The sequence below is a fragment of the Vreelandella aquamarina genome (assembly GCF_900110265.1).
GTDB lineage: Bacteria > Pseudomonadota > Gammaproteobacteria > Pseudomonadales > Halomonadaceae > Vreelandella > Vreelandella aquamarina.
On sequence record NZ_FODB01000012.1, the window covers coordinates 1 to 56,467 of the forward strand.

General features: G+C 58.4%; 54 protein-coding genes, 3 tRNA genes and 4 pseudogenes (1 of these 61 cut by a window edge). 27 read left to right on the plus strand and 34 right to left on the minus strand.

The window, feature by feature from the left end; genetic code table 11:
• Positions 1–347: 347 nt before the first annotated feature.
• The 3 genes and pseudogenes from radA to BMY49_RS17160 all read left to right on the plus strand — a co-directional run.
• Complete coding sequence (gene radA / locus BMY49_RS04740; RefSeq protein ID WP_044630452.1) at positions 348–1,718, plus strand: DNA repair protein RadA; 1,371 nt, start codon at positions 348–350, stop codon at positions 1,716–1,718.
• A gap of 32 nt (positions 1,719–1,750) precedes the next feature.
• Positions 1,751–1,957, plus strand: a pseudogene (locus BMY49_RS04745) (selenide, water dikinase SelD); the annotation flags it as partial.
• Positions 1,958–1,959: 2 nt separating this feature from the next.
• Positions 1,960–2,076: pseudogene (locus BMY49_RS17160) on the plus strand (tRNA 2-selenouridine(34) synthase MnmH); the annotation flags it as partial.
• 57 nt (positions 2,077–2,133) lie between these two features.
• On the opposite strand, the gene BMY49_RS04750 reads toward BMY49_RS17160, so the two are convergent.
• Entirely contained in the window at positions 2,134–2,826 is a 693-nt protein-coding gene (locus BMY49_RS04750; protein WP_089675022.1) for a type 1 glutamine amidotransferase, read from the minus strand.
• A gap of 154 nt (positions 2,827–2,980) precedes the next feature.
• Between BMY49_RS04750 and BMY49_RS04755 the strand changes: the two genes are divergently transcribed.
• Positions 2,981–3,589, plus strand: a complete 609-nt coding sequence (locus BMY49_RS04755; RefSeq protein WP_062361785.1) for a YjaG family protein — start codon at positions 2,981–2,983, stop codon at positions 3,587–3,589.
• A gap of 27 nt (positions 3,590–3,616) precedes the next feature.
• On the opposite strand, the gene hisF is transcribed toward BMY49_RS04755, so the two are convergent.
• From hisF to hisB, 4 genes are all read right to left on the minus strand, one after another.
• On the minus strand, positions 3,617–4,390 hold the full coding sequence (gene hisF / locus BMY49_RS04760) for an imidazole glycerol phosphate synthase subunit HisF (RefSeq protein ID WP_044630457.1): 774 nt from the start codon (positions 4,388–4,390) through the stop codon (positions 3,617–3,619).
• Positions 4,387–5,133 carry a 1-(5-phosphoribosyl)-5-[(5-phosphoribosylamino)methylideneamino]imidazole-4-carboxamide isomerase gene (gene hisA, locus BMY49_RS04765; RefSeq protein ID WP_044630458.1) on the minus strand — a complete coding sequence of 249 codons (747 nt, stop codon included), beginning with the start codon at positions 5,131–5,133 and terminating at the stop codon, positions 4,387–4,389. The genes hisF and hisA overlap by 4 nt, the downstream gene beginning before the upstream one ends.
• Before the next feature lie 11 nt (positions 5,134–5,144).
• The gene (gene hisH, locus BMY49_RS04770) at positions 5,145–5,786 is read right to left on the minus strand and encodes an imidazole glycerol phosphate synthase subunit HisH (RefSeq protein ID WP_044630459.1); all 642 of its coding nucleotides are present in this window, start codon (positions 5,784–5,786) and stop codon (positions 5,145–5,147) included.
• Between the two features lie 79 nt (positions 5,787–5,865).
• Entirely contained in the window at positions 5,866–6,459 is a 594-nt protein-coding gene (gene hisB, locus BMY49_RS04775; RefSeq protein WP_044630460.1) for an imidazoleglycerol-phosphate dehydratase HisB, read from the minus strand.
• A 173-nt stretch (positions 6,460–6,632) separates the two neighbouring features.
• Here hisB and BMY49_RS04780 point away from each other — a divergent pair, with 173 nt between their 5' ends.
• The 7 genes from BMY49_RS04780 to BMY49_RS04810 all read left to right on the plus strand — a co-directional run bounded on the left by BMY49_RS04780 (position 6,633) and on the right by BMY49_RS04810 (position 11,432).
• Positions 6,633–7,115, plus strand: coding sequence for a GNAT family N-acetyltransferase (locus tag BMY49_RS04780; RefSeq protein WP_044630461.1), 483 nt, complete (start codon positions 6,633–6,635; stop codon positions 7,113–7,115).
• Entirely contained in the window at positions 7,115–9,448 is a 2,334-nt protein-coding gene (locus tag BMY49_RS04785) for an AsmA family protein (RefSeq protein WP_089675024.1), read from the plus strand. Before BMY49_RS04780 ends, BMY49_RS04785 begins: the two co-directional genes overlap by 1 nt.
• A 102-nt stretch (positions 9,449–9,550) precedes the next feature.
• Positions 9,551–10,648: an A/G-specific adenine glycosylase gene (gene mutY / locus BMY49_RS04790; RefSeq protein ID WP_089675026.1), complete on the plus strand. Its 1,098-nt coding sequence runs from the start codon at positions 9,551–9,553 to the stop codon at positions 10,646–10,648.
• A gap of 51 nt (positions 10,649–10,699) precedes the next feature.
• Positions 10,700–10,975, plus strand: a complete 276-nt coding sequence (locus BMY49_RS04795; protein ID WP_062361802.1) for an oxidative damage protection protein — start codon at positions 10,700–10,702, stop codon at positions 10,973–10,975.
• 152 nt (positions 10,976–11,127) lie between these two features.
• Positions 11,128–11,203 (plus strand) — tRNA-Phe (locus BMY49_RS04800).
• 6 nt (positions 11,204–11,209) lie between these two features.
• Positions 11,210–11,284 (plus strand) — tRNA-Gln (locus tag BMY49_RS04805).
• 72 nt (positions 11,285–11,356) lie between these two features.
• A tRNA-Thr gene (locus tag BMY49_RS04810) sits at positions 11,357–11,432 on the plus strand.
• Positions 11,433–11,505: 73 nt separating this feature from the next.
• Here BMY49_RS04810 and BMY49_RS04815 read toward each other — a convergent pair.
• From BMY49_RS04815 to BMY49_RS04865, 11 genes are all read right to left on the minus strand, one after another.
• Positions 11,506–12,507, minus strand: a complete 1,002-nt coding sequence (locus BMY49_RS04815) for a phage integrase (RefSeq protein WP_089675028.1) — start codon at positions 12,505–12,507, stop codon at positions 11,506–11,508.
• Positions 12,508–12,509: 2 nt separating this feature from the next.
• A complete protein-coding gene (locus tag BMY49_RS04820; RefSeq protein WP_089675030.1) occupies positions 12,510–13,802 on the minus strand; it encodes a hypothetical protein in 1,293 nt (430 codons plus the stop codon).
• Positions 13,803–13,869: 67 nt separating this feature from the next.
• Positions 13,870–15,291: a secretin N-terminal domain-containing protein gene (locus BMY49_RS04825; protein ID WP_089675032.1), complete on the minus strand. Its 1,422-nt coding sequence runs from the start codon at positions 15,289–15,291 to the stop codon at positions 13,870–13,872.
• Positions 15,272–16,333 (minus strand): zonular occludens toxin domain-containing protein, encoded by a 1,062-nt coding sequence (locus BMY49_RS04830; RefSeq protein ID WP_089675034.1) that lies wholly within the window; start codon positions 16,331–16,333, stop codon positions 15,272–15,274. The genes BMY49_RS04825 and BMY49_RS04830 overlap by 20 nt, the downstream gene beginning before the upstream one ends.
• Complete coding sequence (locus tag BMY49_RS04835) at positions 16,333–16,683, minus strand: DUF5455 family protein (RefSeq protein WP_089675036.1); 351 nt, start codon at positions 16,681–16,683, stop codon at positions 16,333–16,335. The genes BMY49_RS04830 and BMY49_RS04835 overlap by 1 nt, the downstream gene beginning before the upstream one ends.
• Complete coding sequence (locus BMY49_RS17540; RefSeq protein WP_208596168.1) at positions 16,684–18,369, minus strand: hypothetical protein; 1,686 nt, start codon at positions 18,367–18,369, stop codon at positions 16,684–16,686.
• Positions 18,370–18,430: 61 nt separating this feature from the next.
• Complete coding sequence (locus BMY49_RS04845) at positions 18,431–18,688, minus strand: major coat protein (RefSeq protein WP_089675041.1); 258 nt, start codon at positions 18,686–18,688, stop codon at positions 18,431–18,433.
• A gap of 109 nt (positions 18,689–18,797) precedes the next feature.
• Positions 18,798–18,896, minus strand: coding sequence for a tail virion protein G7P-2 (locus BMY49_RS18155; RefSeq protein ID WP_353848323.1), 99 nt, complete (start codon positions 18,894–18,896; stop codon positions 18,798–18,800).
• An 11-nt stretch (positions 18,897–18,907) separates the two neighbouring features.
• Positions 18,908–19,231 carry a hypothetical protein gene (locus tag BMY49_RS04850; protein ID WP_054641387.1) on the minus strand — a complete coding sequence of 108 codons (324 nt, stop codon included), beginning with the start codon at positions 19,229–19,231 and terminating at the stop codon, positions 18,908–18,910.
• Positions 19,232–19,620: 389 nt separating this feature from the next.
• Positions 19,621–20,337 (minus strand): hypothetical protein, encoded by a 717-nt coding sequence (locus tag BMY49_RS04860; protein ID WP_089675043.1) that lies wholly within the window; start codon positions 20,335–20,337, stop codon positions 19,621–19,623.
• Positions 20,334–20,543, minus strand: coding sequence for a MerR family transcriptional regulator (locus BMY49_RS04865; RefSeq protein WP_054641389.1), 210 nt, complete (start codon positions 20,541–20,543; stop codon positions 20,334–20,336). The genes BMY49_RS04860 and BMY49_RS04865 overlap by 4 nt, the downstream gene beginning before the upstream one ends.
• A gap of 139 nt (positions 20,544–20,682) precedes the next feature.
• Between BMY49_RS04865 and BMY49_RS04870 the strand changes: the two genes are divergently transcribed.
• Positions 20,683–20,967, plus strand: a complete 285-nt coding sequence (locus tag BMY49_RS04870) for a helix-turn-helix domain-containing protein (protein ID WP_054641390.1) — start codon at positions 20,683–20,685, stop codon at positions 20,965–20,967.
• A 150-nt stretch (positions 20,968–21,117) separates the two neighbouring features.
• On the plus strand, positions 21,118–21,876 hold the full coding sequence (locus tag BMY49_RS04875) for a hypothetical protein (RefSeq protein ID WP_143058112.1): 759 nt from the start codon (positions 21,118–21,120) through the stop codon (positions 21,874–21,876).
• Between the two features lie 21 nt (positions 21,877–21,897).
• On the opposite strand, the gene BMY49_RS04880 is transcribed toward BMY49_RS04875, so the two are convergent.
• The 10 genes and pseudogenes from BMY49_RS04880 to BMY49_RS04920 form a co-directional block, all read right to left on the minus strand.
• Complete coding sequence (locus BMY49_RS04880) at positions 21,898–22,392, minus strand: DUF4124 domain-containing protein (RefSeq protein ID WP_089675048.1); 495 nt, start codon at positions 22,390–22,392, stop codon at positions 21,898–21,900.
• 713 nt (positions 22,393–23,105) lie between these two features.
• A complete protein-coding gene (locus BMY49_RS04885; protein WP_089675051.1) occupies positions 23,106–23,576 on the minus strand; it encodes a phosphate-starvation-inducible PsiE family protein in 471 nt (156 codons plus the stop codon).
• Positions 23,577–23,604: 28 nt separating this feature from the next.
• Positions 23,605–24,099 (minus strand): PAS domain-containing protein, encoded by a 495-nt coding sequence (locus tag BMY49_RS18160; protein ID WP_197746130.1) that lies wholly within the window; start codon positions 24,097–24,099, stop codon positions 23,605–23,607.
• A complete protein-coding gene (locus BMY49_RS04895; protein ID WP_167359352.1) occupies positions 24,096–24,305 on the minus strand; it encodes a hypothetical protein in 210 nt (69 codons plus the stop codon). The genes BMY49_RS18160 and BMY49_RS04895 overlap by 4 nt, the downstream gene beginning before the upstream one ends.
• A gap of 16 nt (positions 24,306–24,321) precedes the next feature.
• Positions 24,322–26,349, minus strand: a complete 2,028-nt coding sequence (locus BMY49_RS04900; protein WP_457853251.1) for an ATP-dependent Clp protease ATP-binding subunit — start codon at positions 26,347–26,349, stop codon at positions 24,322–24,324.
• A gap of 90 nt (positions 26,350–26,439) precedes the next feature.
• Positions 26,440–26,793, minus strand: a pseudogene (locus BMY49_RS18230) (Clp protease N-terminal domain-containing protein); the annotation flags it as partial.
• A 15-nt stretch (positions 26,794–26,808) separates the two neighbouring features.
• A complete protein-coding gene (locus BMY49_RS18235; protein WP_442908436.1) occupies positions 26,809–27,171 on the minus strand; it encodes a hypothetical protein in 363 nt (120 codons plus the stop codon).
• 95 nt (positions 27,172–27,266) lie between these two features.
• Positions 27,267–27,836, minus strand: a complete 570-nt coding sequence (locus BMY49_RS04905) for an Hsp20/alpha crystallin family protein (RefSeq protein WP_011786806.1) — start codon at positions 27,834–27,836, stop codon at positions 27,267–27,269.
• 468 nt (positions 27,837–28,304) lie between these two features.
• Positions 28,305–28,517, minus strand: a pseudogene (locus BMY49_RS04915) (transposase); the annotation flags it as partial.
• A gap of 147 nt (positions 28,518–28,664) precedes the next feature.
• The gene (locus BMY49_RS04920) at positions 28,665–29,585 is read right to left on the minus strand and encodes a LysR substrate-binding domain-containing protein (protein ID WP_054645336.1); all 921 of its coding nucleotides are present in this window, start codon (positions 29,583–29,585) and stop codon (positions 28,665–28,667) included.
• Between the two features lie 115 nt (positions 29,586–29,700).
• Between BMY49_RS04920 and BMY49_RS04925 the strand changes: the two genes are divergently transcribed.
• The 4 genes from BMY49_RS04925 to BMY49_RS04940 all read left to right on the plus strand — a co-directional run bounded on the left by BMY49_RS04925 (position 29,701) and on the right by BMY49_RS04940 (position 33,781).
• Positions 29,701–30,930 (plus strand): M20 aminoacylase family protein, encoded by a 1,230-nt coding sequence (locus BMY49_RS04925; protein WP_089675055.1) that lies wholly within the window; start codon positions 29,701–29,703, stop codon positions 30,928–30,930.
• Positions 30,931–30,983: 53 nt separating this feature from the next.
• Complete coding sequence (locus BMY49_RS04930; protein WP_244154914.1) at positions 30,984–32,396, plus strand: YfcC family protein; 1,413 nt, start codon at positions 30,984–30,986, stop codon at positions 32,394–32,396.
• A gap of 4 nt (positions 32,397–32,400) precedes the next feature.
• Positions 32,401–33,060 carry a glutaminase gene (locus tag BMY49_RS04935; RefSeq protein WP_089675057.1) on the plus strand — a complete coding sequence of 220 codons (660 nt, stop codon included), beginning with the start codon at positions 32,401–32,403 and terminating at the stop codon, positions 33,058–33,060.
• Between the two features lie 64 nt (positions 33,061–33,124).
• On the plus strand, positions 33,125–33,781 hold the full coding sequence (locus tag BMY49_RS04940; RefSeq protein WP_143058113.1) for a hypothetical protein: 657 nt from the start codon (positions 33,125–33,127) through the stop codon (positions 33,779–33,781).
• Here the strand turns inward: BMY49_RS04940 and BMY49_RS17380 are convergent.
• Complete coding sequence (locus tag BMY49_RS17380; protein WP_167359353.1) at positions 33,778–33,954, minus strand: hypothetical protein; 177 nt, start codon at positions 33,952–33,954, stop codon at positions 33,778–33,780. The genes BMY49_RS04940 and BMY49_RS17380 overlap by 4 nt on opposite strands.
• On the opposite strand from BMY49_RS17380, the gene BMY49_RS04945 reads away from it, so the two are divergent.
• From BMY49_RS04945 to BMY49_RS04975, 7 genes are all read left to right on the plus strand, one after another.
• Entirely contained in the window at positions 33,953–34,084 is a 132-nt protein-coding gene (locus tag BMY49_RS04945) for an AAA family ATPase (RefSeq protein WP_244154915.1), read from the plus strand. The genes BMY49_RS17380 and BMY49_RS04945 overlap by 2 nt on opposite strands.
• Before the next feature lie 57 nt (positions 34,085–34,141).
• Positions 34,142–37,675, plus strand: coding sequence for a DEAD/DEAH box helicase (locus tag BMY49_RS04950; protein ID WP_089675061.1), 3,534 nt, complete (start codon positions 34,142–34,144; stop codon positions 37,673–37,675).
• A gap of 31 nt (positions 37,676–37,706) precedes the next feature.
• Positions 37,707–38,036, plus strand: a complete 330-nt coding sequence (locus tag BMY49_RS17385; protein ID WP_167359354.1) for a hypothetical protein — start codon at positions 37,707–37,709, stop codon at positions 38,034–38,036.
• A gap of 73 nt (positions 38,037–38,109) precedes the next feature.
• Entirely contained in the window at positions 38,110–38,403 is a 294-nt protein-coding gene (locus BMY49_RS04960; protein ID WP_089675063.1) for a hypothetical protein, read from the plus strand.
• Positions 38,404–38,697: 294 nt separating this feature from the next.
• Complete coding sequence (locus BMY49_RS04965) at positions 38,698–39,354, plus strand: IS701 family transposase (protein ID WP_062374686.1); 657 nt, start codon at positions 38,698–38,700, stop codon at positions 39,352–39,354.
• 200 nt (positions 39,355–39,554) lie between these two features.
• On the plus strand, positions 39,555–40,481 hold the full coding sequence (gene thpD / locus BMY49_RS04970; RefSeq protein WP_089675065.1) for an ectoine hydroxylase: 927 nt from the start codon (positions 39,555–39,557) through the stop codon (positions 40,479–40,481).
• Between the two features lie 127 nt (positions 40,482–40,608).
• A complete protein-coding gene (locus BMY49_RS04975) occupies positions 40,609–41,274 on the plus strand; it encodes a fumarylacetoacetate hydrolase family protein (RefSeq protein ID WP_062374689.1) in 666 nt (221 codons plus the stop codon).
• An 88-nt stretch (positions 41,275–41,362) separates the two neighbouring features.
• Here BMY49_RS04975 and speA read toward each other — a convergent pair whose 3' ends face one another.
• Both speA and BMY49_RS04985 read right to left on the minus strand, forming a co-directional pair.
• A complete protein-coding gene (gene speA, locus BMY49_RS04980) occupies positions 41,363–43,285 on the minus strand; it encodes a biosynthetic arginine decarboxylase (protein ID WP_089675066.1) in 1,923 nt (640 codons plus the stop codon).
• Positions 43,282–44,241 carry a homoserine kinase gene (locus BMY49_RS04985; RefSeq protein ID WP_062361845.1) on the minus strand — a complete coding sequence of 320 codons (960 nt, stop codon included), beginning with the start codon at positions 44,239–44,241 and terminating at the stop codon, positions 43,282–43,284. Before BMY49_RS04985 ends, speA begins: the two co-directional genes overlap by 4 nt.
• Before the next feature lie 173 nt (positions 44,242–44,414).
• Here BMY49_RS04985 and polA point away from each other — a divergent pair, with 173 nt between their 5' ends.
• Entirely contained in the window at positions 44,415–47,180 is a 2,766-nt protein-coding gene (gene polA / locus BMY49_RS04990; RefSeq protein WP_089675067.1) for a DNA polymerase I, read from the plus strand.
• Positions 47,181–47,292: 112 nt separating this feature from the next.
• Here polA and BMY49_RS04995 read toward each other — a convergent pair whose 3' ends face one another.
• Entirely contained in the window at positions 47,293–48,318 is a 1,026-nt protein-coding gene (locus tag BMY49_RS04995) for a Fe(3+) ABC transporter substrate-binding protein (protein ID WP_089675068.1), read from the minus strand.
• Between the two features lie 224 nt (positions 48,319–48,542).
• Between BMY49_RS04995 and BMY49_RS05000 the strand changes: the two genes are divergently transcribed.
• The gene (locus BMY49_RS05000) at positions 48,543–49,640 is read left to right on the plus strand and encodes an ABC transporter ATP-binding protein (protein ID WP_062361828.1); all 1,098 of its coding nucleotides are present in this window, start codon (positions 48,543–48,545) and stop codon (positions 49,638–49,640) included.
• Between the two features lie 27 nt (positions 49,641–49,667).
• On the opposite strand, the gene BMY49_RS05005 is transcribed toward BMY49_RS05000, so the two are convergent.
• From BMY49_RS05005 to dctP, 4 genes are all read right to left on the minus strand, one after another.
• Positions 49,668–51,368: an ABC transporter permease gene (locus BMY49_RS05005; protein ID WP_089675069.1), complete on the minus strand. Its 1,701-nt coding sequence runs from the start codon at positions 51,366–51,368 to the stop codon at positions 49,668–49,670.
• A 163-nt stretch (positions 51,369–51,531) separates the two neighbouring features.
• The gene (locus BMY49_RS05010; RefSeq protein ID WP_197931357.1) at positions 51,532–52,860 is read right to left on the minus strand and encodes a TRAP transporter large permease; all 1,329 of its coding nucleotides are present in this window, start codon (positions 52,858–52,860) and stop codon (positions 51,532–51,534) included.
• A complete protein-coding gene (locus BMY49_RS05015) occupies positions 52,857–53,360 on the minus strand; it encodes a TRAP transporter small permease subunit (RefSeq protein WP_089675070.1) in 504 nt (167 codons plus the stop codon). Before BMY49_RS05015 ends, BMY49_RS05010 begins: the two co-directional genes overlap by 4 nt.
• Positions 53,361–53,437: 77 nt before the next feature.
• Entirely contained in the window at positions 53,438–54,541 is a 1,104-nt protein-coding gene (gene dctP, locus BMY49_RS05020; RefSeq protein WP_044630143.1) for a TRAP transporter substrate-binding protein DctP, read from the minus strand.
• 332 nt (positions 54,542–54,873) lie between these two features.
• On the opposite strand from dctP, the gene BMY49_RS05025 reads away from it, so the two are divergent.
• On the plus strand, positions 54,874–56,467 hold the 5' portion of the coding sequence (locus BMY49_RS05025; RefSeq protein ID WP_089675071.1) for a tRNA(Met) cytidine acetyltransferase TmcA. The gene runs 611 nt beyond the window's last position; 1,594 of the gene's 2,205 nt are visible here — the first part of the coding sequence; its start codon is at positions 54,874–54,876; its stop codon lies off the right edge, out of view.

The following is a 56,467-nucleotide window of genomic DNA, read 5'->3' on the forward strand; positions in this document are numbered from 1 at the left end:
CGTTGCGTGATCTGGCGGCAATGGAAGCGCCCACAAACCCGGCGCCGGAAACTCCTGGCACTGGGTCTGGACGAGCAACGTGCCTGGAAGTCAGCGGGAAATGGTCGAGGCCCTTGGTGGAACGCCGGAGCGTCGCACATGAATCAGGCCCTGCCACGGAAGTGGTTCGACCGTCTGGGTCTGATCTCGGTACTCGATACGGTAAGATGGCTTAGTCGTTCTTCATGAACCGCCGTGGTACGGAACCGTATGCCCGGTGGTGTGGGAGGGCGCCGGGGGTGACCCCGGCCCCTACCCGATTCTGCCCACTATATCAACGTGGCGCGATAGACAGGAGCAACAAGGCGGTGGCAAAAGCAAAAAGTGCCTTTGTCTGTACTGAATGTGGTGCAGAGTATCGTAAATGGCAGGGCCAGTGTACGAGCTGCCAAGAGTGGAACACGCTAACGGAGGTCAAGCTGGCAAGCGCTCGGCCCGGTAGCGGCACCACTACCGGGCGCGCCGGGTACGCAGGCGATCTATCACGAGATGTAGTCGACCTCAGTAATGTCGATTTAAGCGAGGTGCCAAGGCTGAGCTCCACCTTTGCAGAGTTTGACCGCGTGCTAGGCGGCGGCTTGGTGCCGGGCTCCGCCGTTTTGTTGGGTGGCAACCCAGGGGCTGGTAAATCGACGCTGCTGCTACAAACTGCCTGTAAGCTTGCCCAGCAGCGGCGTATTCTCTACGTCACGGGGGAGGAGTCGCTTTCCCAGGTGGCTATGCGCGCCCACCGCCTGCAGCTACCCACTAACGGGCTGAAGATGCTAGCGGAAACCAGCGTAGAGACGATCCTCGCGGTGGCCGAGCGGGAGAAACCGGAAATACTGGTGATTGATTCCATCCAAACCATGCACTTGGAAGATATCAGCTCTGCCCCTGGCGGCGTTGCCCAGGTACGCGAATCCGCTGCTGCGCTTACCCGCTTTGCCAAGCAGACTAATACCGTGCTGCTGCTGGTGGGTCACGTCACCAAGGATGGCACCCTTGCGGGCCCCAAAGTGCTAGAGCATATGATTGACGCCTCGCTGCTGCTGGAAGGCGGTGCCGACTCCCGCTTTCGGACGCTGCGTGGGCAGAAGAATCGCTTTGGCGCGGTCAATGAGTTGGGCGTATTCGCCATGCTGGAGCAGGGGCTGAAAGAGGTGAAAAACCCCAGCGCGATATTTCTTTCGCGTCAAGAGGAGCAAGCGCCGGGCAGTCTCGTCATGGTGGTGTGGGAAGGTACGCGACCCATATTGGTAGAGGTCCAAGCGCTGGTGGACGAGTCGGCACTAGGTAACCCGCGCCGCGTTGCCGTGGGGGTAGATCAAAACCGCCTCGCCATGCTATTAGCCGTTCTTAACCGTCACGGCGGACTGTTTACCGGCGATCAGGATGTATTTCTTAACGTGGTGGGCGGTGTCAAAGTGCTGGAAACCAGCGCCGACCTTGCCGTGCTGCTGGCGGTGGTTTCCAGTCTGCAGAACCGGGCTCTGCCCAAAGAGCTGGTCGTGTTTGGTGAAGTGGGCCTGTCTGGCGAGATACGCCCGGTACCCAGCGGCCAAGAGCGTATTGCAGAAGCCGCCAAACACGGCTTTTTACGCGCCATCGTGCCCCGTGCCAATGCGCCCAAGCAGGCGCCGAAAGGAATGGAAGTAATCCCCGTGGATAAATTGAGCGATGCTCTGGAAGCGCTGTAACCTCAGCTATGCTTATCATAAGGGCAGCTAAAGCCAAGGGTAGCGCGCTGCCCGTCATGGATGAAGCCCACTGGCAGTGGCTCTGCGACCCGCAAACTTCTGGCGGGCTGCTGATTAACGTAGACCCCGCATGGGAAGATGACGTTGAGCGTATTGGTCGTGAGTACGACCTAACGTTGGAGCCGTTCGGTACCCTAAAAGCACCCCAGGGAGACGCTAAAATCGAGGTTATTGGATGACCCTGCCGGGGGCGGTCAACCTACCGCTGATGGTGGATGAAGAGCGCCACCAGGTAGGCATTGCCTACAAGCAGCAGGGCCAGCAAGCCGCCATCGCGCTGGGTGAGCAGCTGGAAAGCGCAGCGCCAGCAGCTCTGCCAACGGATTGACGAAGCCGCGGCGGCAGGTGGTGGGGGTTAAGCGTGTTTCAGCCACTGGGTCATGACGCGATCTAACAGCGGTGCCAAGCGCTGAAAGCGCGTGGGGTCTTCCAGTATCTGCTCATCGGTTTGCACAAAGAGCCCGCTGGAAGGGCTTTTCGCCGTGGGCCGCTCGTTGGCGTTCAGCAGCGGTGCTACGCTGGCCTGGGTCGTTTCAAAGTGGCATAGCAGGCCCGCCACGCGGCCTGCGTCCCAGCTAAACCCTTGCAGCGGGGAGGCGGCACTGCCGCCTAATGGTAGCGCGCCATCGGGTAGGCTAAACACCAGGCGGTGCCACATAAAGGCCTCAAACTGCTCGGGTAGGTCGAAGGTGCTTTCCGGGGCTAGGGTGACAGTATGCCAGCCGGTTTCGGGGTAGGTGCCTGGGGCGACGACCGCCTCAAGCGCTTCCGCGATCCATAGCGCCCCTAGGCCAATGCCCAGAATAGGTTTTTGGCCGTCCAAGTAGCGATTGATCAGTTTGCGCTCCGCTTTATGCCAAGCGGGCGGTTCGCTCAACAGGGCTTCGGGGCCATCTAGCACGATGAGCGCATCGCACTCCCCAGGGCGAGGCGTGAGTTCGCCCGCGTAGAGGTGAAAAACGGTGTAACTATGGCCCATACTCTCAAGCCAGTCGGTCAGACGGGCGGGACCATGGTCAGGGCCGTGCTGTAGCAGATGAATATGCATGGTAATCTCCTCGCCGGCCGAGCACATCAAACGCCGCGGGGTCGCCCGCTGCGTGGGTGCGACGATAACGCATCGCGTTCATTTCACCAACTCAGTTTCACAGACTCAGTTTCATAGACTCAGTTTCACAAACATAGTGACCCAGGAAATCAGCATGGTGGCTAAACCCCAAGGATTTTATCAGCGGCTTCAACTGCTGCCGCTGCCCGCCCAGCAAGCATTTATGGCAGCGCTGTGCGAGCGGCTGTTACCCAACTACGCCCTTTATGAGCAAACCAGCGGCCATGGCGATGGGCACACCCTGCGCACTGTGCTGAATCTTGTATGGGAGCGCCTTAGCGTACCCAACGCCAGCATCGACTTTGCCCGCCAAGCGGAAAAGCTGGCCGAATGCGAGCCGCCGGAGGGCGATGAGAGTTTTGGCGCACGTCGGGCGCTGGATGCGGTCGTGTCGATCTCTGCGTTACTCGATACGCTGCAAGGCGAATCCCCCGAAGCCGTGCTGGATGTCAGCCGCACCTCGCGGGCTGGTGTACGGGCGTTCATCGAACTCACCGAAGGGGAAGTGGACGCTCAAGCATTGGCGCTGATCATTCGCGACCATCCGCTGATGGAAGACGAAAACGACTTCCAAGATGCGGTTCTGGAAGCGGTCAGCGGGTCGATCAATAAAACAACACTCAAAGAGATTCGCACGCTTGGGCGCAATAACGGCATTAGTAATTTGGGGCTAACACTGGATGAGGAAGCCGGGGCAGAGTAACTGCCCCAGCCTAAAACGTCGCGCGGCTTATAAGCGCATTTCAATGCCGCGCTCGGCCATATAGCGTTTTGCTTCTGGAATGGTGTACTCGCCAAAGTGGAAGATACTCGCCGCCAGCACCGCATCGGCACCGCCTTTAAGCACGCCATCCACCAAGTGATCTAAATTGCCGACGCCGCCGGAAGCAATTACCGGCACGCTCACCGCTTCAGAAATGGCATGGGTGACGCCTAGGTCAAAGCCAATCTTCGTGCCGTCGCGGTCCATGCTGGTCAGCAGCAGCTCGCCTGCGCCAAACTCGACCATTTCCTTGGCCCACTCCACCGCATCCAGGCCGGTGGGGCGACGGCCGCCGTGGGTGAAAATCTCCCAGCGGTCAGGCTCGCCTTCCTTAGACACTTTTTTAGCGTCAATCGCCACCACAATGCACTGGCTGCCAAAACGCTCGGCGGCTTCACGCACAAATTCGGGGTTCGTCACCGCCGCGGTATTGATTGAGACCTTATCGGCCCCAGCGTTCAGCATGGTGCGGATATCGTCGCAGGTACGAATGCCGCCTCCCACGGTTAAGGGAATAAACACCTCACCCGCAATACGCTCGACCATATCCACCGTGGTGGCGCGGTCTTCGTGGCTCGCGGTGATATCAAGAAAGGTGATTTCATCGGCACCCTGCTGGTTATAGCGCTGAGCGATCTCCACCGGGTCGCCCGCGTCACGAATACCCACAAAGTTAACGCCTTTCACCACGCGCCCGGCATCCACATCCAGGCAGGGGATAATGCGTTTGGCTAAGCTCATTCGCTACCTCCACTCAACTGATCGCTTAAGCGCTGGGCTTCAGCGACATCCAGGCTGCCTTCGTAAATCGCCCGTCCGGTAATTGCGCCCAAAATGCCGCTATCGGCGACATCGCACAGGGCACGAATATCGTCCAGATTGGTTACGCCGCCGGAGGCGATCACCGGTAGGCCGCCTTCGCGGGCCAGTGCGGCGGTGGCTTCCACATTGACACCCTGCATCATGCCGTCGCGGGCAATATCGGTGTACACAATGCTGGAAACACCGTCGTTAGCGAAGCGCTTGGCAAGCTCGGTAGCTTTGACGGTGGAGACTTCTGCCCAGCCATCGGTGGCCACATAGCCATCTTTGGCATCCAGGCCAACAATAATGTGGCCAGGGAAGGCGCGGCACATTTCACCCACAAACTCAGGCTCTTTGACCGCTTTGGTACCGATGATCACGTAAGAAACACCGGCGCTGAGGTAGTGTTCAATCGTCTCTGCCGAGCGGATGCCACCGCCAATTTGAATCGGCAGGTTCGGGTAAGCGCGGGCAATGGCGGTGACCGCCTCACCGTTCACCGGCTTGCCTTCAAAGGCACCGTTCAAATCCACTAGGTGCAAACGGCGCGCGCCTGCTTCTACCCAGCGCGCGGCCATGGCCACCGGGTCGTCGCCGTAGGAGGTCGCATCGTCCATGCGGCCCTGCTTTAAGCGCACACACTGGCCGTCTTTGAGATCGATCGCGGGAATTACCAACATAGTGAAACCTCTCAGGGCGTCCAGGTGACAAAATTTTCCAGCAGGCGCAGGCCCGCACGGGAGCTTTTTTCCGGGTGGAACTGCACGGCAAAGGTGGCGTCGCGGCCAATCGCCACGTGAGCGCTCACACTGCCGTACTGGGTGGTGCCGAATACCTGGGCATCGTCGGCGGCATTGACGTAATAGCTGTGCACGAAATAGAAGTGCTCATGATTATCGATGCCTGCCCAGAGCGGGTGGTCGTGGTGTTGATTCACCAGGTTCCAACCCATGTGCGGTACTTTCAAGCGCTGCTCTTGCGCGTCGCGCATATTGGCCGGGAAGCGGTCTACGCTGCCTTGGAAAAACCCCAAACAGTCCACGCCGCCATTCTCTTCGCTGCGCTCCATCAGCATCTGCTGGCCCACGCAAATGCCCAGCAGCGGTTTGGCTTGGCGGGTTAACACGTCATCCACTAGGCCGCGCAGTTCGGTGCGTTCGAGTTCGCCAACGCAGTCACGAATCGCCCCTTGGCCCGGCAGCACTAGACGGGTAGCGCCCAGAATACGCCGTGGGTCGCGGGTGATGATCACATTCTCATGGGTGACGTGCTCAAGCGCTTTAGCCACGGAGTGTAGGTTGCCCATTCCATAATCGATTACCGCAATGGTCATGAAGCGCTCCTTAAGGTCGTGGGCGATAGATTCGTAGGCGAGAGGCGTGCCGTTACGCCGCTAACCGCAACGATCGGCATTATAAGCTGCCTTTGGTAGAGGGCATTTGCCCAGCCATGCGCGGGTCTTCCGCAACGGCCATACGCAGTGCGCGGCCAAAGGCTTTGAAAATGGTTTCGGCCTGATGGTGAGCATTAAAGCCTTTTACGTTGTCGATATGCAGCGTCACTCGAGCATGGTTCACAAAGCCTTGGAAAAATTCCCAGAACAGCTGCGTATCCATACTGCCAATGGTATCGCGGGTGAACTCGACATTCATATAAAGGCCGGGGCGGCCGGAGAAATCAATCACTACCCGAGAGAGCGCCTCATCCAGCGGCACATAAGCGTGGCCGTAGCGGTAGATGCCGCGCTTATCGCCAATGGCCTCGTTGAATGCCTGGCCCAGGGTGATGCCCAAATCTTCAACGGTGTGGTGGTCGTCGATATGCAGGTCGCCTTTGGCATGAATATCGAGATCTACCATCCCATGCCGAGCCACTTGATCCAGCATGTGGTCTAGAAACGGAACGCCAGTTTCACAGTTCAAGCGGCCTTCGCCGTCAAGGTTGACGCTGACCGTAATCTGCGTTTCGTTGGTGTCACGGCTTACCGTGGCAATACGCGCTGACATGTTGCATCTCCTGCGCCGGGGCGCACTCTGAGGAATAATCGGCGGGCAGCAACTGCGGCCAAAACAACCATTATAGAGAATCGGCGCCCCCATCCGCTACAATGCGGGGAATGTCGCCGCTGTTTGCGGCGCTAACATAGCAGCCTAGCTGCGTTGGCAACGAGGATTTCACCATGCCGGTGACACTGCAATATGTCGACCAGGCCCGTTGGGAAGCAGAAGAGCAGGTGCGCATCGACTTAGTGCGCATATATGAAGACGCGCCCCAAGAGCGCATGCCCACTCCCACGGTTTTGCCATTTATCGAACAGCATTTAAAGGAACAGCAATTTTTTGCCTGTGCCCACTTCAATGACCGCCTGTTAGGCGCGGTGGCGGTGCAAGAAGCCGACGACCGCGCCTGGTGGCTGTCTGAGCTATGCGTGCGTAAAACTACGCGTCGTCGCGGTGTCGGCTCACGGCTGATGGCGCTAGTGGGCGAGCAAGCCAAGCAAGATGGCCGCGTACTGCGTATTGCTACCACCACTCTGCCGCTGGCAGACCGAGTACTGCTATCGAAATTAGGCTTTCGACCCGTTGCCGAGACCTCGTCTTCTGCCCCGGACCTGCCGGCGACCAGTGATTTTGTTGAGCTAGACCCACAAGGAAAAGGGTAATGAAACAGCTATTACGTATTTTGCTGGCCGCCATAGGCATTTTAGCCATTATGGCAGTGGCCGCCGTGGTGTACGTCACCACCTTTTTAGACCCAGAAGACTTCAAACCACGCTTAACCGCTGTGGTAGAGGAGCAAACCGGCCTGAACTTAGCTCTGGAAGGCCCGATTACCTGGTCGTTTTACCCTCGTATTGGTGTCAGCGTTGAGCAGGCGCGCGCCTGGCTGCCTGATCAAGCACAAGATGAAACCGCCTTCGCCGCCATTAACCGTGCTGAAGTGAGCGTTGCCTTTGCTCCGCTGCTGCGCGGAGAGATTGCCGTGGATGGCCTGACGCTGGATGGCATGCGCCTCAATTTGGAGAAGAACGCTGAAGGCGAGGGCAACTGGCAGCCGCTGTTGGAGCGACTCTCTGAGCACAACAACGAATCCGCTGAAACCGTGCTAGCTCCGGCAAGTGCTGGCCCCAATGCCGATGCAGGCAGCCTCTCGGTGGTATTAAGCATCGCCAGCGTCGAAGTAAAAAATGCTGATATTCGTTACCGCGATGAGCAGAATCAAGCGCTCTGGCGGGTTCAGCCGCTGAATATTTCAGGCACCAATGTGAATCCGGTGCGCTCCTTCCCGCTAAAAGCCATGTTCACGCTTACTAAGCATGACCGGCTGGATGCCGAAGAGCTTGAGCGCGCGCCAAACATGACCAGCGAGGTAAATCTTGAAACACGCCTGCGGCTTGGCCTAGAAGATGAACAGATCATCTTTGAAAACACCCAGCTAACCACGCATACCCGTCAGGGCGAAGCCAGCGAACCGCAGCAGCTCAGCTTAAAAGCGGCTGAAATTGTTGCCCGTTTAGCTGAGCAACAACTAAGCGTTACCGAAGGCGTGCTGGAAGCTGGGCTGCGCCACCCAGAAAACTGGCAAGGCAGTCTTGCCGTTGCCCTAGCATTTGGCCTGGAAACCGATTTTGCCGCCCAAACCGCGCAGCTTAAAGAGGTTCAGCTCACCGGGCCGGACGGCCTGCGTGTAAGCGGCCACTTGAATGTCGAGCAACTGCTGGACGCGCCGCAGTACAGCGGGCAACTGACCGCCGCGCCGTTTACGCTGCGGCCTTGGATTTCCCGCACGGGTGTGAAGCTTAATACTGCTAGCGAAGCCGCACTTAGCGATGTCGCGCTCACCAGCCCCATCGAAGGCAGCTTGAAGCGTATCTCCCTGCCGCGCCTCTCGCTGGTGGTGGATGACAGCACCTTTACCGGCGATATTGCCGCCGCGCTGGATGGTACCCAGCTCTCCTTCAACCTAGAAGGCGATACGCTCAATCTGGATCACTACCTGCCTGGCCCCGAAACCGCGCAGCAAGCCAGCCGTGGCCTGCTGCGTAAAGCCTTTGCTCAAACCAGCGGAACGCTGCTGCCCCAGGCATGGTTAAGTACGCTCACCCTTCAGGGCGATTTGAGCGTCGACCAACTGCTACTGGCTGGGCTGACTTTTGACGATACCCAGCTGGCGCTGCGCGGTGAAAACGGCAACCACCGCCTCACTGCCTTTGAGTCCCGTTTCTACGAAGGGGAGTTGAGCGCCACCGGCCAGCTGGATGCCACCAGTAATGTACTGGAGTGGCAGCTCTCGCCCAGCATTAGCAATGTGCAGGTCGCGCCGTTAATCGAAACCTTTAGCGAAGAAGAGGCCCCGCTGCGCGGACGCTTCAACCTAGACGGCGCGCTGACTACCCAAGGCAACCGCCGCGATGTGCTCACCAGCAACCTCAACGGCGAATTAACCGCGCGGCTCAACGATGGCGTGATTCTACGCACCAACATCTCCCGAGAGATGTGCGAGCTGGTCGCCCAGCAGGAAGGCCAGCAGGTAGAGCGCGAATGGCACCCAGACACTCGCTTTGAACGCTTTGACGCCACCTTCCAAGTGCGCAATGGCATTGTAGAGAGTGACGACCTGCTGATTACCCTGCCGGGCATCGACGTGCAAGGGGAGGGTGACTTCAACCTCAACAGCCTCAACTTCACGACACAGGTGAACGTACGGCTAGTGGATACCGCTGACGCTGCTTGCCAAGTCAACCCACGGCTTCAGCAGCTATCGCTGCCGGTACGCTGTGAAGGCCATGTAGGCGATGACAAAACCCAGTGGTGCCGTTTCGACCGCACCGCCTTCGAAGCATCGGTTGTTGATTTGCTGCGTAACGAAGCCGGGAGCCGAGTAGAAAAAGAGCTAGAAGAGCGGATTGGTGAATCCATTGACCGCATTGATGAGCGCTTAGGCGAAGGCGCAGGCCAAGAGCTGCGTGACGGTATTCGTCGCCTGTTTAACTAACCAAAGACGGCTTAACGCCTAACCGCGTTAACGCAACACGCACCGCACGCGCCGGCCTTACCGCCGGCGCTGTCGTTCATAGCGAGTGTTTAAGGAATAACAATGGCCGATATGCCCACGCCGTGCCTACCGGCGGAAGAGTTTCAACACCGGCTGCTCACTTGGTTTGACAAGCATGGCCGCCACGACCTGCCTTGGCAGTCGCCCCGCAGCGCCTACCGGGTGTGGGTGTCTGAAATTATGCTGCAGCAAACCCAAGTGACTACAGTGATTTCCTACTTTGAGCGCTTTATGGCCCGCTTCCCCACGCTGGAAGCCCTGGCCACCGCGCCGCAAGATGACGTATTGCACCACTGGACGGGCCTGGGCTATTACGCCCGTGCCCGCAACCTGCACAAAGCGGCCCAGGTCGCCATGGAAGAGCACGGTGGCGAGCTACCCACCGAGAGCGTAGAAACGCTGATGGCGCTACCTGGTATTGGCCGCTCTACCGCTGGCGCGATTATCGCCCAAAGCACCGGCCGGCAGGCCGCTATTCTGGATGGCAATGTAAAGCGCTCGCTCACCCGTCTACACGCGGTAGCGGGCTGGCCGGGCAAGCCAGCAGTAGAACGCTCGCTGTGGGCGCTGGCCGAATACTTTACGCCCACCACACGGCTGGCGGATTACACCCAAGCCGTGATGGATTTTGGCGCGACACTGTGTAAGCGCAGCAACCCCGACTGCTCGATATGCCCGTTTAGTGACGTATGCCGCGCCTACGCCCAAGGCGAGCCGCAGCGCTACCCAGTATCTAAGCCCAAAAAAGCCACTCCCACCCGTGAGACCATTATGCTGATGCTACGCGACCCGCAAGGGCGCGTGTGGCTAGAGCAGCGGCCACCCAGCGGCCTATGGGGCGGTTTATGGAGCCTGCCGCAGTTTGAACGCCACAGCGAACTCAACGACTGGCTGGAAGACAACACCAAAGCCCCCGAGCGTCACGCTGCGCTGCCCAGCTTCACCCATACCTTCAGCCACTTTAAGCTGGTGATTACGCCGCAGCCTGTTACCTGCGAACGAATCAGCGGCGTTCGCGAAAGCGGCGTATGGTATGACGTTAATCATCCACCTGCGCTAGGCTTAGCGGCACCGGTCAAATCGCTGTTAAGCCAGCTGGCACCGTTTACCCTAGATCCAACCCCAGGGCCTTCTTACTAACACCACAGGCTGACAGCCACCTACACACAACGTACTCAATAGGAGCACGCCATGAGCAACACGGTTTTCTGCCGTAAGTACCAACAAGAGCTACCCGCGCTGCCGTTCCCGCCGCTACCGGGTAAGCAGGGCCAAGAAATTCAGGCCACGGTATCTAAAAAAGCGTGGGAAGAGTGGCAGGCGCTGCAAACCCGCCTGATCAATGAGAAGCACCTCAACATGCTGGAGCCAGAAGCACGCGCCTATCTAATGGATCAGATGCAGCGCTTCCTAGATAACGAAACCACCGACCAAGCAGAAGGGTACGTGCCGCCCAGCCAGGCATAAACCTAGAAACGCAGCGCAAAGCCACGAATGGCGTGGCCTTTGCCGTTTTTGGTTTAACGCCTGATGTGCCCTAAGCACGTGACTAGAAAGAAAGTTTCACAAAGGTGTTGACGAAAAGAGGAGCTTTTGGTTTAATACGCACCGTTGGCAAGGGCCAGATAGCTCAGTTGGTAGAGCAGGGGATTGAAAATCCCCGTGTCGGCGGTTCGATTCCGTCTCTGGCCACCACAACGTTGGGGTATCGCCAAGTGGTAAGGCACCGGTTTTTGGTATCGGCATTCCCAGGTTCGAATCCTGGTACCCCAGCCATTGCCAACAAGATTTCTTGTTGATTGGCTAGTCTAACGGCAACCCAATCAAGTTCTCAAGAAAATGCGAAGCGCCGACATAGCTCAGTTGGTAGAGCAACTGACTTGTAATCAGTAGGTCCCGGGTTCGACTCCTGGTGTCGGCACCACTTAAGTGGTTGATAAGCAAAGCATTTGAGATAATGATCAAGCCGCCTTTCGAGGCGGCTTTTTCGTATGTGTCTACAAAGTGTCTACAGCGGTAGACATAGCCAGGGGATTGTACTTGGTCGCTTCCTCCAGGTGATCCGGTGCAAAGTGTGCGTAACGCATGGTCATGGTGATCGACTGATGACCAAGTATTTGTTGCAGCACCAGGATGTTTCCCCCGTTCATCATAAAGTGACTCGCAAACGTGTGACGTAGTACGTGGGTTAACTGTCCTTCCGGTAGTTCTATCTTGAGTTCTTTAATGACGCGGGCAAAAGCTTTGTAGCGGTTGCCGAATAGGCGTCCGAGCTTTCGTCGCTGGCGTAGCTGCTTGGCCAAGTCGGGGTCGATGGGGACGGTGCGGGTTTTGCCTGACTTGGTACCCACAAAGACGATGCGATCCTGACGGACGTTTTCCGCTCGAAGTGTTTGGGCTTCGCCCCAGCGTGCGCCGGTCGAGAGGCATATCACGGTGATGTAATAGCAGTCGTCAGTCTCCTGGGCGCGGAGGTGGTCGAGTAGCCGTGCGATCTGGTAGCTGTCGAGGTAGCCTTTTTCGGTTTCGTCGGTGCGTACCTTACGGACTTTTTGCATCGGGTTGCCGTGTGGCCACAGCGATAAGCGCTCTAACTCTGAAAACACCGCGGTTAGATAGGTGTGTTCGTGGTTGATGGTGTTGGCTTTGACTTCCTTTAGCCGTTGGGCGCGGTACTCGACCCACTGCTGGGCCGTGAATTTTTTAGCGAGTGGGTTGCCCAGGGCGTTGGCGAGTTTGCGGAGTGAGCGAACGCGATCCGGCGCACTCTTCAAGGTGTGACCGTGGTGTTCGTACCACTGCTCGACAAGATCTAGCAGACGCCTTTTATCGCTGCGGAGGTCGGACATATCTTCACCGGCAGCCCCTTGCCCCATGATTTTGGCTTCGAAGCGTTTAGCGACGGATTGCTGCTTGAAAATACGGCGTACCCTTGGGCCATAACGACCCGCTGGCCAGCAGTCGACTTGCCAGCCCGTTTTGACTTTCTTAATGCCCATGCTTACGCCGCCTTGCCTACTAATCGTCGTTCTATAAGCTTCTGTTCGACTATCTGTCGGAATTGGCCGGAGTCGACCCCGCGACGGCGGTAGTATTCTGCTAGGTCTTCCCAAATGCCGGAGCGTTGGAGGTAGCGAACGGCTTGATGGGTGCGGAAGCCTTGGCGGGCGTAGATGCTAATGAGGTTGCCAAACGCGAGAGTAACGTTCTTTTCATTGCCCAGCCCAGGCTCTTTGCGCGCTCGTTTGTACATGAACCCAGGCTCATGGCAGTAGAAGCGGGCATCTTCCTGCATGACTTGCCATGCGGGATCAATCAAATTACGGCGTGCATCCAGGCGGTAAGACTGCATCGCGGTACGCCAGAGGCCGGAGAGATGCGGTACCACATCAATGAAGCGGTTAAAGCCGTGGGAGTCGTCCAGAACTTCGCCGGTATCAACGTTGCAGGGGATGCCTTGGGCGAATTCTCTCAGCACTGATTGATGAAAGCGCAGTTCGATACGCCAGACGGTTTCTTCTGGGTTGTAGGTGCCGTTTAGGTCGTCATCGACGGCGTTTTGCCAGATGCCTTCCCAGAAGTGCATTTTGTCGCGGTGCTTGGCTTCTAAGGTCTTGTTGTAGATACAGCATTGCAGCGCGCCTGCTGTGCCAAACATGTAGGTTTCACCGCGTCCGTAAGTAGTTGCAATGGTGTTGTGAGCAAACTCTAAGTCGTCGATGCCGTCGATCCGCATGATCTTCTTGGAGCGGGTAACGAAGCACTCCATAAAGTCCTTGGGTGGCTCCCAGCCTTGTACGTCTAACGCTAAGTGTATTGCACAGCCAATCGGTTCAACGTGGGAAAGCATGTGTGCCGCGATGTTATACATGAAGTCTTGGCACTGCTGCGGGCTGCGCTCCTGAATGAAATGCGGAGAGAGTTCAATTTTCAGGTGGGTTCCGATGGTGTCTATCTTGGTGTGCCGTGCCTGGAAGAATACGATCACGCCTAGCTCATTGTTTTGCAGGCGGTAGCGGAAGCCGGAACCGGCCGCACCGGCCCCCACTGCCCACTCCACGTCAAAGAGGTTCATGGTGGCCCCTTTGCCTTCGTTGTAGACCTCGATAATTTCATTGAAATGGTGCAGGCAAGGCTCGCCCTGGTAGAGCTGCCGTACCGTGTCCACGCCTGCATTCAGTAAACGAAGTTCGTTAAGCTCACGCTGACCTGCCGAGCTAATCAACAGTTTTCCAAACGGGTCTTGCTCGCCTTTTTCCAGTGACGTAAGTGAGTAACGGTTCCAGCGTTCCATGACCTATTCCCTTAATTTTTTAAATGTTGGTACGTGCTGTAATGAGCTGTTTTAACGGGTTTCTTTGTTACTCTGCGAGACGTGTTACAGGGATGGTCTCGACCTCCCGCCGCCAGCCCGTCACCCCCTGCTGCGCATAGGGTGACGGGCTGGCGGCAGGCGGTATGCGTTCATTTATTTGGGTCGCGTCATAGCGGGGTAACACGGTGGCTTGAAGCAGTACGTGTAGGTTGGTGCGCTGGGTAGAGGTGGATTCGTTTTGGAATAAACGACCGGCAACAGGGACGCTAGAGAGGCCTGGAACGCCAGAGACCTGGGAACGGTCATCTTGTGACGAGAGGCCACCGAGTAGCAGGGTTTGGCCGGAGCGAATTTGTACGGTGGTGTTGATTTGGCGCTGGTTGGTGATGATGTCAGACGCAAGTAGCGAGTCCGTAAGAGAGTCGGCAGAGGTGGTGATATCCATGATCACTAAGCCGGAGGCGGTGACGACCGGCAGCACGTTTAAGCGTATGCCTACGTCACGGCGTTCAATGGTCTGGAAGGGGCTGTTAACGTCCGCTGATTCGCCAGTGACGCGACCCGTGACAAACGGGACATTCTGACCAATGGAAATGGTGCCACGCTTACCGGAAAGCGTGAGAATTTGCGGTGTGGATAACACGTTAGAGCGTGAGTCACGCTGTAAGGCATTGATCGCAAACGCCAGAATATCACCGTCGAAGATCCCGAAGGTACCACCGGAGGAGGCTAGCGACGTTCCCAGATTGGCGGTGTTAAAGCCACCTGCCACGCGAGAACCCGTAGTCGGTGTAGTGCGTCCAAGCGCTACGCCAAGATCGAAGGTATCCCCATCGGTGGTTTCAAAAATCACTGCCTGGATGAGTAGCTGGGGGTGTGCAACGTCTACTTGGGGGATGAAGCCTTGAAGTTGTTCAAGCTGCTTTTCTGGGCCCTTGGCAAGTATGGCGTTTGAGGCATGAAGTACCTGAACCCGTGGCGGTGTGGTGCCTTCCTGAGTGTTTTGCGTGAGAAAGCTGGTGACCAACGGCGCAATATCATCAGCACGCACGTTATCAAAGGCAAATAAATGAGTCGCCTGCGGTTCTGGCGGTGGCGTCAGCGTGGGCGCGTTGGTGATCGCGGCGGCGGGGTCGAGCGTTTCCTGCACCGGTGCCATATTCGTGGGCTGTTGTTGGCTAGACGGTGCCACGGTGGGCGGGTTGCCTGGGAGGATGGTGTAGCCGTGGGAACTCAACACGCCCTGGAAGAATTCGTCTAGCTGGTGATCGGGCACGTCGGGGGCGTAGACAGTGAGAGTGCCGGTGGCCGTGGGGTGAATCGCCAACGGGGTGTCGGTTTGTTCAACGTACCAGCGCACGAAGTCCCGAATGTCGGTGTCTTGCATTTGAATGGGCGTGGCGTGGGCGGTGCTGGTGAGCGTGGCCAGGGCGATGGCGGCGACGGTGTTAGCAGCGAACTTCTTCATGGGTGACTCCATTTTCTATGCGAACGAGGCAAGCATTCACGGGGACGATGGCGAAGCCTTGGCGGCTGAGGTCGTCGGTGGTGGACGTGTTGCGGTTGCTATCAATGAGGCGGTAGGTGGTGCGGTCGCCAAACTGGCTAAAGCTGGCGATGCGGGTCGTGCTGAGGTCGGGTAGTTGCTGGGGAGTGGCAGTGGGTTGTTCTTGGGCGCGAGCATTCACACGGTCGGCGACGAGTACCGATACCGTTAAGAACGCGCCCAGCCCAAACGAAGCCAGGGAGAGAAACGGGCGGTTAAAGCGTTTCCAATAAATACGGGTCATCTTCATGTAGAACCTCGCGTCACGCGGTACGCGGTGCATGCCGTGGGTGTACCAGGGCGGCAGCATGGAGTACGTGCCGTGGGGGTAGTGGTCGGAGAAGGCTTGTTTGGTGTCGTAAGCGGGGTAGAGGGCGCGGCCAGTGTAGGTCCAGCGTTCGACGGTCATGCTCTGGGGGGAATCCCCATATTTCACGATGCCGAGGTGAACTTTCGGTAATGGAACTTTTGAACCAGTGAAAAAAGAGTAAATACCGCCCACAAACGGTAGGGTGACGCGATCCAGGCGGCGGCAGTAAACGACGTGTTCTGCGAGTGCTACGCGAGCTTGCTTGTCCATGATCGACAGGTCTTGAATGAGGAAAATAATGTCCCATCCAAGTTTTCGGGCATGGAGAAACCAGTTAATAACGTCTTGGCGGCTTTTATCGTTCCAGGATCGGGCGTTGAACCACGTGCCGCATTCATCCAGCACTAATAAGCCGTTTTTATTTTCGTCGTAAGAGTCGGTACCGGTACCAATAGACTCCAGATCGGCCAGGACAGGTTTATCAGGGATGCGGTAGCAGAGGGTTTGCTTTGGATTTTCACCAATGAGCTTATCGAGGTTTAAGTCCAGGTTGGTGGCGACCTTGCAACCGCGATTGAGCTTATCCTTAATCTTACCCACGGCCACCAGGGTTTTTCCCGCGCCAAGTTTGCCGGTAACAACATAAACAGCCATTAGAGAACGGGCCTCCCTTGCTCCCAGTCGATTAACTGGCGTTTTTGCTGGAACACCCAAACAGCGACTTTGCTGCCATAGATGGCAGACATACAGGCTTCAAAGTTATTAGGCTTGATAGCGGCGATACCTTGGGAAAGGTCGGCAGGTAGGGAGGCACTAATGCCGCTAATGATGGCCGAAAACGTGACAGCAAGACCGACCAAAAGAGAGATGTAGAGCGTTGTCCAAATGAGGATGCCCGCTAAGCGGTTAGTGACTCGGGAAGCGATGCGGGTAACAATCCATTCCAGAATGCGGGTGACAAATGCAATCACCGCACCCATGCCAAGCATTGCAGGTAGCGCCATTTATGCAGTCCTCTGGCCAGAACGGAAGAACGTGTCGATCACACTAACGACCGTCCAGAAATAAATGATCCAGGAGAGCCAAGCCTTAATGGTGTTAAAGGCTTGGCAGGAAATTTCCATCACGCCGAACTGGAGCGGGGTGCAGGAGCCTGACGGTAATGAAGGAAGGCGAGAGACAACTTGATCAGCAATGCCAGAGCTAGACCCATCGCCGATTTGATCCATTAAGGTGTTAACCTCGTCGTTATAGCCTTGTTGCTCCTCGGCTAATCCATCGAGGGTTTGATCCATACTGGAGGAGTTAAAAAGGTCGTCACCGTTACCAAGGTCTTCGGTAAAACGAGAAGCAAGGTCATCGACGAGACCGTTAAACAGGTTCGAGATACCATCTAAAAGGCCATCCCCCTCGGTGCCTTCCCCATCGCTTTCACCTTCACCTTCGCCAGAGCCAAACGCATTAATGGCATCGACAATAGACGTGCCAAGGGCATCGAGAGAGCCAGACAATGTGCCGGTTTGATCATTTAATGCACCGGTAATGGTGTCAGTCTGGCTGTCGAGGGAGTTGGAAAGCGTATCTGTTTGATTGCTAAGCGCACCGCTCAAAGCATCTGTTTGAGCAGAGGTCGCGTTGTTTAGCTCATTGGTCTGATTGTTAATTGAACTAGTGACATCATTAGACAGGGCATTGATAGCGTTGCGGTTGGATTGGCCAGCGGAGCCGATAGCCTCAATAATGCCGGATTCGTCAAACTCAAAATCCGGTACGGTAGAGCCGCCACCAGAACTACCACCGCCACCCGAGGAACCGCCGGAACCATCGCCGGAATCGTTACCGCCATCACTGCCGCCGGAATCACCACCAGAATCGCCGCCATCGTTACCGCCTGGGTCGGTGGGGTCGGTAGGGTTTGTTGGGTCGGTAGGATCACCGCCGCCAGTATCACCACCAGAGCCGCCACCGGAACTCGGCTTTGAATAGGTATTGCCGTCTGAACCTACATATTCAAAATAGTCAGGCGCGCTATCCCAATCAACTAGATATGATTTATCACCAATCGCAACACAACTGGAGTTATCAGAGCAACCACCAGGAAGCTCCGTTAAATAATCGTTACCGGAAAAATCAACTACTGAAAACGTGCCGTCACCCTCTCCCCAAGCACCATTTAAAGGAGAGTCAGGAATATAAGCGCGAAGCTCACCAGTTGACTCTGAAACTATATCTAAAGTACACGAAACACCACCTCCTGCATCATAACAAGCAGAAACTGAACTACTAGCAGAAATAGAACAGGCACCACCATGAGTTTTTACAGAGCCGCCAGTTTGAAGATAATTAGCAGAAGATGGAGATACGTTGATAGATGAGCCGTTTTCAGAATTACATTCATCATCATCAAGAGCAGAAAAAAATATAGGCTCCTTTTCAACAAGATCATCTTCGGTAAGCGAAGAAAGACTCTTAGTGTATACCATATAATAAGTGTAACTGCCTTGAGTATAACTCCTAAGCCAACAAGCTTTCGTTGAAGTGCATCGTTCAGACATTAAACTCTGCGCTCTAGAAAGATCAGTAGTGGTATTACCATACCCAAAACTTTCAGCACGCCAAGCAAAAGAATAATCAGAAAACACCATTAAAAAAGGCGTTAAAGTGGATAATAAAACGGCTTTTTTAATCATGTTGTCCTCGTTATATAAAAAGGGGCGTTTCCGCCCCTTGGTTGTCCCTTGCTTAGCGGTATTAAGACGCGCGGTTGGCAAACTTCTTAAACAACTTGATGCCGATCAAAGCAGCGGTGATAGAAGCGACCACCGGCCATGCGTAACCGGCCATTTCAGTACCGGCGGCTTGCACCTCAGTAAAAGCTGCTGATGCGCCGGTAGCCTCCTGGGCGTGAGCAGCAGCGGAACCTAGAAGCAGGGCGGCACCGCCTGCAACCTTGGCTTTGGTGGTGTTGACGGTGGCGGCGAGGGTTTGAATAACGGTTTGCTTGGTCATGAGACTGACTCCATAAAGCGTTTTACAGATAAAATGATGTGTCCAAAGGCCCAACCGAGGGCGTAGGACGTGAAAAGGGTGCTAACCACAAACGTAAGGCTGGGATCGTTCATCGTTGCCCCCCATTTATCGCGCCGATCCCGAAAGCAAGGACGAGGCCGACGCAATAAACCAGGAGCCATAGACCTTCAGGTGTGCTTGTGTCCATGGCTCAAAATCCTATTTCTTGTCGCTGCTGGCAGACGGTGCGTGTTGGCTGCCGGTGGCGTTGGGTTTGCGGGCAGCAAGGACGTGCATGGTGGCTTTGCCGCCGGACGACCGAAATTCAATATCCAGTTCCAAGGCGCAAGGCATGTGAGGTGCAAATGCATGGAGCTGGTCGAGAATTTCATAAGGCGCTGACATGGTGCTGACTTGGTTGCCAAGCTGGTTATCGTTGTCAGACGCGGAAGGTTGCATGATGGTGACTTTTGCGCCTTTAACGCCGTTGTCCATGCTGTAGCGAGAGGCACCGATTACGTGGGCTTGAATGGTGTTGATCATGGTCATGTTTCCTTTTCGTTAGCGTTGGGTTCTGGCGGCTTGGGTTAAGCAGTAGTCCGCGAGAATGGCTAGCTCAGTGGTTTCAGGTGTAATGCCGGTCTGTACTAACGTCAGGTATTCCGCCTGGGCGTAGTAGGTCGCGGCTCGTGCGTAGTCCCGGCCGTGGAGGCACCGCTGGCCCCGCTCCCTCAAAGCTCGGGAATCAAGGCAGGGGGGTCCCCCTACCCGCCCTCCGTTTGCCCGTCGGTCTTTCTGCACGGCAGCCAACATCGGCCAGCCGGTCAACCCCTTTTTTAACCCCACAAAAAGGGGTTGACAGTCTGTCCGCTGCTGGCTAAGGACGCCGTGCGACCGAAGGGCGACGGATGACGGGCAGGGGGACATAGGGATCAGGCCTCGTTGCAGTGGGGAGCGGGGGAGGCGGCGCGGGAAAGCGACTCAAGCGGTGCTTTGTTGCCGTTCTCCAGTTGCGCTAGGCCGTACTCAATCAGCCGTTCAGAGAGGCCTGACGACGTTAAGCCGTTGGTGCCTGCCTGGATGAGGTGGCGGCTGTGGGTGTCGGGGTCGAGAAACACGCGGATGGGCTGTTTCTTTGCCATGTGCATAACTCCGTTGGGGCTAAAGGCCGTTGTGGATAACGGACGACGCGTTAGCCGTGTGGGTGTGGATAGGTGCGCGGGTACCACCATCACCGAGGGGCAAGGGGAGGCGTCGGTGGGTGAAGGTGCCGATGCAGAAGCGCGCTCGGTGTTGCTGGGGTCGTCGGGGGCATCGGTGATGCCGTAGTTCCGTGCCAGGAAGTCGAGCGCGGCGCGGTAGCTGGGGAAACGAATGCAGTAGCGCTTGCCGTCACTGTCGATCATGGCCATCAGGTCGTTGTAGGTGACGCCTGAGAGGTCGAGAGTCAGCAGGTGATCCGTTGGGAAGAACAGTTTTACGGTGCCATCAGCGCGAACGTGTAGACCAACAGAGCCGTCCTGGTTGCAGCCAGTGTAAAAATGCCCATCGCACTGTAGAGACGCGGCGTAAAAGGTGCCTACAACGTCTAGGGTGTGAGTGGTGAACGCTGACAGTGTGTAGATGGGGGCGTTTGCTAGGGCGCTCATGGCCAGTCCTCCGATTGCAGGCACTCAGCGGTAAAGAGCGCGACGTTCACCAGGCGACGACGACCCACCTTGATGATGGGGAGGTTCCCTTGGTTCATCTGACCGCGAACGGTGTCGGGGGATAGGCCAGAAAGCTCTGAGAAACGCTCGATCGTCATAACGGGCACTTGAGGCGCTGAGACGTGGGGCGTGTTGCTCGTTTCCATGCGGTACCTGCTCGCTGTGGCATGTTGTGGTATCTTCAAAACCAGCAATCTTGATTAGCAAAGTGGTGTAGATTGATTGCTGAGCCGGTATACCAATTAATTGGTAGCCCATGAAATTAGTATACGAAGAAGTTGGTATATGTCCAGTGACTTAGCCCAAAAAATGCGAGAAATTCGCGAGGTCGAAACGTCTGGCCGCGCTGAATTTGCACAACTTATTGGTTTTAATAAGAAAACTGTTGAAAGCATTGAGCAGGCTGGAAGAGCGCCCAAAGGTGAGATGCTAGAGGCGATCTGTAAACAGTGGCCTAAGTACACGCTTTGGTTGATGACTGGGCAGACAGACGAAGCATGCGGACAAATAAGCCCCGATATAGAGAGGGCACGCAGCGCGTTGAAGAAAACGGGAACGGATACCGACTAGCACAAAGGGTTGTGGATAGATGGTTCCAGGGAGGTAGGGGTTGTGGATAAGGGCAGTAAGGGAATTAAACGTTGTGGATGAAGCGAGAGAAGCATTTCAGCAGATGATAAAAATGGCGGTCCTGTTTGGTGGGATGGCCATTTTTTATATTTGGATAGAGCGCAAATTATTAAAAAATTTAAAAAACAAAAAAAGGAAATAGTTGTTTTGAAAAAAAAGATAATTGTTTTTTTGGATCGTAATATTATCTTCTTTAGCTTTGTTAGCTTTTTGCTAAGCATTTTAGTTTATCTAGTTATTGGGTCAAAGATAGACATAAGCAATCTTTTAACTGTGTCTTTGGCTGTTTCAGGTGGCCTTTGGTCATTAATGTCAGTTGAGCAAGGTAAAGTTAAAGAGTTGAGAGGGGAGTATATTGAAAACTTGAAACAGTTAGAGAGTGTTTGTTTAGAATGTATTTACTTAAGTAGTGACATTTTTGGAAGTTTAGTGAAATTTGATGTTGTTGATGATGAGCTGAAAAAGGAAAAATATATTGAGATTATTGATATGCTTAATGAGTTGCATAAGAAGCATTCCTGCTATACATATAATTTAATAAATATAAGAAATAATGATAAAAATAAGAAGGAGTTTAAGAATTTAGACAAATTGATGAAGGCGAAATTGCAAAAGCTGCATGAGTATGTTGATCTTCTTACTGCCAATAAGCTTTGGTTAGAGGGAAGTGATGAGAGTGATATGAATGATTTAATGATAGAAATAATGCAAGAAATGAATAAGGTGTTTTCTAAAGAAGAGGTTGGATTTGAAAATTTCTCCGAACATTATCTTTTTATAAAGATTGTATGCTTTTCAATAATAATGACCTTTGTATTTTCTGTTTTTTGGAAAGCAATTCTCTTGTGAATTTTGAGATTAAGCTAGTGATTAATGGCCAGAATAACTAGAAACCTCACCATTACAAATCACAACGGTATGACGGCCGTTCTGAAAAGGACGGCTACCATCCCAATACAGGCGACGACAAAGCGCACCGTTATAGGTGTAGCTAGAGATACGTGCTGGCCTACCGAGTACGCTAATGGCCTGGTTCTCTGACATCCCTGGAATAACGATACCGCGAGCGCGTGCCTGAACTTCGGCATTCCGCCGTTGGGTGGTGGTTTGGTAGTTGCTACTGGACGATGAATAAGAGCGCTGACGAGGTTGAGGCGTCACGGATCGGGAAGGTTGCTGAGTACGTGTGCTGGGTGGCGGCGCTGAAATGATGGTGAGGTTACTGGTATCGACGGTTTCAGAGTTGCCGCTGGCACAGGGGAAGTCTTGAAAGGCCGTTTTGCCATTGACCTCACAGCGGAAGATATCAGCCTGCGCAGTGAAGGGCATCAGTACCAGGAGGGCAAACAACGCCGGTTTTTTCATCGTCCATGATCCTAAGCGAATGTCGGTAACAGAAGATTACCAAAGAACGAGCCGAAGTGGTAAGCCCTCGGTTGCCAAAGGTGCAACGGTTGCGCGTTACGGTAAAAGTGAGGCTGTGGATATACGCCGAAAAGTGTCCACAGAAACATGCCCTAATGTGCTGAAATGAATTTTCATGTGTGTATAAGTGCCTGATTTAAAGCTAAACATGCTTCTGTGAGTTAGTAGGTAAGGTTCTTGTAATCAGTAGGTCCCGGGTTCGACTCCTGGTGTCGGCACCACTTAAGTGGTTGATAAGCAAAGCATTAGAGATATCAAAAGGCCGCCTTTACGGGTGGCCTTTTTTGTTGGGTCTATGGTGGGTATAGAAATACTGCAAGGTACTAGGCCTTCGATAAAAGTAAGGAAGCCCTAGCCATTTCACAGCTGCACGAATTCTGGGACTCTGCGACCCCGTGTAGCGCTCAGGCCTGCTGGAAGAGCCTAGAGATTTTTTCTTGCCTGGGTGCTTACCTAGGGGCCGGGAGTCTTAGATACCATCTCGCTTAATCGGCCACAAATGTCCCATCAGGCAGTTTGTGGCCGACAACTACCCCACCCAACCGGCCATTTTAATTGTCGCCAAGCGGCCAAAGTAGTTGGCAATAACTCGCCAGCGGTGCCACGACCTAGCATCGTGTCGACCGTCTAGACGATAAAGAGCCATGGTCCAATCACTCGCTCTTCCGGTCGTCGCGTTCACGCATGAGCCAATAGGTCAGACCTAAGGCCAGTATCGTCCCCGCCAGGGCGGCCAGTTTGGCAGGATCAATGTCGGGGTCAAGGATGATGAACTTGCGGGCCAGTGCCAGGATCGCGATCAGAATGACGGTCTTGACCTGGATGATGCTTTCCTTACGCAGCGCCACTTTGACGATCGAATGCTTGAATTCCATCGCGATCAGGAGCGTCATGGTGGCACCGAATACCATCTGAAAAGCCTTATGATCCGTTGGATTCAGTGCATCCATGACGAGCAGCGTGAAGACGAGCCGAATCAACTGAATTAGCGACACCACGATGATGACGGCAATGACCGCCGACAGAACGAGAGCGACGACCTGCTCGAAGCGCTCGTAAACCGTCATCAACCGCCACTGGGAGCGCATTTCGTCAAGGGTCGTGTGGCCAGGTTCTTTATGCATAAGCGTTGCTCTCTCTTTCAATGAAACGTTAATGGAACGGGGAGTCCGAGCTGCCGTCCGGACGAAGACGGTATTGGTAAAGCATACCGGGAACGTGGCTGGCCAACTCTTCTCGCTGTCGGCGCATAGAGTTCAGCGCCTGCTCGACCCTCTTGAGATCGGTGATGTCCTCTACCGTCCCGTCTGCCGCTCTGGGCCGACCAGAGGCGTCGCCCTTGAATGTTGCCCGCAGGTGTATCCAGCGAACCTGCCCTCCGCTGACGATACGATACTGCAGATCAAGGGACTTTCCGCACATGGCAGCATCCCATGCCCTATCGAAGAGGGGGCGGTCTTCAGGGTGAATGCACTGCAGGAATCGCTCGAAGGCTATTGGCGCACCAACATCCAGGCCGAGCACGCGGCAGGCTTCATCGGAGCAAGTGAGGAGTTGCGAGCCAAGATCGAGATGCCAACTGCCAGAATGGGCATTCTGGTTAATCTGGTCGCCGTGTCGGGCTGAGATTTGAGGCGTCTCGTTCAAAGGTGACGCTCCTTAGGGGTGAAACAGAGGTTCCAAAGTTTCTGCAACTCGGAGCGCATTTCGTCAAAGATTGTGTGGCTGGGGTCGCTATGCATCGACTGGCCGGTGGCGCGTCCCACCAGGTGGGCCAGACCGGCAAGCGGTGGGATAGCGACCGCCAGCGACACGAGGGTGGCTGCCCATGTCAGCCCGTTGGGGTCGGACACGACAGCCTCCCATCGCTCAAGATTCGCCGCCCGCTGACTTCTTCTTGCCCGCAGGCTTGCTCGCGTCGCCAGGCGGTGCCTCGGCCACGTTCGCGGCATCGGGCTTTTCAGGCTCGGTCGGCTTCGCGGGTGGCTCCTGGCGCTCGAAGACCACCCGTTCGGCCTTGTCGTCCCAGCGGGCGCTGGCGTGATCGTCCTTGCCGATACCGCCACCCAGCATCTCGCGCGCCAGTGCCGTCTCCAGCTCGCTGCGGATCAGCCGCTTGAGCTCACGCGCGCCGAACTCGGGCTTGTAGCCTTCCTCCGCGAAGTGATCGATCAAGGTCTGATCGAAGGTCAGCGTCACTTCCTGGCTGGCGGCGTTGCGGGCCACACGATCGAGCTGCAGGCCGACGATATGGCGGATCTCCTCCTTGCCCAGCGCATGGAAGACGATGATCTCGTCGATGCGGTTGATGAACTCGGGGCGGAAGTGTCCGCGCAGCACGTCCATCACCTCGGACTTGGTCTTCACGTATTCCTCGCCGGCGGCGCCACCGGCCTTCAGCCGACGCTGGATGATGTCCGAGCCCAAGTTCGAGGTGGCGATGATGATGGTATTGGTGAAATCCACCACCCGGCCCTTGCCGTCGGTGAGCCGCCCGTCGTCGAACACCTGCAGCAGGATGTTGTAGACGTCGGGGTGAGCCTTCTCGATCTCGTCCAGCAGCAACACGCTGTAGGGCTTACGACGCACCTTCTCGGTGAGCTGGCCACCCTCATCGTAGCCGACGTAACCCGGAGGCGCACCCACCAGGCGTGCCACGGCATGGCGTTCACCGTACTCGGACATGTCGATGCGCAGCAGCGCACCTTCATCGCCATAGATCGACTCGGCCAGCGCCTTGGCGAGTTCGGTCTTGCCCACGCCGGTTGGCCCGAGGAACAGGAAAGTCGCCACCGGCTTGCTGCCCTCGCGCAGGCCCGCCCGCGACAACCGCACGGCATCGGCCACCGCACGCACCGCTTCGTCCTGGCCCACCAGGCGCTCGTGCAGCCGCTGCTCCAGATGCAGCAGCTTCTCGCGCTCTTCCACCGTCAGCTCGTTGACCGGAATGCCGGTCAGGCGCGAGACGATCTGCGCGACATGCTCGGCCTTGACTTCGGCGCTGCCCGAGGCGCGCTCGCGTTCCCATTCCTCGACGAGCTTCTTGAGTTCAGTCTCCTTGGCCTCGATGCGCTTGCCCAGCTCGGCGGCCTTGTCGTACTGCTTGCGCGAGGCCACATAGTCCTGCTCACGCCGCAGCTGGTGCAGTTCGGACTCCAGCTCTTGCACCGCCACCGGGCGGGCCGTGGCCGACAGCTTCACGCGTGCGGCCGCCTGGTCGAGCAGGTCGATGGCCTTGTCAGGCAAAAAGCGCGCGGTGATGTAGCGGTCCGACAACTCGGCGGCGGCGATGATCGCATCCTCGGTCATGCTGACCTTGTGGTGCGCCTCGAAGGTGTCGCGCAGGCCACGCAGGATCATCATGGTCTGCGCTACCGTCGGCTCGGGCACCATCACCGGCTGGAAGCGACGCTCCAGCGCGGCGTCCTTCTCGATGTACTTCTGATACTCGTTGAGCGTGGTGGCGCCGATCAGGTTCAGTTCGCCGCGCGCCATCATCGGCTTGAACACGTTGGCCACGTCCAGCCCGCCTTCGCCGCCACCCTGGCCGGCACCGACGATGGTGTGCACCTCGTCGATGAAGAGAATCAGCTCGCCCTGGTGCTCGGTCACTTCCTTGAGCACCTTCTGCACGCGCTCCTCGAATTCGCCGCGGTACTTGGCGCCTGCCACCATGGCGTTGATGTTGAGTTCCACCAAGCGCTTGTCGCGCAGCGTCTCGGGTACTTCGCCGGCGACCATCCGCTGCGCCAGTCCTTCGACAATGGCGGTCTTGCCGACGCCGGGCTCACCGATCAACACCGGGTTGTTTTTCTTGCGCCGGGCCAGCACCTCGATGGTGGTCTCGATCTCCTGCGCACGGCCGATGACCGGATCGAGCTTGCCGTCACGCGCCATTTTGGTGAGGTCGCGCGAGTACTTGTCGAGCTCAGGTGTGTTGGTCGGCGCCTCAGCGCGACCGTCCTCGGCCCCCTTACCGACCACCTTGCTCACCTGTTGACGCAGCGCCTGCGGTGTGAGGCCGTAACGGCGCAGCAGGTTGGCGGCCAAGCCTTCGCCTTCCTCGGCCAGCCCGATCAGGAAATGCTCCGGGCCGACATAGGAGTGGCTGAGTTCGTTGGATGCCACGAAAGCGCGGCTGAGTGCGTCCTTGACGCGGGGCGACACGCCGATTTCGCCCTCGAACGGCTTCTCGCCACGCTTGGCTTCGGATTCGATTTGCCGCTTGAGGTCATCGACCTTGATCTTGAATTGCCCCAGGATGGTCTTCACCACGTCGCTGTCGGCGAGCGCCAACAGCAGGTGTTCGGTATCGACTTCAGGGCGGCCAAATTCGGCGGCATGTTTGGCGGCCTCCTACAACAAAGCCTCGGACTGTTCGCTGATACGGCTGGCCAGCCCACTGCCGCGCCTGCGCGTTGTACCCGTAGCAGCCGGGGCGGGTTCGCCAAACGAGGCATCGACGACCTCGTCGGTATCGGTTGCCATGGACGGTGCGTCGTCACCGATGCGGAAGAAGTCGCTGCCAAGGAAGTCTTCGAACAGCCCGCTGCGCGAGCCGAACAAGGCTTCCAGCGGTGAGACGGTGCGCTTTTGCTGGCGCACCAGTTGGCGATAGTGATCGTCACACAACTGCATAGTGCTGTGGCGACCATTGAGATTGGTTTCCACCCGCACCGTGGCGGGTTGGCCGCAGACTCGGCATTGTTTTCTGGCCATGCTGATGCTCCTTAAGAGGACTGATTTGACGAGACGCCGAAGGTAACGGCGCCTCGATCTTCACCTGGTTTTTTCGGAGGACGAGCCGATCGGCGTCAGCCGTTGATCGGGATCGAGCGGCCCTGCTTAGGCGCACTGGCCTCGCGCTTGTCCATCGTGATCGTGAGCACGCCGTTCTTGAATGCGGCCTTGATCGATTCCTGGTTGGCGTTGTCAGGCAGGTTCAGGACACGCTGGAAACTGCCGTAGGAGCGTTCGACGCGATGGAAGCCACCCTCCTTCTTTTCCTGCTCCTGGCGCTTCTCGCCCCGTACCATCAGCACGTCGTTGTCGAGCGTGATCTGGATATCCTTTTCCTCGACGCCGGGAACCTCCAAGGAAATCTTGTATTGCTTGTCGGTTTCCTGAATGTCAAGTACCGGCTTCAGCATGCCCGGCAAGTCCGACGGCCATCGCGGCATGGCCTGCGCTGGAAAACCGAAGCCTCGAAACGCATCGTCAAAGAGGCGGTCGATCTCGCGATGCAATTGCAGGATGGGACTGACGGGACCGCCTGCTACCGGCAGGTCATTGCGCTGCACGGGCAGCGAGGCAGCGCTCTGTTGTTCTTCCTGTTCTTTCTTGAACCAGTTCCAGGGAGCCAATTTCTTGAAATCAATGTCCATGTCACACCTCCAGAAGAAAAGTTGAAGAATCTCGCTCACTCCGTTTGCCTGCGGCTATGGATAGCGCTCTCAGGCAACACGGGATGTTTCGCTGCCTTCGGCTGCTCATCTGTACGTATCACCTCCTTCTTTCTGCCTGCTTGGGTCTGATCATTGATCCATCGATCGATTTCACTTTGATGAAACCGCCATGCCCCCCACAATTTCCGCCTTCGTGCAGCCTCAATCGAGGGTTTTCTTCAAGACTTTGCAAAATATTGTGGCTAACATGCAGGAAGTCAAGAGTCAACACCTCGCGATCTGCTGGGTGATTGATGTGAGTCAATCGTAAGCAACCAGGAGACAAATGTTGGCTGCCACCGCGATGGTGCTCCCTCCTGAGCTCAAGGCACACTTCCCCCTACCCCCATGTGTTTTCTGTGCCGGGGACAGCACGTCGCAGCGCTACCCAGGCACCAGTTTGCCAGTCAGCTTGGCCAGGCGCTTGTTGCCGGCGAGGCTGATGATGTAATCGACGCCGTGGCGGTCGCACCAGTTGAGGATCAGCGGGCGGCAGAAGCCGCTGTCGCCGCGGAACACGAACAGTGGCAGGAAGATATAGTGGTTGTAGCAGCCGTTGAAGTGCCGGCCGAGCTGCTGGCCATGCACCCGGTCGTCGGTGGCATCGAAGTAGAGGTAGAGCGGCTTCTTCGGTGGCCGCCGGAACGAACATTTTGCCATGGCGGCTGATGCGGTTGATTCTGGTGTAGGAGTTTGAATTATAATCGATTTTCAGCCGCTTTTTCATGCCCAGTGCAATATTCGGGATAGCACGCTGAGCCAACTCACTCATTGACTCGATGGCCGGCGCGATAGATTCAGCGAGGAGATATGGCGTCTGAACAGGGTCGCGAGCCGCTCGGCACCGGGGTGGAGGGGCACGCCGCGCAGCTTGAGCAGGCCGATGGTATAGGCCGGAAAGGTGGCCAGGGTGTCGAAGCAGGCCAACCCACGGCCGGAAAGCGGATCGTCGACAAAGAACCGCGGGCCGAAGCCGATCAGATCAGTGCGTCGCATCAGCTCGACCATCATGATTGGAGAATCGCACTTTACCACCCGCTGCGAGATCGAGATGTCTTGAGCCTCGAGCCAGTCGATCAGCCGCTGTGCCGAGCTGCCGACCGCCAGGTTCAGCACCCAGCGCGCCTCAGCCATCTGCGACCAGTCGGTGGCACCCAGCAATGCGTGACCTTCACGCGCCATGGGTTCCGAGAGCAGCTCGGTCAGCGGTTCGAAGGTGATCTCGTGGGGTAGCTGATCCGCCTCGGCCACGGCGATGGCGAAGTCGATGCGTCCCTCCATTAGGCCCGGTAGCACCGTGCTCATCATGCCTTCCTCCAGCCTGAGGCTGGCATCAGGCTGCTCGCGCTCGAACTCCCGAAGCACGGCGGGCAGAGACGTGGTCGCGATTGCGGTGGTCACCGCCACCGTGACCTGCACGCCCGAGCCGCCGCGCAGCCAACGTATTTCATCCCTGGCCTTGTCCAGGGTGGAGAACGCCAGGCGCGCCCGTTTCAGTAGCACCTTGCCCGACGGTGTGAACTCGACGCCGCGGTAGCTGCGTATCAGCAGCTCCGATCCAAGGTCGGCCTCCAGTTCGCGCAGCGCGCGGGTCAGGGCGCTCTGACTCAGGTGCAGCGCCCTGGCAGCTCCTCGAATCGACCCTTCTTCGGCCACCTTCAGCAGGGCCCTCAAATGGTGGTTTTTCATCTCAAGTGAACACCTATGCGTGTCATCAAGTAGATTTTATCGTCTTTTCGATATCAGTCACCACTGACAATATCGGTTTTATTGACGCAAATTCCAATGCTAAGAGGCGAAGCCAATGACAGCCCATTCGACGATCACGCCAGATATCGACCAGATGCAGGCCTGCCGCCGCCATATCCATCAGCACCCTGAGCTCGGTTTCGAGGAGTTTGCCACCAGCCAGCTAGTGGCAGAGCGACTGGAGGAGTGGGGCTATGAGGTTCACACCGGCATCGCCACTACCGGCGTGGTTGGAGTGCTGCGCTGGGGCGACAATTCGGGCCCGCGACTCGGCCTGCGCGCCGATATGGATGCCCTGCCCATCCAGGAGGAGACTGGCTTGCCCTGGGCTAGTCAGGTACCTGGCAAGATGCACGCCTGCGGCCATGACGGCCACACTGCCATTCTACTGGGTGCTGCCGAGGCCCTGGCCCGCCAGCATCGTGAGCAGGGGCTGCCCGGCAGCGGCACCTTGAACCTGATCTTCCAGCCCGCTGAGGAGCTGGGTGGCGGCGGTGGGGCTCTGTGCATGATCGAAGACGGCCTCTTCGAGCGCTTCCCCTGCGACGCCCTCTTTGCGCTGCACAATTTCCCCGGCAAGCCCGTGGGCCACCTGTGTTTCCGGGAGGGTGCCTTCATGGCTTCCTCGGACACGGTCACGCTGACCTTCATTGGCAAGGGCGGCCACGGGGCCCTGCCGCAGCTGGCCGCCGACCCCACTCTGCCAGCAGCTGCCACCGTGCTGGCACTGCAGAGCATCGTCGGGCGCAACGTCGATCCCAACCTCGTCTCGGTGATCAGCGTAGGCCGGATGCAGGCCGGCTCCAGCGCCAACGTCATTCCCAACAGCGCCGAGCTAGAGCTCAGCGTGCGTACCCTGGACCCCGAGGTGCGAGATACCCTCGAGCGCCGCATTCGCACCCTGGCCGAGTCCCAGGCAGAGTCCTTCGACTGCCGCTGCGAGATCGACTACGTGCGCGGTTATCCGGTGTTGATTAACACCCCGGCCGAGACCCAGCTTGCCATCGACACCGCCCGAGAGATGTTCGGCGACGAGCGAGTCGAAGCGCCCACCGCGCCCCTTACCGGCAGCGAGGACTGCGCCTACTTTCTCGAGCAGGTGCCTGGCTGCTACTTCATCGTCGGCAACGGCGATAACGGCTACGACGAAGGGCTGCCCCTGGGACCATGCAGCGTGCACAACCCGCACTACGATTTCAACGATGACTGCATGGGACCCGCCGCCACCTTCCTGATGGGCCTGGTGTCCCGCTACTTCTCGCAGGGAACTTCCCGCTCCGAGTGATCCATAACCCCCAACAACTCCAACGAGATCGCACAGCGATCCAAAGGGTGACCATGAGCCAACAACAGTCCGATGACCGCAAGCCTGCTGCTTCCCGGAAACGTCAGTGGTTCCGTGAGTTTCCAGACCCCATGGTCTTGATCTTCATGGTACTGGTGGTCGTCTATGCGATGACCTTCTTCGTGCCCGCCGGCGAATTCGCGCGGGAAGTGGTGAATGGCCGGAGCCGGGTAATTCCAGGCTCCTTCGAGTACCTATCCGATATTGCCAATTTGCACTTCTTCCGTGTCTTCGTGGCTATTCCCGAGGGCATGATCAACGCCGCCCAGTTCCTTTTCATCGTTTTCATCGCCGGCGGACTCTTCCACATCCTCAAGGGCACCGGGGCGCTGGAAAACGCCATAGGCATTGCTGCCTACAGGATGGGCGCGGGCAGCAGCATCAAAAGCCGCAACCTGATTATCACCGTGGGCACCTTCATCTATGGCTTCTTTGGCATGGCTGTGGGCGCCGAGAACAACATTGCCCTGGTACCAGTCGGTGTGCTGATCGCCTCGGCCATCGGCTGCTCGCGCCTGGTGGGCGTGACCATGGCCGTGGGCGGTATCGCTATCGGCTTTGCGCTCTCGCCCATCAACCCCTACACCGTGGGGGTGGCACAGAGCATTGGCGAACTGCCGCTGTTTTCCGGCTGGTGGCTGCGCACCTTGATGATGCTGACCTGCCTGGCGACGCTTGCCGCCTATATCTGCCTGCGCGTGGTCAACATCGAATTCAAGGACGACCAACCGGTGGAGATGAGTCGGAAGCTCAAGGACTACGCTCTGTCGCGCAACAACCTTGCCGTCCTCGGCATCTTCCTGGCCGGCCTGGTGATCATGCTTTTCGGCGTCTTCATCCGCGGCTGGTACATCAAGGAGATCGCCGGCAACTTCCTGCTCATGGCCATCCTGATCGGGCTGGCCAGCGGCCTTAGCGCCAACCAACTGGTCCAGCGGATGATGGAGGGCGCCTCCTCCGTGACCTCCGGCGCGCTGGTGATTGGTCTTGCCGCCTCGATCCAGGTCATCCTCAGCGATGCCCACATCATCGACACTATTGTTCACTCGCTTAGCGCCATCGTGGGGGACATGCCGGTGGCACTGGCCGCGGTGGTGGCCAGCGTCATCCAGGGCGTGATCAACCTGTTTATCCCCAGTGGTTCGGCCCAGGCGCTAGTGACCATGCCGATCCTGATCCCGCTGGCCGACCTCGTCGACATGAGTCGGCAGCTGATGATTACTGCCTTCCAGGTGGGCGACGGGCTGACTAACCTGTTCACTCCTACCGCCGGTGGTATCCTGGCCATGCTGGCCCTGGGTCGTGTTTCCTATGCCCAGTGGCTGCCCGTGATCCTGCCGATCATGGTGCCACTCTACGCTATGTGCTGGATTGCTCTGGTCGTGGCTCACTACATCGGTTACTGAGGCCATGCAATTTCTCGCCGACGCCGACCTCTCGCTTCCCCAGGCCCTTCGGGATATTCACCGGCTGGCCGTGGAGCAGCCCATAGAGAGCCAGGTAGCCGACTACATCCCAGCCCTGGCCACGGCCGACGCTATACGCTGCGGCATCGCCTTCGCCACCCTGGATGGGGAGGTTCATACCGCCGGCGATGCCGAACTTCCCTTCTCGATCCAGAGCATCTCCAAGGTGTTCGGTCTGGTGCTGGCGATGCAGCGGATGGGCGACGGTCTGTGGCGCAGGGTCGGCATGGAGCCATCCGGTCAGCCGTTCAACTCCATCGTCCAACTGGAGTGGGAGCGCGGTATTTCCCGTAATCCCTTCATCAACACCGGCGCCATTCTGGTGGCCGATACCCTGGTCGCGCATTTTTCGTCCTCTCGCCAGGCCTTTCTCAGCTTCGTGAGACGCCTGGCAGGCAGCGAGTACTGCGACGTGAATGACGAGGTGCTGGCCTCGGAAACCCGCCACGGCAGCCGCAACGCCGCCTTGACTTACCTGATGAAGAACTTCGGCAACCTCGAGGCCGAGGTGCTGGCTATGCACCCGGTCGTCGGTGGCATCGAAGTAGAGGTAGAGCGGCTTCTTCGGTGGCCGCCGGAACGAACATTTTGCCATGGCGGCTGATGCGGTTGATTCTGGTGTAGGTGGTTGAATTATAGCCGATTTTCAGCCGATTTTCCCATTTCCGGTGCAATATCCGGGTTCCGCCAGAGATGTGGATCCTGATGAGCGAAGCTGCCGGTTGGAAGCTTCAGGCCGGCCCAACAGCACCCTTGTGAATGAGGCGGGCCTTACGCGGCACTTCAGCCGCCTATGCGTAAAGGCTGCGGTGCTCGATACCCTGCTCAGTCACGCGGCCTTTCTGAAGCAGACCGGCGACGAGCCGGGCCTTGCCGAGCGTGAGCGCGAGCTCTTGCAGGCAAGGCTGAGCCTGCCCCCGGGTGGCGAGAGCGTGGCGCCTGCTGCCCAGCTGCCCCTGCATGAGGCCACGCCCCCTGCGCTGCTGCGCCTGGAGGAGCTTTACAACAGCGAGCTGGAAGAGGCCGCCCGGCTGACGCTGCGCCCGCTGCAGTATGACCTGCTGGATAGCAACGAGACCCGCATGCCCAATGCGGCCCTGGAGGTCGGCCGCACCGAGCTTGCTGTAAGCGACGAGAGCGTGCGGCTGCGCCGCCTTTCGCTGTTTCATATCACCAACCTGCACGCCACCAGCGTGCCGCTGACGGCGCTTCCCGGGGGGGCCTGGCACGCCTCCGGCGGCTGCCTGGAAGGGCAGATGACCCTGCTGGCCGCCACCTGCCTTTTGCGCTGCTTGGCGGCCAGCTGGCCCCGGCGGTACAGTTAGGCCTGATGAGCGACTGGGGCGCCCGCCAGCGCACCCATACCGATGCCTTCAAGGGAGAGCCGGGCCGCCGTAGCCACTGGCAGCTGCAACACCGCCTGGGCATCGAGGGTGATGACGACGCCCTGCAGACCCCAATGGAGCCTCTGCTGAACCGACGTACCCGAAGGCGCCATGTCCACCCTCGCTCGCAAGAAACTGTCCATCGGTATTCAGACCTTCGCCGATATCATCGAGGGCGGCTACTACTACGTCGACAAGACCCCGCTGATCCATCGGCTGGTGGAGGAGGCGCGGCAACGATGAGCGTGGGGGATCGTGGTAGCATTATGTTCCCTGTAACATCGACCTCAAGGAGCCAATATGTCGGAGCGTTATCCTGAAGACCCTGCCCTGGATCTGTACTTGGCTCTGATGGAAGTGGATTGGCCGACTGCCTTTGATGCCGCCACCCTATCGCGTGGGTTGGGCTATGCCCACAAGGGGCGTGTGCATGATGGGTTCAACCTGCAGGTCGGCAGTGACATGCTGGGAATCTTCGGGCGCGTTGCCGGTGGCCGCAAGCAGGCCTACATGACGCGGGCTTATCTTGACCCCAAGGATCTCGACAAGGGGCTCTTTACCCTCTGCAACTGCCAGGTCGGCGTGCGCTGCAAGCATGCCGTGGCGCTGATCGAGACCTTCATGAATCAGATGGGCGAGGAGGGCTTCGCCTCGCCGGAGGAAAGCCTCGAGCCGTCTCCCGGTTCGCCCCCTGCGCCACCGCTTGCCAAGCGCTCGTCGTCGGCCGAACTGGCGTCGGCCAAGCGCGACTGGGAAGCGTGGCTGAAGCGGGCGGATCGGCCTGCCTTGCAGGAGGAACCAGAAGGGCGGCGCGTCGGCGACGAGTATCGCCTCGCCCTGTTTCTGAGCGCGCCCGGTGCCTATCGTGAGCCGGTGCTGCGGGTGGTGCCGGTGTGGGTGCGTCCGTCGCGCCAGAGCCATCGCCACTCGGGGTGGGTGGCGCCACGGATCATCGAGGCGGCCTCCGACCTGGTGCCAGTGCCCGAGGGTGGTTGGCCTGCGGCCCAGGAGGAGGCCCTGACACTGCTTTTGCACGGCCCTCAGGAGTCCACTTTGATATCAGGTCAGATGCGCCGTGCGGCGGTCATCGATCAGCCACTGCAGGGGCGGGCGCTGTGGAATCTGCTTGAAGGCGATGAGCCCCCACTGCTGTTCCATGAAAAGCAGACGGGCCCCGTTCTTGAACTGGGCCCTGCCGGGCAGCTGGCGCCTCGCTGGCAGGCGGATGAAGAGGGGGTACAGCATCTGGCGCTGGATACGCAGCCAGAAGGATTGCTCTCGCAAACGGCGCTTGTGCTGCGTAGTGGGCGCGAGTTGTGCTACCTGGACGTTGAGCAGGGCTTGTTCGGCCGCCTGGCCGGTAGTCCCGAGTGGCTTAAAAGGGTGGCGCAGGCGCCGCCGCTACCCCCCGAGATGAGTGGCTGGTTGAGTGAGCGCCTGGGTGAGGCGCCGGCACTGGCCGAGACATTGCCGGCGCCGCATCAGGTCGAGGAGCGCCAGCTGGATGATGTGGCGCCGCGGCTCAAGGTCACCATGCAGGTAGCCGCAAGTCAGCTGGGCTTTCGTGACGGTGCACCTCTGCCGCGCTGGGTGGAAGTCGGTGCGGCGGTGGTGGGGCTTGACTATGCTGGTATCGAGGTGGTCCCGGAGCCTGGCGACTGGGTGCAGGGGTACCGTGATGGCCAGCGACTCAAGATCAAGCGCGATGCCGAGGCGGAGTTGGCGCTGGTGCGCGGGCTGCCATCGGGCATGATCACCCTGGAGTGGCTGCGCGAGGCCGAGCTGGTGCCGGCCTATCTGAAGCTGCCTGACTGGTCGCTGCTGCTGCCGAATGCCGAGGGTCCTCCGGCCACGATCCTCGAATGGTCGACCCACCTGGCCGGCCCCGATGAGTGGTGGGAGATGATCGCCCGGCTGCGCCAGGCGGGTTGCCTGGTTCACTTCAGCGACGACTTTCCCGAAGAACCCACCTATGTGGAGCCGGACGATTGGTACGGCGAGCTGGAGCCGGCCGGCAACGGCTGGTTCGACCTGGCGCTGGATATCGAGGTGGAGGGCGAACGCCTCAACCTGCTGCCGATCCTGCGCCGCCTGTTTCGGGATCCCGGCTTTCCGCTGGAGCCGGCCGCTGATGAACCAGAGGACGCCAGCTGGACGCTGGCCCTGCCGGAGAATCGCCGCCTGGTGATGCCGCTCTCGCGCCTGCGCTCGCTGATGGCGCCCATCCTCGACTGGTTGAATGATGAGAGCGACCCCGAGGCGGCGGTGCGCCTGCCGGTGACCGCCGCCGAGAAGGTAGCGCCCCTGGCCGAGCACGAGCGCTGGGCGGGGCGAGACGACGTGACCAAACTGGCCCGGCGCCTGCGCGAGCTGCCCGCCAGCCTGCCGGCACCGCCGGGCTTAGTTGGCGAGCTGCGTGACTACCAGGCCCGAGGCATCGCCTGGATGCGCTTTCTCTCCGAGCTGGGCACCGGCGGCATCCTGGCCGACGATATGGGCCTGGGCAAGACCGTCCAGGTATTGGCTCATGTGCTCGATGAGCGCGCCCGCGGGGCGCTGACCGGCCCGACCCTGGTGGTGGCGCCCACCAGCCTGGTGGGCAACTGGTGCGCCGAGGCTGAACGCTTCGCCCCCGAGCTCAACGTCGTCGCCCTGCAGGGGGGGAAGGCTCAGCGCGAGCGCCAGTTCGAGGAGGCGCTTCCCGGTGCCGACCTCGCGGTGACCACCTATGCGTTGCTGATCCGCGATCTCGAACGCCTGCGCGAGCACGACTTCGGCCTGCTGGTGCTTGACGAGGCACAGGCGATCAAGAATGCCGCCAGCCAGACCGCGCGGGCGGTGCGCGAGCTCAATGTGGCCCGCGCCATCGCCATGACCGGTACGCCACTGGAAAACCACCTGGGTGAGCTGTGGGCGCAGCTCGATGCGGTGGCACCGGGCGCCCTGGGCAGCCAGCAGTGGTTCGGTCAGCGCTTTCGCGCCCCCATCGAGAAAGAGGGCGACGTCGAGCTGCGCCAGCGGCTCTCCCGGCGCATCGCCCCGCTGATGCTGCGCCGGACCAAGCAGCAGGTACTCGTCGAGCTGCCGGAGAAGACCGAGACCCGTCGCGAGGTCACCCTGAGCGGCGCCCAGCGCGAGCTCTACGAGAGCCTGCGCCTGGCCCAGCACCAGCGGGTGCAGCAGGCGGTGGCCGAGCGCGGCCTGGCCGCTTCCGGCATCGTGATGCTCGATGCGCTGCTCAAGCTGCGCCAGGTGTGCTGCGACCCGCGGTTGGTCAAACTGGAGAGTGTGCGCAAGACCAAGCGCTCGGCCAAGCTGGAGCAACTGCGCGAACTGGTGGGGCCCTTGGTGGAGGAGGGGAGGCGCATCCTGATCTTCTCCCAGTTCACTGAGATGCTCACGCTGATCGGTGAGGCGCTGGAGAAGGACGGCATCCCCTTCACCACCCTGACCGGCGACACGCCGGGCAAGACCCGCACGCAGCGGGTGGCGCTGTTTCAGCAGGGCGAGATCCCGGTATTTCTGATCAGCCTCAAGGCCGGCGGTACGGGCCTGAACCTCACCGCCGCGGACACCGTGATCCACTACGATCCCTGGTGGAATCCGGCGGTGGAGGCCCAGGCCACCGGCCGCGCCCACCGCATGGGCCAGCAGAACCCGGTGTTCGTCTATAAGCTGGTATGCGCCGGCACCGTGGAGGAGCGCATCCTCGACCTGCAGGCGCGCAAGGCCGATCTCGCCGCCTCGATCCTTGAGGGTGGCGCCGAGCACAAGAGCGACGGCCCGCTATTCGACGAGGAGGATCTGGCGCTGCTCTTTGCGCCGGTAGTGTAGTGAGATGGGTTAAGAAAAAATCCCCCTCTGGTTGTTGGCTGAAGATTTTCCTGCTGAAGTGAACGAAATACCTCGCTTCCTGAGCATGAAGATGAAAAACGTTGGTTATGTGCACCTTCATGGGCACCTGGCGCTGGGCGTCCTGCCGCCGGAGCGAGCGCCTGCCGATGACGATCTCCTCTCGCATCTGTTGTTTGCTCTGAAGCATGAGGGCGTGGGCCTGGCCATTCTTTCCGAGACGCTCCCTTATCTCTCGGTCGAATCGCTAGTTGCGGCACTGGAGGCCTTGACTGGTTTGGTGGCGGTATTGGTCTGGGGAAGAGGTATACGAAGAGGTATACGGAGCACAGCCCCGTTATAGCTATTGCTCGCGGCGGTTCTCGTGCAGCTGCTGAGCTGGTCAATGATGGCGGGGCAGCACACGCCATACCCTGATGTTCTGGGGCCTCGCACTTCTGGGGCTGATGCTGGTGGTCTCGGTGGGTGAGTATGGCATTGCTCACTGGCGTCAGGCTTTCGATAACCCGCTATTTCGGCCCGACTTTGGTGTAATGAATGCCCCGCATCCTGCGATGTTCTTCGGAACAACAATGTTGGCGGGCGTGAGCTTCGCTGCGCGTTGCTGGCGTTCGGGGAGGTGGGCGTGGACTCGGCACTTGGGCTGGCTGAGTGTCAATGGCTTCCTGACCGAACACGCCAGTATGGCCACCTACACAATACTACACTAGAGGTTCTGGTTGCCTATGGCGTGTTGGGTCTTAGTGTGATGATCGTGCTTGGGGCTTAGGTTGGTCTAGTACTACAGTCGTAACTGAATAAGCTACAATGCATGTGGTTGATATGGAAGCGATTACAGGGTGAAGGATGCAAGAACTGGATCTTTCTGTCTCAGCATTGTTGGATGACCTGGCAGAGCGGTTAGGCCCGCTCTTTCCGCGTTCGGAAACGCGCGCTCGAGCTCTACGTTACATCCAGGGGCTGCTCAGCCAGTGTGAACGTAAGAATAGCTGGCATCTTGCCGAATGGCTCGGCGATGCCACCCCAGATGGGGGCAGTACCTGTTGGATCGTGCCCGCTGGAATGCGGACGTAGCACGCGATATTCTCCGCCAATGGGTCATCGATACGCTGGGCTCGCCTGAGGGTGTCCTAGTCCTGGACGAGACCGGCTTTACCAAGAAAGGCCAGCACTCGGCCGGCGTGCAACGCCAGTACAGTGGCACCGCTGGCCGTATCGAAAATAGTCAGATCGGGGTCTTTCTTCTCTACGCTAGCCCGGCGGGACAGGCCTTCCTGGATCGCGCCCTGTACTTGCCCAAATCCTGGACACAGGACCGCGAGCGTTGTCGGCGTGCGGGCATCCCTGATGACGTCGAATTTGCCAGCAAACCCGAGCTCGCTCGCCGGATGCTGGAGTGCGCGATGGATCAGGACATACCGGCCGCCTGGGTGACGGGGGATAGCGTCTATGGTGGTAACCGCAGCCTGCGTCTGTGGCTGGAGGAGAGCTCACAACCCTTTGTTTTAGAAGTGGCTTGTAACGAATCCTTGTGGTGGCAGAGCTTCCACTACACGCGAGCGGACGAGATCGCAGCGGCATTGCCGGATGACGCATGGCAGACCCTATCCGCTGGCTCAGGCAGCAAGGGCGAACGCTGGTTTTGCGATAGTCAGAGATGAGGAGGTGAATGTCATAACCCACGTTATGAAAGGAGCCATCCTAGGTTGCAAGCGCAGAAAGGTTAGCTACCCTATCTACTGCGCTGTGTTTCTAAATGAGACACGTTTTAACTGAAGTTTAATCATACAAGGAGTGGATTAGATGACAGTCAGCAATACACCGCTTAACCATGTGACCGCCCACAAAACAGTATAGCGAGATGGCCGACGTGCCCACGGCGGGCAATGCCAGGGTGGTAGACGCTTATCCCACACGCGTGGCCCAAGCCCCTGCATCACTCACACAGCCCCGCCAGGATGGCGTCGTAAAAGGGCGTGCGCTACCGGGACCGCTGAGTGAGGCTCAGCTCGATGAGTTCGAACGCAAGGGATATTTGTTCATTCCCAATTTGATCGATGGCGAAGAGCAGGAGGCGCTTCGCAAAGAGATGAACGCCCTGCTGAGCAACGACGCCTATCGCGATAAGGCGTTCAGCATCACCGAGCCAGAAAGCCATGAGATTCGCTCACTATTTGCCGTGCATCGCCTTTCTGAGCGATTAGGGGCGCTTGCCAGCGACGAGCGCGTGGCTGGTGCGGCTCGTCAGATCATCGGTGACGACCCCTACGTGCATCAGTCGCGTATCAACTACAAGCCGGGCTTTGCCGGTAAAGGCTTCAATTGGCACTCGGACTTCGAGACCTGGCACGCTGAAGATGGTATGCCCAACATGCACGCGGTCAGCGCCTCGCTGATTTTGACCGACAACCACGAGTTCAATGGCCCGCTGATGTTGATTCCGGGCTCGCATATGGAATTCGTGCCTTGCCTGGGAGAAACGCCGGAAGACAACCACAAGCGCTCGTTGAAAGCGCAGGAAGTGGGCGTGCCGAGCCCAGAGGCGTTGACACACTTGGTCGATAAATACGGCATCGATGCCCCCAAAGGGAAAGCTGGCGGGCTGCTGTTGTTCGATTGCAACACGCTGCATGCGTCCAACGCCAACCTCTCGCCGGATCCGCGCAGCAACGTGTTCTTCGTGTTCAATCGGCCCGATAACCGCTGCGTTGCCCCGTTTGCCGCGCCTAAACAGCGTCCTTCGTTCTTGGCGCATGGGCCTGAGGAGAGCGGGTATCCTGAGGCATAAGCGATCCAGATACTCCTGCAATTCGGAAATACGCGGTCGATACTGTGGAACATGGGCATGGCTGGGGTAGACTAATGCGCCTGTCGTTGCGAATACGGCACGCATAACGAGAAGGAGAAGACCCGCCATGCGTTTTGTTCCACAGTTTACCGATGGTCAGGAGTTTCCCCACGCGCTGGGCAAGGTCATCTGTGTCGGCCGCAACTATGCCGAACATGCCAAAGAGCTGGATAACCCGGTTCCCAGTGAGCCGCTGCTGTTCATCAAGCCCGCCACTAGCGTGGTGGACTTAACCAAGCCTCTCGACCCGCCATTTTCGCGAGGCGATGTTCATTATGAAGTCGAGCTGGCGCTACTGGTAGGGGAGACCCTCACCCACGCCACGCAAGATGAAGCCGAGCGTGCTATTGCAGGCATTGGCCTTGCGATGGATTTAACCCTGCGCGATGTGCAAACCAAGTTAAAAGAGAAAGGCCACCCTTGGGAAATCGCCAAGGCCTTTGATGGTGCCTGCCCGCTGTCGCCTTTTTTGCCGCTGAGCCGCGTGCCTAACTGGAACGCGCTGGCTTTCACCCTAGAAATCGACGGTGAAGAGCGCCAGCACGGCGAAGGCGCGGATATGATTTTTGCTATTCCCACGCTGGTGGCAGAAATGAGCCGTCACTTCACCCTGGAGCCAGGCGATGTGATTTTGACCGGCACGCCTGCCGGAGTCGGCGAGCTACCCCGCGGCGCGGCGCTACGCTTAACGCTGACTGGCGGCCTGGAGATTTCGACCAGCGTCGTTGAGTAACGACCCGCTCACGGGTTCAGCACGCAAAACAAAGGCCACCGATACGCTCGGTGGCCTTTTTTGTGAAACGCGTTAAGCCGGTGAAGGGTTACTCCAGGTAGGTGTAGCCCTCTAGGCCTTCGGTCAGGCTGGCGGCAAAGTGGGCTTGCTCCTCGGCAGAGAAGCCACTGGTCACCAGCTGCTCGGTGAGTTTTTGCTTCAAAACTCGGGCGTCGAAGTTCACGTAGGCCAATACGTTGGCCACCGAATCCCCCGCCTGCGGGTTAGAGAGCACCCACTCGCCATCTTCACCTAGCGCTGCATCCACCGAATCGGTATCGCCGAACAGGTTGTGCAGGTCGCCAAGAATCTCCTGGTAGGCGCCCACCAGGAAGAAGCCTAACCAGCGCTCGTCGTCATTGGCCCACTCAGGCAGTGGCAGGGTGGTTTCTACCCCTTGGCCATCCACATAGCTATCGATACGGCCATCAGAGTCGCAGGTGATGTCCTGGATCACCGCACGGCGGGTGGGCGCTTTGTCCAGCCCGCTGAGTGGTAGCACGGGGAAAATCTGCTCGATGCCCCACACGTCTGGCACTGACTGGAACAGCGAGAAGTTAACGAACAGCTTGTCGGCCAATTTTTCGGCCAGCTCGTCCATGATTTCCCGGTGCGCGCGGTTGCGGGTATCTAGCTTTCCACGCAGGCGCGTGCAGGCGGCCATGTAGAGGCGCTCGCCTTCGGCGCGGGCGTTGATGCTGCTCAGACCCAGAACGAAACGGTCGTGTAGCTCGCTAACTGCCTGCAACAGGTCGTGCCATGCCTCGACCAGCACCCGCGGTTCTTGGGTCTCGGCCAACTGGTCGAACACCCGCCACAGCTCTTCTACCTGCGGATCTTCTTCCTGGGTCGCGCGCTCTGGCGGCGTGTCGTTGACGCGCTCTTCACCAATGACATTGGTGATCAGCACCGCATGGTGGGCGGTGAGTGAACGGCCGGATTCACTGATCAGGTGCGGCTGGGGCAGGTCGGCTTCCTGGCAGAGCTGTGAGAACGCGCTAACCACGTTGCGGGCGTACTCCTGCATGGAGTAGTTCGCCGAGCAGTAGCTGCGCGAACGGGTGCCTTCGTAGTCGATCCCTAAGCCGCCGCCCACATCGACGGTGTCGATGGGTGCGCCCAGGCTCATCAGGTTTTGATAGAAGCGCGCGCACTCCCGCAGGCCGCGCTGAATATCGCGAATGTTGGCGATCTGCGAGCCTAGATGGAAGTGCACGAGCTGCAGGCTGGCCAGAGCGTCCTGGGCGCGTAGGGTTTCGACCACTTCCAGAATCTGGCTGGCGGTGAGACCGAACTTCGACTTCTCACCGCCGGTGTTCTGCCACTTGCCCTTGCCTACCGAGGCCAGCCGCGCGCGCAGGCCAATGCGCGGGGTTACGTCCAGCTCGCGGGCCTCTTCTAAAATCAGCTCCAGCTCGGAGAGCTTCTCCACCACCAGATACACTTTGTGGCCGAGCTTCTCGCCCAGCAGCGCCAGGCGCACGTACTCGCGGTCTTTATAGCCATTGCAGACGATCAGCGACGAACCGCCGTCGGAGAGCGCCAGCACCGCCAGCAGCTCGGGTTTGCTGCCTGCTTCGAGCCCTACGCGACCATTACCACGCTCAGAGGTAGCGAGAATCTCTTCTACCACCCGACGCTGCTGGTTCACCTTAATCGGGTAAACCGCGGTATAGCCGCCCTGGTAGTCCACGTCCTGCATGGCGGCGTCAAAGGCACCGCAGAGCTGTTCGACGCGATCGTGAAGAATATCGCTAAAGCGCACCAGCACCGGTAAGCGTAACCCCGCCGCCTGTAACTGACGGACTAACGCACTGATAGGCAGCGCCGGGCCTTCCGCATCGCTGCCCAGCGGGCGTACCAGGGCTTGGCCATGGTCGTCGACATCAAAGTAGCCGCTGCCCCACTGGTCCATGTTCCAAGTGCGGCGGGCACGCACGGCGGGGCTGCTGGTCGTTGCCATTTCACTCATGAAGATGCCTCTGGAATCGGGAGTGCGCCAAACGCGATGCGTGCTTTAAGAATCATGCGGAAGCGCTCGGGGTCGTGGGGAGTTAAGTCATGGGCCGGTGGGTCGACATACACCACCAGCAGCCGTGACAGCCAATAACGCAGTGCGGTCATGCGCAGCATCGTCGGCCAAAGCGTGCGTTCGGATTCGGTCAGCGGGCGTCGTGCTTGATAGGCGCTTAAAATGGCGTTGTAACGCTCGGCGTTCAGCGAACCGTCCTCATTGGAGGCCCAGTCGTTGATCACGATGGCGAGATCAAACAGCAAGTCACCGGTGCAGCCGTTATAAAAATCGATAATACCGCCTAGGGCGTCGCCCTCGAACAGCGTGTTATCGCGGAACAAATCGCCATGCACTGCTCCTTGGGGAAGCTCGCCATGCTGGCTAAATTCGCTCTCGAAATCATCCACTGCGTTCTTCATCAGTGTTTGATCGTCAGGGCTGATGTAGGTGAGCACCTTATGGTGTACCGCCCGCAGCCAGTGCAGGTCACGGGGGTTGGGGCGATGCCCGGGAAAGTGCTGCGATACTTTATGCATCTGCCCAAGCGTGCTGCCCAGCGCTTGGCACTGGGCAAGGTTGGGGGCGCTGGGGTGCTTGCCCGGCAGGCGCGGGAACAGCAGCGCAGGCTTGCCCGCCAGGCTGTGCAGCGCCACGCCTTCGCGGTCATGAATAGTGCCGGGCACCGGTAAGCGGTGCTCGTCTAAGTAATCGAGCAACTCAACAAAAAACGGCAGCTCTTCGTGTTCGCCTTGCTCAAACAGGGTGAGCACCAGCTCGCGGCGGTCGGTGGTCACGAAAAACGTCGAGTTCTCCGTGCCGCCTGCCACACCTTGAAGCGCAACAAAGCTGCCAACATCAAATTTTTCCAAAAACGCGGCGACCTGTGCGTCGCTAAGCGGGGTGAATACTGCCATGAGGATCTCGCCCAGGTTGCTAAGCCCATTATTGTAGCGGCTTGCCGCACGAGTTGGCAGCGTTGTGTGGCGTTGCGCCTCGTGTTTTACAGCTCTTTTCTGCAGGCCCGGCGTTGAACGCGTATCATAGAGAGCAGACATCCTTACCGTTTTGCTGACTATGGAATTTGGTTATGGCCCGTGCCCCAATCGTGCTCGTCGATGGCTCTTCGTACCTCTATCGCGCGTTTCATGCGCTGCCGCCGCTAACGACCTCTAACGGTCAGCCGACCGGGGCCGTGAAGGGTGTACTGAACATGCTCAAACGGCTGATGAAAGACTACCCCGATAGCCCCATGGCGGTGGTGTTCGACGCGCCGGGTAAAACCTTCCGCGATGAGCTGTACAGCGATTACAAGGCCCACCGCCCACCCATGCCGGATGACCTACGCAGCCAAATCGAACCGCTGCACGCCTGTGTCAAAGCACTCGGCCTGCCGCTGCTGTGCATCGAAGGGGTCGAGGCGGATGACGTGATTGGCACGTTGGCGCACCAAGCCACTCAGGCTGGCCGCGACGCGGTCATCTCCACCGGCGATAAGGACATGGCCCAACTGGTGAACGGCCACATCACGCTGGTCAACACCATGAAAGAGGAAACCCTCGATGAAGCGGGCGTGGAGGAGAAGTTTGGCCTGCCTCCCGCACTCATCATCGACTTCCTCGCACTGATGGGCGACAAGGTGGACAACATCCCCGGCGTGCCTGGGGTGGGCGAGAAAACCGCCATTGGCCTGCTGCAAGGTATGGGCGGCGGTTTAGACACGATTTATGGCGATTTAGAGCGCGTGACCACCCTCGGTTTCCGCGGCGCGAAAACGTTACCCAAAAAACTGGAAGAGCACCGCGAGCAAGCGTTTCTCTCCTATCAGTTAGCGACGATCAAAACCGACTGCGACCTGCCGGTGGGGCTGGATGATTTAGACATTGCCCACCCGGACCGCGAAGCGTTGGTCGAGCTCTACAAACAGATGGAGTTCAAACAGTGGCTCGCCGAGCTGCTGGAAGGTAACGACGAAGGCGTGGACGATGTGGCAGGCGGCGAGCCCGTCTCGGAAACAACCGACAGCACGACGGAAACGGCGCCGACCGAGCGCCACGACCATGTGATTACCGAGCAGGCCGAGCTGGAGGCGTGGCTCGAACGGCTCAACGAGGCCGAACGTTTCTGCTTCGACTTGGAAACCACCAGCCTCAACTACATGGATGCAGAAATTGTGGGTATTGGCGTGTCGCTGGAAGCCGGGGAAGCTGCCTATATTCCGGTGGCCCATGATTACTTGGATGCTCCCCAGCAGCTTGATCGCAAAGCGGTGCTGGCAGCGTTAAAGCCACTGCTGGAAGACCCGGCCAAAACCAAAATTGGTCAAAACCTCAAATACGATATTTCCGTACTGGCGAACTACGACATTTCTGTCGTTGGCCCGTTTGCCGACACCATGCTAGCGTCGTATGTGCTCAACTCCACCGCCACGCGCCACGATATGGATTCGCTGGCGCTGAAGTACCTGGGCGAGAAAACCATTTCGTTTGAAGAGATCGCGGGCAAAGGCGCCAAGCAGCTGACGTTTAATCAGATTGCCCTAGAGCAAGCGGCTCCCTACGCCTGCGAGGATGTAGATATCACCCTGCGCCTACAGGACACGCTGCGTCCCCAAGTGGAGCGGGAAGGGCGCTTGGCCGAGGTGCTCGACCACCTTGAACTACCGCTAATCAGCGTGCTGTCGCGCATCGAGCGTAACGGCGTGGCCGTGGATGCCGAGCGCCTGTACGAGCAGAGCCAGCAGCTCGAACAGCGCATCCGCGAGTTAGAGAGTGAAGCTTTCGAGCTGGCGGGCCGTGAGTTCAATTTGGGCTCACCCAAGCAACTGGGGCAGATTCTGTTTGAAGAGCAGAAAATCCCAGTCATCAAGAAAACCCCCAAAGGCGCGCCTTCCACCGCCGAAGCCGTGCTGGAAGAGCTGGCGCTGGACTACCCCTTGCCCAAGGTGATCATGCAGCACCGTGGCCTGGCCAAGCTGAAATCTACCTATACCGATAAGCTGCCGCGCCTGCTGAACAAGAAAACTGGCCGCGTGCACACCAGCTATCATCAGGCGGTTACGGCCACCGGGCGGCTGTCGTCGTCGGACCCGAACCTGCAGAACATCCCGATTCGTACCGAAGAGGGGCGCAAGATTCGCCAGGCGTTCGTGGCCCGCCCTGGCTACCGCATTGTGGCGGCGGACTACTCGCAGATCGAGCTGCGTATTATGGCGCACCTTTCGGAAGATAAAGGGCTGCTGGAAGCGTTTGCTGAAGAGCGCGATATCCACACCGCTACCGCGGCGGAAGTTTTTGGCACCTCGCTTGAAAAGGTGTCTGGCGACCAGAGGCGCAGCGCTAAGGCGATTAACTTTGGCTTGATTTACGGCATGAGCGCTTGGGGGCTGGCTCGTCAGCTGCGTATTGACCGTAGCCAGGCCCAAACCTACATCGACCGCTACTTTGACCGCTACCCAGGCGTCGCCCGCTATATGGACCGCATTCGTACCCAGGCGGCGGAAGATGGCTTTGTCGAAACCGTGATGGGGCGGCGTTTATACCTGCCAGAGATTCACTCGCAAAACCGCAACCGCCGCCAAGGGGCCGAGCGCACGGCCATCAACGCGCCGATGCAGGGCACGGCGGCGGATATTATCAAACAGGCCATGATTGATGTGGATGCGTGGCTAGCGGAAGGGGAGTTCGATGCGCTGATGGTCATGCAGGTACACGATGAATTGGTGTTCGAGGTGGCCGAGGCGCAGGTAGAGCGCTTTATTGAGCAAGTGCAGGCACGCATGCAGGCCGCGGCCTCGCTCAGCGTACCGCTGATTGTGGAAGCGCAAAGCGGCGCGAATTGGGATGAAGCCCACTAACGAACGAGAGAGCACTCGCCAATAACACACAATCCCCACAGCGGTCGCTGCGGGGGTTGTGTTGAGTACGTTACTTAAGCACCGGCTTCAAAAGCGTGTGCCCAAGTCGCGCTTAACGCCAGCCGACGCGGTCGAAGATACGTACCGCTTCCGGGTTGTTCTCACCCAGGATGCTGATGTTGATGTCGTCTTTAGCGAAATCGCCCCAAGACTCCAGCACTGGGTTTTTCTTCACGCCTTCTACCACCGGGAACTCGTAGTTACGCTCGGCCAGCACTTCCTGCGCTTGGTCAGAGGCCAGGAACTCCAGGAAGCGAATGCCGTTTTCCGGGTTTTGCGCGTTGGCGACCAGGCCTGCACCGCCGACGTTCACGTGGGTACCGCGGTCATCCTGATTGGGGAAGATCACGCCCACTTTGCGCGCGGCTTCACGCTCGGCGGCATCGTCAGAGTGCAGCAGGCGTACGTAGTAGTAGTGGTTGGCGACGGCGAGGTTACACTCACCGCTGGCAACGCCAAGAATCTGATCGGTATCACCGCCTTCTGGGTCGCGGGCCATGTTATTCACAACGCCCTGGGCCCACTCCTGCGCGCCCTCTTCGCCGTGGTGCTCAATCAGCGATGCCAACAGTGACTGGTTGTAGATGTTGTTGGAAGAGCGAATGCATACTTGGCCTTCAAACTGCGGGTCGGCAAGATCTTCGTAAGTAGCGATCTGGCTCGGGTCGAAGTTTTCGCGGTTGTAGTAGATCACGCGGGCGCGCTGGCTAAAGCCAAACCACATGCCTTCTGGGTGACGCATGGATTCCGGCAGGCGCTCGTTAAGTACATCAGAGTTTACGCTTTGAAAAATACCGTCTTGCTCGGCGCGCCACAGGTTGCCTGCATCCACGGTCAGCATAACGTCGGCGGGGCTAGCCACGCCTTCACGCTGCATACGCTCCATCAGTTGGTTGGCATCGCCTTCCAGCACGTTTACTTCAATGCCTGTCTCTTCAGTGAACGCTTGGTAGAGAATTTCGTCAGAGTCGTAATGACGTGCGGAGTAGATGTTGACTTCATTAGCGAGTGCGCTGCTGGCGAACGCAGAGCCGGCCATGATGGCAGCTACGGAGGCCGTAAGACGTGCTTGTTTCATAACAAATACCCTGAATGTTTATGATAATAAGTTGCATTAACGGCGTGTGCTATTGAAACGCCTTGTTCGAAGAACGTCAAGCGAAATGCTAATGACTCGCATCACTTTTTGTGCCTAGACGTGCATCTCACGCCAATAGAAAATAGAATGCAAATAACTTTCAACCGTGTTCGCAATGGCTGAGCGGTCAGCGCTCTCCCGGCGAACAAACCATGGGTGAACGAATGACGGCAACTGTGTCCCTTTCTGAGGTGGCAGCACCTGCATCGGCGCTGTCGCTACGCGATGTTCAGCATACGTTTGCGGCTAACAAAGTTGTTAAAGGTATTGATCTCGACATTGCTCAGGGCGAAGTGGTCTGCCTGCTTGGCCCTTCCGGCTGCGGTAAAACCACGCTACTGCGCATTGCGGCAGGGCTGGAAGTGGTCCAAGAAGGCACCGTCAGCCTGGAAGGGCAGGCCATTGCCGCCCCCGGCAAACGCCATGTACCGCCGGAAAAGCGCAACGTCGGGCTGGCGTTTCAGGATTCGGCGCTGTTCCCCCACCTTAGCGTGTTGGAAAATGTCACTTTCGGCTTAAAGCATCTGCCCTCCAGCCAGCGCCGTGAACGTGCGCTGGAGCTATTAACCCAGCTTGGCATGGCTGACTACGCCGATACCTACCCGCATATGCTCTCCGGCGGTCAGCAGCAGCGCGTGGCGCTGGCCCGAGCTCTGGCACCTACGCCCAAGCTAATGCTGTTGGATGAACCCTTCTCCAGCCTGGACGCTCGGCTGCGTGATCGGATTCGCGACGATACGCTGCACGTGTTGAAAAAGCTGGGCTCTGCCACGCTGCTGGTGACTCACGACCCGGAAGAAGCGATGTTTATGGCCGACCGTATCGCCTTGATGCGCGATGGCAAAATCGTCCAAACGGGTACCCCGCGGGAGCTTTACTGCGCTCCCGTCGACCCATTTGTGGTGACCTTCTTTGGGGAAGTGAACGAGCTTGAAGGGATGGTGGAAGGAGGCGTGGTACAAACGCCGGTAGGCGACATAGATGCCAGCTGGCTGCCAGAGGGTAGCCAGGCCCAGGTGATGATCCGCCCGGAGGCGCTGCGTATCAAAGAGCGCGACCTGCCTGCGGAAACCCACAGCCACAGCCACGTGGTGATGGCGAAACTACTGGGCCGCACTAGCTTGATTCACCTATGTGCCCACGGTGCTGATGGCCAAGAAGCGCACCTGCACGCACGGGTACCAGGGGTCTTCCTGCCCCAGGAGGGGCAGCCGATTGATATCGACCTCGACCACACCCAGGTATTTATCTTTCCGCGTTAGTCTTTCCGCGTTAGTTGCGCGTTTTAATTACTCGGCTTGGCTGCCTGGGCGCGCCCGGCGCATCGCCAAGCTGAGTAGAATTACCGGTAGAATCCCCACCACCACAATGGTGAGCGATGCAGTAGACGCCTCCGCCAAGCGCTCATCGGACGCCAAACTGTGAGCGCGCACCGCCAGCGTGTCGAAGTTAAACGGCCGCAAAATAATCGTGGCGGGCAGCTCCTTCATCACATCCACAAACACCAGAATGCCCGCGGCCAATAGGCTGCTGCGCATCAGTGGCGTATGAATGCGCCGCAATGTGCCGCCGGCAGTTTGCCCTAAGGTGCGCGAGGCGGCGTCCATGCTTGGCGTCACTTTGCCCAGGCTCGCCTCTACTGCGTTAAACGACACCGCCAAAAAGCGCACCACATAGGCGTAAATCAAGATGAACGCCGTGCCGCTAAACACCAGCCCGATGATCTTATCGTAATGGGTGTGAAGCCAAGTGTTGAGCGCGTTATCCAGCCAGGCAAACGGAATCAAAATACCCACGGCCACCACCGAGCCAGGAATGGCGTAACCCATCGCCGCAATGCGGGTAAACAGTCGCGCACTGGGGGAGTTGTGCAGCCGCACGCCGTAGCTCAGCAGCACCGCCAGCCCCACCGCAATCAGCGCTGCCACCGTAGCGAGGCTCAGGCTGTTCATGGCAAAGCCGATGAAGCGCGTGCCAAATAGGCTGTCGCCGGTAGTCATCGCCATTTCCAGCAGAATACCGCTGGGCAGCAAGAAGCCAACGGTGATTGGTAACAGGCAGGCCAGCGTCGCCCCGACGGCGTGCCAGCCGTGCAACCTGTACTCAGGCAACTGTTGATAGCGGTTGGTGGTGTGGAAGTAGCGGCGCTTACCCCGCGACCAGCGCTCCAGCAGCACAAAAGCAATCACAAAAGTGAGTAGGCAAGCGGCTAGCTGGGCAGCGGCAATCGGCTCGCCCAGGCCAAACCAGGTGCGGTAAATACCCGTGGTAAAGGTATCCACCCCAAAGAACTGCACCGCGCCAAACTCATTGAGCGTTTCCATCAACACCAGCGACACGCCACCCACCAGCGCTGGGCGCGCCAGCGGCAGCGCCACGCTGGCAAATAAACGCCAGGGGCCGCGCCCTAACGTGCGACCAACATCCAAGACGCACACCGACTGCTCTAAGAAGGAAGCGCGGGCCAGCAGGTACACATAGGGGTAAAGCACGAAGGTGATCAGCGTGGCAGCGCCCCCCAACGAGCGTACATTGGGGAAGTAGTAGTCGCCGACCTGCCAGTGAAACCACTCCCGCAGCAGGCTTTGTAGCGGCCCCGCCACCTGTAGAAAATCGGTGTAGGCATAAGCAATCACATAGGTCGGCACCGCCAGCGGCAGCAGTAGCGCCCACTCAAATAGGCGCTTGCCGGGGAAGCGACACATCACCACCAGCCACGCCGTTCCGGTGCCAATCACCAGGGTGCCTAAGCCTACCCATAGCACTAACCAGAACGTATTCGAGAGATAGCGGGGCAGCACGGTGCTGGCCAGGTGCTGCCAAACGCCTTCGGTGGGCATCACGATATGGCCAAGCACGACCAAAATAGGCAGTGCCACAATCAGGGCAATCAGAAAAAGTGCAATTGACCAAGGGTTAAGCGACAGCGTAAAGCGTGATGCGAAACCTGAAAGCAGAGCCGATGGTGACCGGCGAGCAGGTGTAGACACGTCGTTGGCTCCTTGGACGAGGGGCAGTATGGCTCGTCAATGCGAAAAAATAGCGGTTGCAAATAGTATCACTTGCGTCAGTGGGGTGCAGCCAGCATTCGGGCAGGCAAAAAAATCCCCCCGCAAAGCGGAGGGATTTAGCGCAGGCCTAACCGCTGATGTGTTAGTAGCCCACCATCATGCTAGGTAGCCCGGTAATCAAGCTGGGGAAGATAGACATCAGGATACAGGCCAGAATGATGATCGCTACAAACGGTACCACCGCTTTGTACAGATCGACGATCTCAACCCCTGGCGGTGCCACCCCTTTGAGGTAGAACAGCGCATAGCCAAACGGCGGTGTGAGGAAGGAGGTCTGCAGTACCACCGCGACCATGACCACGAACCACAATACGTCCACGCCCATCTGAGCAATGATCGGCAGCATAATCGGGAAGCTCAGCAGCACAATGCCGGTCCAGTCCAGGAACATACCCAGGATAAAGACCAGGAACAGCATCAGCAGCAGCGCGCCAAAGGTGCCGCCTGGCATGGCCAGTACGAAGTCGCTGATCACCGTCATACCGCCGCCAATGGAGAACACGCCGGTAAACGCCGTCGCGCCCACCAGTACCAGCATCACCATGGTGGTGGTTTTACCCGCTTCGATCAGCGTGTTGTAGCAGGTAGAGAGCTTACGGTCGCCAAAGATTAAGAACAGCAAGAAGGCGATAAACACGCCAATCGCCGAGGCCTCGGTCGCGGTGGCGATCCCGGTAAATAGAGCACCGAGCACGCCCAGGATCAGCGACATCGGCGGCACCACGTACTTGCCCAGCATAATAAGCAGCTCTTTGGTGCTGACTTCCGCGCGCTCCTCTTTCGGCACCTTGGGGCCGTAGCTGGGTTTCAGCCAGCAGATCAGCACCACGTAAAGCGCGTACATCACGCCCAGCAGCAGGCCTGGAATCAGCGCCCCGGCAAACAGCGCACCCACCGACACCGGCGAGTAGCTGGCCATCAAAATCAGCATGATGCTGGGCGGAATCAAAATGCCTAGACAGCCGCTGGCCATGATCACGCCCGCGCTGAGCTCTTTGTTGTAGCCATACTTCAGCATCGGCACCAGCGCGATCATCCCCATAACGGCAATGGATGCCCCAACAATACCGGTCGTAGCGGCCAGCAATACCGAAACAACAACGACGGTTAAGGCGAGGCCGCCGCGCACATTCGCCAGCAGCAGGCGCATGGCGTCGAACATCTTCTCCGTGACGCCGGAGTCGTTGAGAAAGCGCGCCATCAAAATAAACAGCGGAATGGCGACCAGCACATAGTTGTCCATGGCGTTGCCATAAACGTTATTAATAATAATGCCGAGGGTATTAATGCCGGGGCCTAGATACGCGCCGATGACCGCCATGCCGCCCAGCACAAAGGCTAGCGGATGGCCCATAAACAGCCCGACCAGCAGCCCGCCGAACATCACCAGCGTCAGTAGTTCTGCACTCATGCGGATGTCTCCTCACGCAGCTGCATGATGGCGTGTAGGACGATGGCAATCGCCTGCAGCAAAATTAGCGCAGCGGCCACGACGATGACCCCTTTCACCGGGTAAACGGGAATCGAGACCATGCCATAGGTGGTTTCGCCACGGCTAAAGGAGCGCTCAAAGAAGCGCCAGCCGTAGGTCAGCAGCAGCCAAATAAACGGCACGAAGAAAACTAGGTAGCCAATGAGATCCAGCACGGCCTGCTTCTTACGAGATAGCAAACGCTTCACCACATCCACCTCAACGTGAGCGTGATGACGCAACCCGTAAGCCGCCATGAGCATAAAGTGAGCGCCGAACAGCATCTTCGTAATATCGAACGCCCAGTCGCTGGGGCGGCCGAAAAAAAAGCGCGACACAATGTCGTAAAGCACTATGAGAGTAATGATGGCAATTAACGGCGCGATAATGCGGCCAAACAGCTCGTTAATCGCATCGATCGCCTTGGCAATCGCATTCATGGAAGATCTCCGCAACTGAGCTAAGGCCGCCCCGGCAGGTGCTGGGGCGGCAATGTTACGCTTTTATAGTGAATGCCTTATAGGCAGGCTTCGATCTCTTCCAGTGAGGGCAGGTTATCCATGGTACGGCTCATGTTGAAGGGGGCCGTCACATCACGCCATGCGGCGTACTCTTGCAGGTAGGTGATCATGGAGTGGTAGACCTTAGCATGGTCAGGGTTCTCACAGGCGCCGCGTACGATGACCTCGTTGGTGATCTCCTGGATACGCGCCAGATCCTCTTCAGAGAACTGGTTGATGGTCACGCCCGCGTCGATAAACTTCTGGGTCGCTTCGGTGGATTCGCGCTCAGACCAGGAGAGGGACCACGCCATGGTGGCTTCGGCAGCGATACGCAGCTTGGCTTGCGTCTCTTCAGAAAGCGCATCCCAAGAATCTTTGTTGATCATAACGCCGAACACGCTCGCTGACTGGTGCCAGCCGGGGGTCGCCCAGTAGTCGGCCACTTCGGCAAAGCCTGCATTGAAGTCAACGCCAGGGGTGGAGAACTCACCTGCGTCAATCACGCCACGCTCAATGGCTTGGTACACTTCGCCACCAGCCAGTGTGACCTGTGAGCCGCCCAACTCTTCAAGCACACGGCCCTGGTCACGGCCAGAAAGACGCAGGCGCTTGCCTTCTAGGTCGGCGATGCTCTCGATGGGCGTGCGGCCCATAAAGCCGGATTCATTGTTGGTAATACCGTAGGGCAGGTAAACCATGTTGTACTGGCCATAGATCTCTTGGTAGAGCTCAAAACCGCCCCACTGTTGGATCCAGTTCAGATAATCGACACCGTTGAACAAACTGGTGGTGGTGGCCAGCGGCGAGAACGCTGGGTTTAAGCCTGCCCAGTAGCCGGGCCAGTCACCTGCGGCTTGGATAGCGCCGGTTTCAGTGGCGTCGAAGACTTCGGTGCCGGGCATCAAGGTGCCGCCTGCGCGGAAGTTAATTTGAACTTCGTCGCCCGCTAGTTGGTTAACCAACTCTGCCCAGTGCTGGTCGATCTTGATCAGATCCAGGTTCTCCGGCCAGGTGGAGGTCATGGTCCACTGCTCTTGTGCCTGGGCGGTGGAGGTGAGAGCGGCGAAAGCGACGCCAGCGGCAAGGCTGGTCAATGCGAATTTTGTAGTCTTTTTCATTGTATGTTTCCTGGTACTTTGGCGGTTAGCGTTATTAGTGTTAATGACCTGAAAGCAGGAAAGTACAGCGGGCAGGCTAACGTTTACGTAAAGTAAAACATCCTGCGCTGCATCGCTAAGCTAGCATATACCCCCCGCTGCAGCGCAATATCAGTAATACAAGGAAGCTAACGCGGGCTTTGTTGCCGTTTTATTTGAAAAATGGCAGTCAAAACATCGCTTTAAAATGCTATTAGGTGCACTTCCACAGGGGGGATATGGTGATAAAACGTTGAAAAGCGCCTATTTGTTAAACCAAAGTTGTAAGAGAATTTTTATTTTAAGGAGTTGCCATGGGCAGGCCGCACCACGCTGAGCCTACCTCACCGGCTGGCACTGCCGTTGCACAACAAGCTGCTGTGTTAGCCAGCTATGCCCGCCGTTTAAAGCGGCGCGGCTGGCGGGGGTTAGTGTGGCTTAACGGTGCTCCAGAGCAGGCGCGCCAGCAGGCGTTGGCGCTATGGCAAGCACTCGACTGGAGTGCGCCACTGTGGATAGGGGATGGCCAGCAAGCGCCGGTAGCACCGAGCTTGCCAAGCCGCAAAGCGCGCACCCGGCTGGGAGCAGAGCATCAGCTGGTGATCCTGGATGCCAGCGGCCACCAAGGGTTAGATCCAGATGCCCTAGGCGCACTAGCGGGCACCGTCAGCGCTGGCGGTCTGCTGGTGCTGGTCACCCCAGCGACGTGGGGCAGCCAACCCGATCCCGACTACGCCCGCTTTGCCGATTACCCTTGGCAGTGGGAAGCGCTCAGCGCGCACTATTTAGCGCGGTTGGCCTGTCAGTTGGGCGAGACGAACGCCGTGATCCGCTGGCCCGTTGGTGGTGCGCTATGGCTACCCGCGTTGAGCAAACGGCAAGAAGCTGCCGCCCAATGGGACGATGCTGACTGTCTCACCCTAGACCAGGCCAGCGCAGTGAGCGCGCTGGTCAAGCTCAAACGCCGCCGCCCGCTGGTGGTGACTGCCGACCGGGGGCGAGGCAAAAGTGCCGCTTTGGGCATAGCCTGCGCGCGCTTACTGCAGCAAAGCGGTGACGTAGAACTCCTGCTCACGGCCCCTCGGCTTAGCGCAGTGGAGAGCGTCTTTAGCCGAGTGGCGGCGCTGTGCCCTGAGGTGACGCAGCATGGCCACGCCGAGGTGTCGCTTCCCAACGGCAGTCGGCTGCGCTTTTTGCCGCCGGATGTTCTGACAGAACAGATAGAGCAGGGCACGTTAGGAGGCAGCGGCAGTATGCTGCTGGTGGATGAAGCCGCCGCCATTCCGGCGTCGTTGCTGGCCCGCTGGCTGGTGGCCTTTCCGCGCATTGCGTTTGCCACGACGGTGCATGGCTACGAAGGCTCGGGGCGCGGCTTTGCGCTACGTTTTCGCGATGTGCTAGACCGCCAAGCGCCCCAGTGGCGTGAATTGACGCTGCAAACGCCAATACGTTGGTCAGCCGGTGACCCGCTGGAAGCCGTCATTCAACACCTGCTTTTACTCGATGCGCCGCTACCCAAAGTAGAGCCACACCAGGGCGAGCGGCTTCCCAGTATGGTGATTAGCCAAGCGCAGCTAGCGGAGCGGGGGGCTTTGCTGGAACAGATGTTTGGCCTGCTGGTGCAGTCCCACTACCGCACCACGCCGAGTGATTTACGCCAACTGCTGGATGGCCCTGGCACGTCGCTGCGCATGGTGCTAGGCAGCGATGGGGCTGACCCCCAAGCGGTGCTGATCACGCGAGAGGAGGGCGGCTTTGATGCCGCGCTTGCCGAGCAGGTAGCGCGAGGCGAGCGCAGAGCTCAGGGGCATTTGTTGGCGCAGTCGCTGGCGGCCCATTGCGGCAGCCGTGAGGCGCTAACCGCCCGCTGGCGGCGGGTGGCACGCATTGCTGCTCACCCACAGCGCC

Bases quoted from the DNA above. Each gene is read 5' to 3' on its own strand.
- thpD (WP_089675065.1), top strand. From the start codon at position 39,555: ATGGCCGACGTGCCCACGGCGGGCAATGCCAGGGTGGTAGACGCTTAT.
- BMY49_RS04815 (WP_089675028.1), bottom strand. From the start codon at position 12,507: ATGGGCATTAAGAAAGTCAAAACGGGCTGGCAAGTCGACTGCTGGCCA.
- BMY49_RS04985 (WP_062361845.1), bottom strand. From the start codon at position 44,241: ATGGCAGTATTCACCCCGCTTAGCGACGCACAGGTCGCCGCGTTTTTG.
- speA (WP_089675066.1), bottom strand. From the start codon at position 43,285: ATGAGTGAAATGGCAACGACCAGCAGCCCCGCCGTGCGTGCCCGCCGC.
- BMY49_RS04820 (WP_089675030.1), bottom strand. From the start codon at position 13,802: ATGGAACGCTGGAACCGTTACTCACTTACGTCACTGGAAAAAGGCGAG.
- BMY49_RS04750 (WP_089675022.1), bottom strand. From the start codon at position 2,826: ATGCATATTCATCTGCTACAGCACGGCCCTGACCATGGTCCCGCCCGT.
- BMY49_RS04930 (WP_244154914.1), top strand. From the start codon at position 30,984: ATGAGCCAACAACAGTCCGATGACCGCAAGCCTGCTGCTTCCCGGAAA.
- hisH (WP_044630459.1), bottom strand. From the start codon at position 5,786: ATGACCATTGCGGTAATCGATTATGGAATGGGCAACCTACACTCCGTG.
- BMY49_RS04850 (WP_054641387.1), bottom strand. From the start codon at position 19,231: ATGATCAACACCATTCAAGCCCACGTAATCGGTGCCTCTCGCTACAGC.
- hisB (WP_044630460.1), bottom strand. From the start codon at position 6,459: ATGTCAGCGCGTATTGCCACGGTAAGCCGTGACACCAACGAAACGCAG.
- BMY49_RS04795 (WP_062361802.1), top strand. From the start codon at position 10,700: ATGAGCAACACGGTTTTCTGCCGTAAGTACCAACAAGAGCTACCCGCG.
- BMY49_RS04920 (WP_054645336.1), bottom strand. From the start codon at position 29,585: ATGAAAAACCACCATTTGAGGGCCCTGCTGAAGGTGGCCGAAGAAGGG.
- BMY49_RS04960 (WP_089675063.1), top strand. From the start codon at position 38,110: ATGTTCTGGGGCCTCGCACTTCTGGGGCTGATGCTGGTGGTCTCGGTG.
- BMY49_RS04870 (WP_054641390.1), top strand. From the start codon at position 20,683: ATGTCCAGTGACTTAGCCCAAAAAATGCGAGAAATTCGCGAGGTCGAA.
- BMY49_RS04835 (WP_089675036.1), bottom strand. From the start codon at position 16,683: ATGGCGCTACCTGCAATGCTTGGCATGGGTGCGGTGATTGCATTTGTC.
- BMY49_RS04845 (WP_089675041.1), bottom strand. From the start codon at position 18,688: ATGACCAAGCAAACCGTTATTCAAACCCTCGCCGCCACCGTCAACACC.
- BMY49_RS18235 (WP_442908436.1), bottom strand. From the start codon at position 27,171: ATGGCCAGAAAACAATGCCGAGTCTGCGGCCAACCCGCCACGGTGCGG.
- hisF (WP_044630457.1), bottom strand. From the start codon at position 4,390: ATGAGCTTAGCCAAACGCATTATCCCCTGCCTGGATGTGGATGCCGGG.
- BMY49_RS04950 (WP_089675061.1), top strand. From the start codon at position 34,142: ATGTCGGAGCGTTATCCTGAAGACCCTGCCCTGGATCTGTACTTGGCT.
- BMY49_RS04780 (WP_044630461.1), top strand. From the start codon at position 6,633: ATGCCGGTGACACTGCAATATGTCGACCAGGCCCGTTGGGAAGCAGAA.
- hisA (WP_044630458.1), bottom strand. From the start codon at position 5,133: ATGTTGGTAATTCCCGCGATCGATCTCAAAGACGGCCAGTGTGTGCGC.
- BMY49_RS04865 (WP_054641389.1), bottom strand. From the start codon at position 20,543: ATGGAAACGAGCAACACGCCCCACGTCTCAGCGCCTCAAGTGCCCGTT.
- BMY49_RS04860 (WP_089675043.1), bottom strand. From the start codon at position 20,337: ATGAGCGCCCTAGCAAACGCCCCCATCTACACACTGTCAGCGTTCACC.
- BMY49_RS17380 (WP_167359353.1), bottom strand. From the start codon at position 33,954: ATGGCGCCTTCGGGTACGTCGGTTCAGCAGAGGCTCCATTGGGGTCTG.
- BMY49_RS04905 (WP_011786806.1), bottom strand. From the start codon at position 27,836: ATGGACATTGATTTCAAGAAATTGGCTCCCTGGAACTGGTTCAAGAAA.
- BMY49_RS04965 (WP_062374686.1), top strand. From the start codon at position 38,698: ATGGCTCGGCGATGCCACCCCAGATGGGGGCAGTACCTGTTGGATCGT.
- BMY49_RS04755 (WP_062361785.1), top strand. From the start codon at position 2,981: ATGGTGGCTAAACCCCAAGGATTTTATCAGCGGCTTCAACTGCTGCCG.
- mutY (WP_089675026.1), top strand. From the start codon at position 9,551: ATGGCCGATATGCCCACGCCGTGCCTACCGGCGGAAGAGTTTCAACAC.
- BMY49_RS04975 (WP_062374689.1), top strand. From the start codon at position 40,609: ATGCGTTTTGTTCCACAGTTTACCGATGGTCAGGAGTTTCCCCACGCG.
- BMY49_RS05015 (WP_089675070.1), bottom strand. From the start codon at position 53,360: ATGAATGCGATTGCCAAGGCGATCGATGCGATTAACGAGCTGTTTGGC.
- BMY49_RS04825 (WP_089675032.1), bottom strand. From the start codon at position 15,291: ATGAAGAAGTTCGCTGCTAACACCGTCGCCGCCATCGCCCTGGCCACG.
- BMY49_RS04885 (WP_089675051.1), bottom strand. From the start codon at position 23,576: ATGCATAAAGAACCTGGCCACACGACCCTTGACGAAATGCGCTCCCAG.
- dctP (WP_044630143.1), bottom strand. From the start codon at position 54,541: ATGAAAAAGACTACAAAATTCGCATTGACCAGCCTTGCCGCTGGCGTC.
- BMY49_RS04925 (WP_089675055.1), top strand. From the start codon at position 29,701: ATGACAGCCCATTCGACGATCACGCCAGATATCGACCAGATGCAGGCC.
- BMY49_RS05010 (WP_197931357.1), bottom strand. From the start codon at position 52,860: ATGAGTGCAGAACTACTGACGCTGGTGATGTTCGGCGGGCTGCTGGTC.
- BMY49_RS17540 (WP_208596168.1), bottom strand. From the start codon at position 18,369: ATGATTAAAAAAGCCGTTTTATTATCCACTTTAACGCCTTTTTTAATG.
- BMY49_RS04830 (WP_089675034.1), bottom strand. From the start codon at position 16,333: ATGGCTGTTTATGTTGTTACCGGCAAACTTGGCGCGGGAAAAACCCTG.
- polA (WP_089675067.1), top strand. From the start codon at position 44,415: ATGGCCCGTGCCCCAATCGTGCTCGTCGATGGCTCTTCGTACCTCTAT.
- BMY49_RS18155 (WP_353848323.1), bottom strand. From the start codon at position 18,896: ATGGACACAAGCACACCTGAAGGTCTATGGCTCCTGGTTTATTGCGTC.
- BMY49_RS04945 (WP_244154915.1), top strand. From the start codon at position 33,953: ATGTCCACCCTCGCTCGCAAGAAACTGTCCATCGGTATTCAGACCTTC.
- BMY49_RS04995 (WP_089675068.1), bottom strand. From the start codon at position 48,318: ATGAAACAAGCACGTCTTACGGCCTCCGTAGCTGCCATCATGGCCGGC.
- BMY49_RS04935 (WP_089675057.1), top strand. From the start codon at position 32,401: ATGCAATTTCTCGCCGACGCCGACCTCTCGCTTCCCCAGGCCCTTCGG.
- BMY49_RS04880 (WP_089675048.1), bottom strand. From the start codon at position 22,392: ATGAAAAAACCGGCGTTGTTTGCCCTCCTGGTACTGATGCCCTTCACT.
- BMY49_RS04785 (WP_089675024.1), top strand. From the start codon at position 7,115: ATGAAACAGCTATTACGTATTTTGCTGGCCGCCATAGGCATTTTAGCC.
- BMY49_RS05000 (WP_062361828.1), top strand. From the start codon at position 48,543: ATGACGGCAACTGTGTCCCTTTCTGAGGTGGCAGCACCTGCATCGGCG.
- BMY49_RS04900 (WP_457853251.1), bottom strand. From the start codon at position 26,349: ATGGCGCGTGACGGCAAGCTCGATCCGGTCATCGGCCGTGCGCAGGAG.